The sequence below is a fragment of the Solilutibacter pythonis genome (assembly GCF_003697345.1).
Lineage (GTDB): Bacteria > Pseudomonadota > Gammaproteobacteria > Xanthomonadales > Xanthomonadaceae > Solilutibacter > Solilutibacter pythonis.
Window position 1 is genome coordinate 55,207 of sequence record NZ_RFLY01000009.1, and the last position, 55,534, is coordinate 110,740.

The 55,534-nt window shown below is 67.1% G+C and carries 52 protein-coding genes and 1 tRNA gene (1 of these 53 cut by a window edge); 18 read left to right on the forward strand and 35 right to left on the reverse strand.

Features of this window, described 5'->3' with window-relative positions; translation table 11 throughout:
* Together EBB59_RS07800 and EBB59_RS07805 are read left to right on the forward strand one after the other, a co-directional pair.
* Positions 1-2,886, forward strand: the 3' portion of a protein-coding gene (locus tag EBB59_RS07800; RefSeq protein WP_122101590.1) for a secretin and TonB N-terminal domain-containing protein. It extends 69 nt beyond the left edge of the window; 2,886 of the gene's 2,955 nt are visible here — the last part of the coding sequence; the start codon falls outside the window, past its left edge; the stop codon is at positions 2,884-2,886.
* A gap of 110 nt (positions 2,887-2,996) precedes the next feature.
* Positions 2,997-4,163, forward strand: coding sequence for a cytochrome-c peroxidase (locus EBB59_RS07805; RefSeq protein ID WP_245979166.1), 1,167 nt, complete (start codon positions 2,997-2,999; stop codon positions 4,161-4,163).
* Positions 4,164-4,305: 142 nt separating this feature from the next.
* Here EBB59_RS07805 and EBB59_RS07810 read toward each other — a convergent pair whose 3' ends face one another.
* Entirely contained in the window at positions 4,306-4,788 is a 483-nt protein-coding gene (locus EBB59_RS07810) for a GAF domain-containing protein (protein WP_122101591.1), read from the reverse strand.
* Positions 4,789-5,178: 390 nt separating this feature from the next.
* On the opposite strand from EBB59_RS07810, the gene bioD reads away from it, so the two are divergent.
* A complete protein-coding gene (gene bioD / locus EBB59_RS07820; protein WP_245979169.1) occupies positions 5,179-5,871 on the forward strand; it encodes a dethiobiotin synthase in 693 nt (230 codons plus the stop codon).
* A gap of 79 nt (positions 5,872-5,950) precedes the next feature.
* On the opposite strand, the gene EBB59_RS07825 is transcribed toward bioD, so the two are convergent.
* The 3 genes from EBB59_RS07825 to EBB59_RS07835 all read right to left on the reverse strand — a co-directional run bounded on the left by EBB59_RS07825 (position 5,951) and on the right by EBB59_RS07835 (position 7,043).
* Positions 5,951-6,361, reverse strand: coding sequence for a phasin family protein (locus tag EBB59_RS07825; protein ID WP_122101593.1), 411 nt, complete (start codon positions 6,359-6,361; stop codon positions 5,951-5,953).
* A 192-nt stretch (positions 6,362-6,553) separates the two neighbouring features.
* Positions 6,554-6,910, reverse strand: a complete 357-nt coding sequence (queD, locus tag EBB59_RS07830; protein ID WP_122101594.1) for a 6-carboxytetrahydropterin synthase QueD — start codon at positions 6,908-6,910, stop codon at positions 6,554-6,556.
* A 56-nt stretch (positions 6,911-6,966) separates the two neighbouring features.
* A tRNA-Met gene (locus tag EBB59_RS07835) sits at positions 6,967-7,043 on the reverse strand.
* A gap of 228 nt (positions 7,044-7,271) precedes the next feature.
* Between EBB59_RS07835 and EBB59_RS07840 the strand changes: the two genes are divergently transcribed.
* The gene (locus tag EBB59_RS07840; protein WP_122101595.1) at positions 7,272-7,871 is read left to right on the forward strand and encodes an RNA pyrophosphohydrolase; all 600 of its coding nucleotides are present in this window, start codon (positions 7,272-7,274) and stop codon (positions 7,869-7,871) included.
* 18 nt (positions 7,872-7,889) lie between these two features.
* Here EBB59_RS07840 and EBB59_RS07845 read toward each other — a convergent pair whose 3' ends face one another.
* The gene (locus EBB59_RS07845) at positions 7,890-8,504 is read right to left on the reverse strand and encodes a DUF4126 domain-containing protein (protein WP_122101642.1); all 615 of its coding nucleotides are present in this window, start codon (positions 8,502-8,504) and stop codon (positions 7,890-7,892) included.
* A 107-nt stretch (positions 8,505-8,611) separates the two neighbouring features.
* Here EBB59_RS07845 and EBB59_RS07850 point away from each other — a divergent pair, with 107 nt between their 5' ends.
* Genes EBB59_RS07850 through nudC form a run of 3 tightly spaced genes read left to right on the forward strand, consistent with a single transcriptional unit; the run spans position 8,612 to position 10,613 of the window.
* Positions 8,612-9,298, forward strand: coding sequence for a DUF6776 family protein (locus tag EBB59_RS07850; RefSeq protein WP_147455536.1), 687 nt, complete (start codon positions 8,612-8,614; stop codon positions 9,296-9,298).
* Positions 9,299-9,330: 32 nt separating this feature from the next.
* Positions 9,331-9,705 (forward strand): iron-sulfur cluster insertion protein ErpA, encoded by a 375-nt coding sequence (erpA, locus tag EBB59_RS07855; protein ID WP_122101597.1) that lies wholly within the window; start codon positions 9,331-9,333, stop codon positions 9,703-9,705.
* 35 nt (positions 9,706-9,740) lie between these two features.
* Complete coding sequence (gene nudC, locus EBB59_RS07860) at positions 9,741-10,613, forward strand: NAD(+) diphosphatase (RefSeq protein WP_122101598.1); 873 nt, start codon at positions 9,741-9,743, stop codon at positions 10,611-10,613.
* Positions 10,614-10,615: 2 nt separating this feature from the next.
* Here the strand turns inward: nudC and EBB59_RS07865 are convergent, their stop codons facing one another.
* The 5 genes from EBB59_RS07865 to purD form a co-directional block, all read right to left on the reverse strand.
* Positions 10,616-10,987 carry a DUF2752 domain-containing protein gene (locus EBB59_RS07865; protein WP_122101643.1) on the reverse strand — a complete coding sequence of 124 codons (372 nt, stop codon included), beginning with the start codon at positions 10,985-10,987 and terminating at the stop codon, positions 10,616-10,618.
* Positions 10,988-11,031: 44 nt separating this feature from the next.
* Positions 11,032-11,385 (reverse strand): CD225/dispanin family protein, encoded by a 354-nt coding sequence (locus EBB59_RS07870; RefSeq protein WP_122101599.1) that lies wholly within the window; start codon positions 11,383-11,385, stop codon positions 11,032-11,034.
* Between the two features lie 68 nt (positions 11,386-11,453).
* Complete coding sequence (locus tag EBB59_RS07875; protein WP_122101600.1) at positions 11,454-13,364, reverse strand: MFS transporter; 1,911 nt, start codon at positions 13,362-13,364, stop codon at positions 11,454-11,456.
* Positions 13,365-13,519: 155 nt separating this feature from the next.
* Positions 13,520-14,863: a Fic family protein gene (locus tag EBB59_RS07880; RefSeq protein ID WP_122101601.1), complete on the reverse strand. Its 1,344-nt coding sequence runs from the start codon at positions 14,861-14,863 to the stop codon at positions 13,520-13,522.
* A gap of 59 nt (positions 14,864-14,922) precedes the next feature.
* Positions 14,923-16,212, reverse strand: a complete 1,290-nt coding sequence (gene purD / locus EBB59_RS07885; RefSeq protein WP_122101602.1) for a phosphoribosylamine--glycine ligase — start codon at positions 16,210-16,212, stop codon at positions 14,923-14,925.
* A 95-nt stretch (positions 16,213-16,307) separates the two neighbouring features.
* Between purD and EBB59_RS07890 the strand changes: the two genes are divergently transcribed.
* On the forward strand, positions 16,308-17,747 hold the full coding sequence (locus EBB59_RS07890) for an alanine/glycine:cation symporter family protein (protein WP_245979171.1): 1,440 nt from the start codon (positions 16,308-16,310) through the stop codon (positions 17,745-17,747).
* Between the two features lie 106 nt (positions 17,748-17,853).
* Here the strand turns inward: EBB59_RS07890 and EBB59_RS07895 are convergent, their stop codons facing one another.
* Positions 17,854-18,786: an AraC family transcriptional regulator gene (locus EBB59_RS07895; protein ID WP_122101603.1), complete on the reverse strand. Its 933-nt coding sequence runs from the start codon at positions 18,784-18,786 to the stop codon at positions 17,854-17,856.
* Between the two features lie 289 nt (positions 18,787-19,075).
* On the opposite strand from EBB59_RS07895, the gene EBB59_RS07900 reads away from it, so the two are divergent.
* Positions 19,076-19,411 (forward strand): carboxymuconolactone decarboxylase family protein, encoded by a 336-nt coding sequence (locus EBB59_RS07900; RefSeq protein WP_122101645.1) that lies wholly within the window; start codon positions 19,076-19,078, stop codon positions 19,409-19,411.
* Between the two features lie 135 nt (positions 19,412-19,546).
* Positions 19,547-20,137, forward strand: a complete 591-nt coding sequence (gene rclC, locus EBB59_RS07905; protein WP_122101604.1) for a reactive chlorine resistance membrane protein RclC — start codon at positions 19,547-19,549, stop codon at positions 20,135-20,137.
* Between the two features lie 104 nt (positions 20,138-20,241).
* Here the strand turns inward: rclC and EBB59_RS07910 are convergent, their stop codons facing one another.
* The 10 genes from EBB59_RS07910 to aroQ form a co-directional block, all read right to left on the reverse strand.
* A complete protein-coding gene (locus tag EBB59_RS07910) occupies positions 20,242-21,315 on the reverse strand; it encodes a calcium/sodium antiporter (RefSeq protein ID WP_122101605.1) in 1,074 nt (357 codons plus the stop codon).
* 75 nt (positions 21,316-21,390) lie between these two features.
* On the reverse strand, positions 21,391-22,977 hold the full coding sequence (gene purH / locus EBB59_RS07915) for a bifunctional phosphoribosylaminoimidazolecarboxamide formyltransferase/IMP cyclohydrolase (RefSeq protein ID WP_122101606.1): 1,587 nt from the start codon (positions 22,975-22,977) through the stop codon (positions 21,391-21,393).
* 53 nt (positions 22,978-23,030) lie between these two features.
* Positions 23,031-23,288: a DNA-binding transcriptional regulator Fis gene (gene fis / locus EBB59_RS07920; protein WP_122101607.1), complete on the reverse strand. Its 258-nt coding sequence runs from the start codon at positions 23,286-23,288 to the stop codon at positions 23,031-23,033.
* Between the two features lie 97 nt (positions 23,289-23,385).
* Positions 23,386-23,928 (reverse strand): DUF3426 domain-containing protein, encoded by a 543-nt coding sequence (locus tag EBB59_RS07925; protein WP_122101608.1) that lies wholly within the window; start codon positions 23,926-23,928, stop codon positions 23,386-23,388.
* Positions 23,929-23,937: 9 nt separating this feature from the next.
* A complete protein-coding gene (gene prmA / locus EBB59_RS07930; RefSeq protein WP_122101609.1) occupies positions 23,938-24,858 on the reverse strand; it encodes a 50S ribosomal protein L11 methyltransferase in 921 nt (306 codons plus the stop codon).
* Positions 24,859-24,931: 73 nt separating this feature from the next.
* Entirely contained in the window at positions 24,932-25,117 is a 186-nt protein-coding gene (locus EBB59_RS14220; RefSeq protein WP_245979175.1) for a PIN domain-containing protein, read from the reverse strand.
* Positions 25,118-25,375: 258 nt separating this feature from the next.
* Positions 25,376-25,561: a hypothetical protein gene (locus EBB59_RS14225; RefSeq protein WP_245979177.1), complete on the reverse strand. Its 186-nt coding sequence runs from the start codon at positions 25,559-25,561 to the stop codon at positions 25,376-25,378.
* 153 nt (positions 25,562-25,714) lie between these two features.
* Entirely contained in the window at positions 25,715-27,082 is a 1,368-nt protein-coding gene (gene accC / locus EBB59_RS07940; protein ID WP_122101610.1) for an acetyl-CoA carboxylase biotin carboxylase subunit, read from the reverse strand.
* A gap of 127 nt (positions 27,083-27,209) precedes the next feature.
* The gene (accB, locus tag EBB59_RS07945) at positions 27,210-27,677 is read right to left on the reverse strand and encodes an acetyl-CoA carboxylase biotin carboxyl carrier protein (RefSeq protein WP_122101611.1); all 468 of its coding nucleotides are present in this window, start codon (positions 27,675-27,677) and stop codon (positions 27,210-27,212) included.
* Positions 27,678-27,718: 41 nt separating this feature from the next.
* Entirely contained in the window at positions 27,719-28,168 is a 450-nt protein-coding gene (gene aroQ, locus EBB59_RS07950; protein ID WP_122101646.1) for a type II 3-dehydroquinate dehydratase, read from the reverse strand.
* Positions 28,169-28,536: 368 nt separating this feature from the next.
* Between aroQ and EBB59_RS07955 the strand changes: the two genes are divergently transcribed.
* The 7 genes from EBB59_RS07955 (at position 28,537) to EBB59_RS07985 (ending at position 39,884) form a co-directional block, all read left to right on the forward strand.
* Entirely contained in the window at positions 28,537-29,064 is a 528-nt protein-coding gene (locus EBB59_RS07955) for an RNA polymerase sigma factor (protein ID WP_158601746.1), read from the forward strand.
* A 19-nt stretch (positions 29,065-29,083) separates the two neighbouring features.
* Positions 29,084-30,220 carry a FecR family protein gene (locus EBB59_RS07960; RefSeq protein WP_158601747.1) on the forward strand — a complete coding sequence of 379 codons (1,137 nt, stop codon included), beginning with the start codon at positions 29,084-29,086 and terminating at the stop codon, positions 30,218-30,220.
* Between the two features lie 145 nt (positions 30,221-30,365).
* Entirely contained in the window at positions 30,366-33,617 is a 3,252-nt protein-coding gene (locus tag EBB59_RS07965) for a TonB-dependent receptor (RefSeq protein ID WP_122101614.1), read from the forward strand.
* 97 nt (positions 33,618-33,714) lie between these two features.
* A complete protein-coding gene (locus EBB59_RS07970; protein WP_158601748.1) occupies positions 33,715-34,995 on the forward strand; it encodes a TlpA disulfide reductase family protein in 1,281 nt (426 codons plus the stop codon).
* Positions 34,992-37,109, forward strand: a complete 2,118-nt coding sequence (locus tag EBB59_RS07975) for a protein-disulfide reductase DsbD family protein (protein ID WP_122101616.1) — start codon at positions 34,992-34,994, stop codon at positions 37,107-37,109. The genes EBB59_RS07970 and EBB59_RS07975 overlap by 4 nt, the downstream gene beginning before the upstream one ends.
* 55 nt (positions 37,110-37,164) lie before the next feature.
* Complete coding sequence (locus EBB59_RS07980) at positions 37,165-38,532, forward strand: M16 family metallopeptidase (protein ID WP_122101617.1); 1,368 nt, start codon at positions 37,165-37,167, stop codon at positions 38,530-38,532.
* A complete protein-coding gene (locus tag EBB59_RS07985) occupies positions 38,529-39,884 on the forward strand; it encodes a M16 family metallopeptidase (RefSeq protein ID WP_158601749.1) in 1,356 nt (451 codons plus the stop codon). Before EBB59_RS07980 ends, EBB59_RS07985 begins: the two co-directional genes overlap by 4 nt.
* A gap of 377 nt (positions 39,885-40,261) precedes the next feature.
* On the opposite strand, the gene EBB59_RS07990 is transcribed toward EBB59_RS07985, so the two are convergent.
* The 12 genes from EBB59_RS07990 to ampC form a co-directional block, all read right to left on the reverse strand.
* The gene (locus EBB59_RS07990) at positions 40,262-41,200 is read right to left on the reverse strand and encodes a BsuBI/PstI family type II restriction endonuclease (protein ID WP_122101619.1); all 939 of its coding nucleotides are present in this window, start codon (positions 41,198-41,200) and stop codon (positions 40,262-40,264) included.
* On the reverse strand, positions 41,197-42,630 hold the full coding sequence (locus EBB59_RS07995; protein ID WP_122101620.1) for an Eco57I restriction-modification methylase domain-containing protein: 1,434 nt from the start codon (positions 42,628-42,630) through the stop codon (positions 41,197-41,199). Before EBB59_RS07995 ends, EBB59_RS07990 begins: the two co-directional genes overlap by 4 nt.
* 32 nt (positions 42,631-42,662) lie before the next feature.
* Positions 42,663-42,998, reverse strand: a complete 336-nt coding sequence (locus EBB59_RS08000) for a hypothetical protein (protein WP_122101621.1) — start codon at positions 42,996-42,998, stop codon at positions 42,663-42,665.
* 484 nt (positions 42,999-43,482) lie between these two features.
* Positions 43,483-43,842, reverse strand: coding sequence for a hypothetical protein (locus tag EBB59_RS08005; protein ID WP_122101622.1), 360 nt, complete (start codon positions 43,840-43,842; stop codon positions 43,483-43,485).
* 82 nt (positions 43,843-43,924) lie between these two features.
* Positions 43,925-44,365: a roadblock/LC7 domain-containing protein gene (locus EBB59_RS08010; protein WP_122101623.1), complete on the reverse strand. Its 441-nt coding sequence runs from the start codon at positions 44,363-44,365 to the stop codon at positions 43,925-43,927.
* Positions 44,355-44,900, reverse strand: coding sequence for a GTP-binding protein (locus tag EBB59_RS08015; protein ID WP_122101624.1), 546 nt, complete (start codon positions 44,898-44,900; stop codon positions 44,355-44,357). The genes EBB59_RS08010 and EBB59_RS08015 overlap by 11 nt, the downstream gene beginning before the upstream one ends.
* An 8-nt stretch (positions 44,901-44,908) precedes the next feature.
* Positions 44,909-45,850 carry a hypothetical protein gene (locus tag EBB59_RS08020; protein ID WP_122101625.1) on the reverse strand — a complete coding sequence of 314 codons (942 nt, stop codon included), beginning with the start codon at positions 45,848-45,850 and terminating at the stop codon, positions 44,909-44,911.
* 211 nt (positions 45,851-46,061) lie between these two features.
* Complete coding sequence (locus EBB59_RS08025) at positions 46,062-46,661, reverse strand: TlpA family protein disulfide reductase (RefSeq protein WP_122101626.1); 600 nt, start codon at positions 46,659-46,661, stop codon at positions 46,062-46,064.
* A 4-nt stretch (positions 46,662-46,665) separates the two neighbouring features.
* Positions 46,666-49,029: a protein-disulfide reductase DsbD family protein gene (locus EBB59_RS08030; protein ID WP_122101627.1), complete on the reverse strand. Its 2,364-nt coding sequence runs from the start codon at positions 49,027-49,029 to the stop codon at positions 46,666-46,668.
* A gap of 33 nt (positions 49,030-49,062) precedes the next feature.
* Positions 49,063-49,386, reverse strand: coding sequence for a divalent-cation tolerance protein CutA (cutA, locus tag EBB59_RS08035; RefSeq protein ID WP_122101628.1), 324 nt, complete (start codon positions 49,384-49,386; stop codon positions 49,063-49,065).
* Positions 49,387-49,514: 128 nt separating this feature from the next.
* Positions 49,515-51,332, reverse strand: coding sequence for a DNA helicase RecQ (recQ, locus tag EBB59_RS08040; protein ID WP_122101629.1), 1,818 nt, complete (start codon positions 51,330-51,332; stop codon positions 49,515-49,517).
* 79 nt (positions 51,333-51,411) lie between these two features.
* The gene (gene ampC / locus EBB59_RS08045; protein ID WP_122101630.1) at positions 51,412-52,590 is read right to left on the reverse strand and encodes a class C beta-lactamase; all 1,179 of its coding nucleotides are present in this window, start codon (positions 52,588-52,590) and stop codon (positions 51,412-51,414) included.
* Positions 52,591-52,713: 123 nt separating this feature from the next.
* Between ampC and EBB59_RS08050 the strand changes: the two genes are divergently transcribed.
* A complete protein-coding gene (locus tag EBB59_RS08050; RefSeq protein ID WP_122101631.1) occupies positions 52,714-53,598 on the forward strand; it encodes a LysR family transcriptional regulator in 885 nt (294 codons plus the stop codon).
* 57 nt (positions 53,599-53,655) lie between these two features.
* Here EBB59_RS08050 and EBB59_RS08055 read toward each other — a convergent pair whose 3' ends face one another.
* Positions 53,656-54,969, reverse strand: coding sequence for an XVIPCD domain-containing protein (locus EBB59_RS08055; protein WP_122101632.1), 1,314 nt, complete (start codon positions 54,967-54,969; stop codon positions 53,656-53,658).
* On the reverse strand, positions 54,966-55,534 hold a 569-nt coding region (locus EBB59_RS13810; RefSeq protein ID WP_122101633.1), incomplete at its 5' end, for a hypothetical protein. The genes EBB59_RS08055 and EBB59_RS13810, both read right to left, overlap by 4 nt.

Below are 55,534 nucleotides of genomic sequence, written 5' to 3' on the forward strand. Positions count from 1 at the left end.
CTTGCAACCGCGACCGCCACGCCGTTTCCCGTGCTGGCCTTGCAGGGCAAGCCCGTGCAACCGGGCGGGCGGCTGTCGATCGATATTCCCCCAGGGGAGCTTGGACCGGCGCTGAGACGCTTCGCGACCTTGCATGAGCTGACCCTGGCGTTCACGCCCGAGAGCGTCGCCGGCCGGCGCACGCAGGGCCTGTCCGGGACGTATGACGTCGAACAGGGCCTGAATAAGCTCCTGGCGGGAAGCGGATTGTCCTATCGCTTCGAGAGTGCGCGCACGATACGCCTGCTGCCCGGTTCCGAGGCCCCGCCATCGCAGGAAAACGTGATGCAGACCGCGCCGCTCAACGTCATGGGCGGCTGGACGGAGGGCGCGCTTCCCGCCTACGTGAGCGCCTACGGGGGCCGGAGTCTGGCCGACACGGGCACCCGCGTGCTGTCCGGCGGTGGCTACCAGGCGCGCATCGCCGGCGATGGAGATGCCAACAGCGTGCTGCGCGGCATGGCCAACGTGCAGTACCAGAACGACGCGTCCAACGATGCCGGCTACGACGGCATGCGCGAGATCGACATGCGGCCGCTTGAGGTCTCGATCTCCGGCGGCAAGCTGTACGAGAACAACTTCCGCATCAACGGCATCGGCGTCAACAACCTGTCCGGGCGTGTGGAGAAACCCTCGCTGGCGGGTTATTGCGGCGATGTCACCCACGATTACTGCACGGTGCACGATCAGTCGGTGATCTACGGCCTGCACTCGCAGACGGTATTCGTGCCCGATACGTTCGTCGAATCGGTCACGGTGGTCGACAGCAACGCCTCGGCGCGCTATGGCGACTTCCAGGGTGGCGTGGTGGACTACAAGCTGGCCGACCCGAAAGATGCGTTCGGCATGACCTTCAACCATGACCGCAGCGGCAGCGACTGGGTGAATTACCGGCTAGGCACGAAAAACGGCGAGAACCGCTACAACCGCCTCAAGCCGTATTTCCGAAACGACAAATATGCGCTGTCGGTCAATGTGCCGGTGAGGGATGGTTGGGCGATGAGTCTTTCCTACAGCCAGCAGGACGCCCACAGCCGCAAACAGCGCGATGCCCAATACGTCAACGACAGCGTGATCGAGGATGCCTCGACCAGCCGCTACTACCGGCTCGCTTCCCGGCACGACACCGCGTACGGCAAGTTCACGCTGGATGCGAACCGCACCGACTACACCAACAGCTTCATCAACGTCGCCTGGCTCGATACCGTGTTCGACGTGCGTACCCGTGGCCTGACTTCGCAGTTGCGGCACGAGATCGATCTCGACGGCCTGCGTTGGGCGCGCGTCGGGCTGGGCGGAGTAAGCCTGACTTCCCGCCTGTTCCATAACGACTCGCGCGTGCTCAACAAATCCGACCGCGACACGATCTATACCCCTTACGGGGCCAAGGCCATGGGACGCGGCGCCCGGCGATGGATATGGGAATCCGAAGAACTGCGCGGCATATGCCGCTACGCGCCATCGGATTCGAGCTGCAGGCAGGGTGGTCATGGCGAACGCCAGCAGTCGCAGAAGGAAACGGGTCTCAGCGTCGAGATGGATGGCGACATCTTCCATGGGCGGTTCAATGCCGGTTTCGACTGGAACCGCGCCACCGTCGAGCGCATGCGTCCGCGTGATGCCTGGTTCTACAGCTCGTACCGGACCGTGGCCGACGATTTCCCCACAGACTGGAAGAACCGCCGCTTCATCTGCGCGGAAGGCGATTCGAGTTGCAGTGCCGAGCAATACGCCAGCATGCTGACCGGCTACAGCGCCTATCGCGCCACCGCTTCGGTCGACATGCTGAGCGCCCATGCCGAATACGACCGGCGCTGGGGACACTGGTCGCTACGCGCCGGTCTGCGTGCCGACTACGAAAGCTATTTCAGGAATACCAACCTGTCGCCGCGCATGGTGTTGAGCTTCCTGCCGCACGAGCGGGTCTCCTTGAGCGCCGGTTTCAACCGCTATTACAACGGCGCCGCGCTGTATTACGCGATCCGCGACCAGCAGCCCTCGCAGGTGAATTACAGGATCGATGGATCTTCGCGTCGCGCCGATCCGGTGACGGGCAAAGTCCGGCAAGACTGGAAACCGCACGCAAGGCGATATGTGTCCTATCGCGATGCCGGTCTGGATACGCCTTATACGGACGAGATCACCAGTGCGTTGCAATGGCACGAGCCATGGCTGGACGGCAGCCTGCGATTGCGTCTGATCGATCGCCGCGGCAAGGATCAGTTCGCCACCTCGAAGGCGGCCAGCCGCGAGTTCGTGCTGACCAACGATGGTCGTAGTCGCTACCGCTCGGCGAGCCTGGAGTACCGGAAGTCGTGGTCGGATACGCCGCTGGCCGATCAGCTCGGCGTGTCGTTGTCGACCACCTGGTCCAGGCGCGCCACCTCATCCAGCACCTATTTCGACGACGACGGCCAAACCAGCCCGGATGACTTCATCTACTACCGGGAGAGAACCTATACCCGCGCCACTTTTCAAGAAGTCACCGGCAATCTGGACATCCCGGTACGGTCTTCCCTGGTGGTGGATTCCGATTGGCTGGACAATCGCCTGAGCTTGGCGCTCAGCTTCGATCACAACTTCAGCTACGACGCCGTTCGCGACAGCGCCACCGACATCGTCATCGACGACCAGCGCTACAACGTGTACGAGGATTACCGCGCGAAAGCCACCACGACGGTGGGCCTGTCCGGTACCTGGCAGGCTTGGAGTGGCGATACGGCGGGTGTGTCGCTGCGGTTCCGGGTCAACAACCTGTTCAACGACTTCGGTAACGCGTACGCCAGCGCGAACCGTCCGTGGCTGCGCGGCCGGTCGTTCTGGGCGGGCGTGGCCCTGCGGTTTTGAAGCGCCCGTGGGCCATGGCCCTGGCCGAAGCATTGGCCGGCGGGTGGGGTCCAGCCTGCCGGGCGAAGCGCCGGCAGGCAAGGCGGTCGGCCACGGCGTTGGCCGGCTTCGTGCGACCGGTTCCAGCCCTGTTTCTGGCCGGGGCGATGGCGGTGGTGCCATCCTCGGGAATGCCACCGCACGCACGGATGCCGGAGGCGGTCGTCTCCCCGGCGGATTGCACGACGTGGCTGCGCGCTCCGGCGCCCGCAGAGATGCCGCCAGGGCTGGTCGCCTGTCTTCGCCGGGCCTATGCCGCGCCACCCGCGCAATGGCCCGCGCCCCATGTCGACGCGGGTGTGGCATGGCGCGAGCTGGGGCCGATCGCCGACGCGCCGGTGCCGGAACCGGACGACAACCCGAGCAGCCATACGAAAATTGCGCTGGGCCGCCGCTTGTTCCACGATCCGCGACTGTCTCGATCCGGCCAGATCGCCTGCGCCAACTGCCATGAGCAGGCGCTGGGCTGGGCCGATGGCCGGCGTGTGGCGTTTGGCCACGACCGTCAGCCCGGGCGGCGCAACGCGATGAGTGTGGCGATGGCCGGATACGCCACGACGCTATTCTGGGATGGCCGCGCCGCATCGTTGGAAGACCAGGCGATGCACCCGGTGGAAGACCCGAGGGAGATGGCGTTCACCCGCCGCGAGATGGTGGCACGGCTGCGCGCGCTGGCGGAGTACCGCGCCGCCTTCGAGGCCGCGTTCGGCTCGCGGGAGGTCGATGAACGACGCATCTCGCAGGCATTGGCCGCGTTCCAGCGCAGCCTGGCGCCGCGTCATGGCCGCTTCGACCGTTTCCTGGGCGGGCGCGGCAATGCGCTGGATGATCGCCAGTTGCTGGGTCTGCACTTGTTCCGCACGCGCGCGCGCTGCATCAATTGCCATCATGGCCCGACCCTGAGCGACAACCGCTTCCACAACCTGGGTCTGCATGGCTACGGCACGCCGAACGGCGACCTGGGCCGCTATGAGGTCACGGGCGACCCGGCCGACGTGGGGCGTTTCCGCACCCCAAGCCTGCGCAACGTCAAGCGGACCGGACCGTGGATGCACAATGGCGAATTCCCGCTGCTCGAAGGTGTGCTGCGCATGTACAACCTGGGTATGGTGAAGCCGGTGCGGCGTCCGGGGCAGGAAGACGATCCGCTGTTTCCCGAGACCGATCCGCTTCTACGGCCGCTGGGGCTGAATGAAACCGAGCTCGGGGCGATCGTTTCGTTCCTCGAAACTTTGTAGAAGACGGGCCCTTTCCGCGCTCCGTCGATGCTTGGGGCGCGTCGGCCTTCCTTGCCGGGCGTTGGCCGGCTCGGTCACTCCCGCCCGGGGCCGGCTCGCGTCGATGCAAATGTCGAGTCCCGCTTGCGCGCGGTCCCACGCTTCACTCGATGGCGGCAAGCCAGGTGGCGGCGATCGCTTCCAGCCCGCGCTGGTCGTCGGCGTCGAAGCGCGCCGCGATGGGGCTGTCGATGTCGAGTACACCGATCAACTCGCCTTCCTTCACCAGCGGGATGACGATTTCCGAGCGCGAAGCCGCATCGCAGGCGATATGGCCGGGAAAGGCGTGGACGTCGGCCACTCGCTGCGTTTCGCGCGCGCGCGCGGCGGCCCCGCAGACGCCCTTGTCCAGCGCAATGCGCACGCAGGCCGGCAACCCCTGGAACGGGCCGACCACCAATTCCCGGCCATCGAAGAAATAGAAACCGGCCCAGTTGAGCGCGGGCAGGGCATTGAACAGCAGGGCGGAAAGATTGGCGGCGTTGGCGATCCGGTCGCGCTCGCCGTGCAACAAGCCCTCGGCCTGTGCCAGCAGTTGCGCGTATTGCGCCGGCTTGTCGCCGGAAAGCGAATTCATCTCGAACATGCGGCCAGTTTAGCGGCTTCGCGGAGTAACGAAGGCTCCGCCCGTGCCGCCCGTGCCGCCCGTGCCGCCCGTGCCGCCCGTGGCGTCCGTGGCGTCCGTGGCGTCCGTGGCGTCCGTGGCGTCCGTGGCGAGACGATACGAGACGATACGAGACGAGACGAGACGGGACGAGACGGGACGGGACGGGACGGTGCGATGGCAGCGAGGCGGCGAGCGACGGGCCAAGCAACTTCTTGACCGTACAGGCGCGAAAGCCGAAGTGAGCCGTGGTACCACCGGCCCGGCATCGGTCTTCGCGGCTGTGCGTGGCGCAATCCAACGACCCGCACAAGCGCGAGGGAGGGGGAAGCCGGCAGGTCTTCGCGGCCGTGTGCGGCGCAACCGGGCACGATGCGAAAGGCAGGGCGCGAAGCCACCGGCGTGGCCGCGCGCGGCAAAATACGGCCGATGATTCTTCACGATGCCTACGTCACCGGTACCGATACCGAAATCGGCAAGACCTTCGTCACCTGCGCCCTGCTGCGCGCGGCGCGGGACGCGGGCCATCGCGTTATCGGCATGAAGCCGGTGGCGAGCGGATGCATCGACACGCCCGCGGGCTGGCGCAGCGAGGATGCGCTGGCGCAACTGGACGCCGATGGCGTTGCGGATGCGCCGTATGCGCTGCGCAATCCGTATGCGCTGCCGCTGCCGGTGGCGCCGGAAATCGCCGCGCGCGCGGCCGGCGTCGAAATCGGGCTGGGGGAGATCGCCGAGGCGCATCGGCGCCTGCGTGCGATGCCGGGTGTCGAAGGTGTGCTGGTGGAAGGCGTCGGCGGCTGGCTGGCGCCGCTGAGCGAAAGCCTGGAACAAGCCGATGTGGCGCGCGCGCTCGGATTGCCGGTGTTGATGGTGGTCGGCCTGCGGCTGGGGTGTGTGCATCACGCGCGCTCGACCTGGCGGGCGATTCTGGCCGACGGCTGCGAATTCGCCGGGTGGGTCGCCAACCCGGTCGACCCGGCGATGGACGCCTTCCAGGCCAACCTCGCCACGCTCGCACGCGTGTTGGGCCAAGCCCCGCTGCGGGTGTTGGCGCGCGCCTGAGCCGGCGTTCGCATCACGCCAACAAGAAACCCGGCAGCCGAAGCCGCCGGGTTTCGCGAGGTGCGGGGCGTGGCCGGGATCAGTCGGCGCGCGCGGCCTTCTTGGCGGCGGCCTTCACCGCCTTTTCGCCTTCGGCCTGGGCCTTGGCGACGGCTTGCTCCACCTCGCCCTTGGCGATCTGGGTGATGGCTTCGTTGGTCTTCACCGTGCGGTCGAAGATTTCCTGGCCGGCGGCGACGGCGCGCTCGGCGTTTTCGCGGGCGACCTGGATGCCGGCCGGGACGGCGTTGCGCAGGCCGTTGAAATCGCGTGCTTCGTTCAACTGGCTCCAGAAGGCGAAGGTGGCGCTGGCGCTTTCCTCGATGGCGGCGAGTTGCAGGCCGAAGACCTGCTCCGCGTTCTCCAGCGCCAGACGGTTGATGCGGGCCGCGGTGTCGGCGAACTGACGGGTAGCGGCGGCGAACTGCTCGTTGAACTGCTGCTGATACATGACTCTCTCCTCGGCTGGTTGGGTGAAACCGGGGGAACCCGATTTGTGCGATGCAACATACCCCGAATTATTGTGCGTTGCAACAATTCGATTGCAATCGTTTCCGTATGTTCGATCTGGCGAGGCCCGGTTGGGCGAAGCGGGCGGGGAACGATGGCGCCTGATTTGTACGCCGGCAATGTGGCAGGCGCTTTACGGCCCGGCGTAGCGGCTGCCGGCGGTACAGGTTTCGTGCACCACTACCGCGGAAAGCAGCGGCACCTCGGGCTTCAGGCGCTGCCATATCCATTGCGCCAGCCGTTCGCTGGTCGGATTCTCCAGCCCCTCGACGTCGTTCAGATAGTGATGGTCGAGCTGTTCGTAGAGCGGTTTGAACGCGGCCTTGAGGTCGGCGAAATCCATCACCCAGCCCAGTTGCGGATCGACCGGGCCGCTCACGTGCAGTTCCACCCGGAACGAATGGCCGTGCAGCCGCGCGCACTTGTGGCCCGCCGGCACGTTGGGTAGCCGATGCGCGGCTTCGAGGGTGAATATCTTGAAGATGTCCATGCGGGCTTCCGGGCGCTGAAACGCGAAAACCCCGCATCGCGCGGGGTTTCGGGGAATGGTGGCTATGGGTGGACTCGAACCACCGACCCCAGCATTATGAGTGCTGTGCTCTAACCGGCTGAGCTACATAGCCATCGGCAACGCCATACGACGCGGCGAACCCGGAATTATTCATGCCGATGGGCATGTCGTCAATGGGGGGCTTGGGGGCGCCGCCGCGACGCGGGTCGATCCCGCCCGGACGGGCGCGTGGGCCGAGGCCGTCTCGCGCCTGAATGACCGGCTTGCCGCTCCGTCGCCCGCATGGCACATTCGGTTCCAGCGGGGCCAGGCCCCAACGTCAATTTCGGGAGTCCGCGTCGTGATCGATCCGGACGGTTATCGCCCCAACGTGGGCATCGTGCTCATGCATCCGGATGGTCGGGTGTTCTGGGCGCGCCGCATCCGCCGGGATGGCTGGCAATTCCCGCAGGGCGGCATGAATTCCGACGAGACCCCGTTGGAAGCCATGTACCGCGAACTGCGCGAGGAGACCGGCCTCTTGCCCTGGCACGTCGAAGTCCTGGGCGCCACGCCCGGCTGGCTGCGTTACCGGCTGCCGCCGCGCGCGGTTCGCCATCGCGACCGGCTGGTCTGCATTGGCCAGAAGCAGGTCTGGTTCCTGCTGCGGATGACCGGCCGGGAGGAGGACGTCCGCCTCGACCTGACCGATACACCGGAATTCGACCACTGGTGCTGGGTCGATTTCTGGTACCCGGTGCAGAACGTGGTGATGTTCAAGCGCGGCGTCTATTCGCGCGCGTTGCAACATCTGGCGCCACTGGCGCGTGGCGTGACCGGGCCGGGGGCGATCCCGCCGCCCAACCGCGAGGTGAGTAGCGTCGGCGTTCGCCGTCCGGCGCGGCGGCGGGGGGCTGTCGCGGCCACCGCGCGCGGGCAACGCGGGGAGGGCGAGCGCTGAAGCGGCTCCGGTCGCGCCTCAGGCGGGCGGCCCGCCGCCGCCGGGGCGCGCGTCGCCGCCGAACAGCCGGCGCATCCCGCGCACCGTCTTGCGCGCCAGCCACCAGACCAGCGCCGCGAAGAGAACGGTCAGGGCGATGACGATGACCAGCGCGATCCACGGATGCGAGAAGGCCAGCGCCAGCCCGCCCATCGTCATCACGTCCTCGCCGATCGAGGCGCTCCAGTTGGTCACAGGCTCGGGCGAGGTATTGAGAACGGCGCGCGTGCCGGACTTGAGGACGTGACTGGTCAGCGCCACGCCCGCGCCGGCCGCCATCACGCCGGGACCAAGGCTGCCGTCGGGCGACATCGCCGCGGCGGCCAGGAAAGCGCCGGCCGGGACCCGCGCCAGGGTTTGCAGCAGATCCCAGCCGCTGTCCACGCCGGGAATCTTGTCGGCGAAGAACTCGGCCAGCGCCAGCACGCCGGAGACGCCCAGCACCCAGGGCGACTCGGTGGCCCGCAAGGCTTGCGGCAATTCCACCCAACCCATCAGCCCGGCGATGCCGACGCCGAACACGGTGAGATAGACGCGGATGCCGGCCAGCCACGCCAGCAGCACGCCAATTGCGAACAGGTGGGCTTCACTCATCGCCAGCGACATTTCCATTGCAACGCTCCCCCGCGGCCAGCCGGGCCGCATGCGGGCACTATATGCGGCAGACTGGCTGGACACGGGCTTAAGCACGGGTGGGCTGGATGAACGAAGCAAACCAAGGACCGGCGCGGACGTCCGGGCAGGCGGCCAATCCGCCGCGCGAGCCCTGGCTGCCGTGGGCGGTGGCGTTGGTCGCGGTGGCGATCGCCGTCGCGGTCTGGTTCTCGGCCGGGCGGGGTGGGACGGCCGCTCCCCAGCCCGGGCCCGGGCTGGCGAAATTGCAGCAGGACATCGCCACCTTGCGTCAGTCCGATCGAATCAGCCGCCAGGCGATGCTCGATCTGCAAAACACCCTGACCGAGCGCGACGAGCAGATCGCCGCCCTGCGCGCCGATCTCGATTTCTACGAACGTTTCGTCAGCCCCGACCGCCAGCGCCGGGGGCTGTCGGTGCACGCCGCGCACGTGCGCCCGCAGGCGGCCAACGTCTGGCGTTTCGAAGTGACCCTGACCCAGGGGCGCGAGCAGGCCGCCGCCAGCCGCGGCAAGGTCGAGGTGCGGGTGGAAGGCAGCCGCGACGGCAAGCTGACCCAATTGGATTGGGATGCGCTGCGCCAGCGGCCGGACGCCCCGGGCATCGATTACGGCTTGCGCTACCTGCAACGGGTGGAAGGCGAATTCGCGCTGCCGGCCGGCTTCGTGCCGACCCGGCTGGTGGTGCGCCTGCTGCCGTCGCGCGGCCAGTCGGTCGAAACCGCTTTCAACTGGAACGAGATCGCCGGCGCTTGAACCGTCATCAGCGCGCCCTCATCCTTGGAGCCATGGAAACCCGCACCGACATCGCCGCCCCTGGTTACCAGCAGCTCGACGCCCCGCTGGTGTTCACCGCCGCCGCCGCCGCGAAAGTGCGCGAACTGATCGCCGAGGAAGGCAACGCCGCGCTCAAGCTGCGCGTCTACATCCAGGGCGGCGGCTGTTCAGGCTTCCAGTATGGTTTCGAATTCGACGAGACCCGCGCCGAGGACGACCTCGCCATCGTCACCGACGACGTCACCCTGCTGGTCGATCCGCTCAGCCTGCAATACCTGATGGGCGCCACCGTCGATTACACCGAAAGCCTGCACGGCGCCCAGTTCTCCATCCGCAACCCCAACGCCAGGACGACCTGCGGCTGCGGCTCCTCGTTCACGGTCTGAGCCGCCGCCGCCTCGGCATTTGCGAAAATGCGCCGATGAACCCGCCGTCTTTCGCCTTCATCGCCGAAGCGCTCGACCGCGCCGACGAACTGCGGCGCGATGCCGCCGCGCTCGACGCCCTGCGCGCCGACGCCCGCTGCCTGCGGCTGGACGCGCGTGGGCAGGTGGCGGTGGAAAGCGATGGTCGCCCGCGCTTCGAACGCGGCGCACCGGCCTACGCGGTCTTTCTCGGCCTCGGGCGCGGCGAGCCCTGGTTCGCCGCCCTGGGCGAAGCCGGTTTTGCCCAGGGCGCGCCGCTTCTCGACCTGCGCGCCGCGGCGGCGACCTGGCCGGCCTTCGAGGCCACGCTGTTCGCGCAGGCGCGCGCGGTGCTGCACTGGCGCGGCTCGCATCGCTTCTGCCCGGGTTGCGGCGGCGTTCTGGCGTATTCGCGCGGCGGCTGGCAGGGCGATTGCGCCGCCTGCGGCCGCACCGAATATCCGCGCAGCGACCCGGCGGTGATCGTCGCGGTGAGCGATGGCGAGCGCCTGCTGTTGGGTCGGCAGGCGGCGTGGCCCGCGCGGCGCTATTCCGTGCTGGCCGGCTTCGTCGAGCCGGGTGAGTCGCTGGAGCAGACCGTGACGCGGGAGGTGTACGAGGAGAGCCGCGTGCGTGTGCTGCGTTCGCGCTATCTGGCCTCGCAGCCGTGGCCGTTTCCCGGTTCGTTGATGCTGGGATTCATCGCCGAGGCGCACCCGGATGCGCCGCGAACCGCGCAGGACGAGTTGGAGGACGCGCGCTGGTTCGGCCGCGGGGAAATTCTCGCCGCGCTGGCGGGCGACGATGGGGCCGCGCCGCTACGGTTGTCGCCGCCGATGTCGATTTCGCGCTGGCTGATCGAGTGCTGGGTGGCGGGCGAACGCGCCTGAGTTCAGCCCGGGGCCAGCCAGTTGAATGGCGGCCAGGGTAGGTTGCGGGCGAGCCAGAACCCCGGCAGCGCGGCGATCCACAGCCAGGGCCGCGCGAGCGGCGCGGCCACTTTGCGCATCCATGTCGGCCGCCAGCCGTACAGCCAGAACAGCGTGCCGATGGCGAGCGGAATGAGCGCCACCACCAGCGCGTTCATCGACAAGGCGCGCAGCGGATCGCCGTGGGCCAACGCGTGCAGCGCGCGCGTTGCCCCGCACCCGGGGCACCACAGCCCGGTGACGGCGTGGAAATTGCAGGCGAAGAACGGGTTGCCGGGATGGTTGGGATCGAACCGCCGCAACAGCGCCAGCGCGACAAGGGCGGCGAGGCTCATGGCCGCGCCGCCGCCGAATGCCAGCCGTCGTTCAAGCCGCGTATTCACCGCATCTGCTGTTTCTGGATTTCTTCCAGCACCTGCTGGAATTGCTGGTTCATGCGGTGCTGGAGGCCGGTGGCGAGCAATATCACCCACAACAGCAGCGAGACGATCAGGATGCCAGTCGTCACCCAGTTCCAGGTCTTGGCGTTTTTGGACGATTGCATGGCGCCGGCGACGTCGCCGTATTGCAGCCTGCCGTCGACCTTGCTCGACTGGACGATGGCGGCGATGCCGGTGGGGACACCGAAAATCGAAATGCAGGTGAAGCAGCACAGTAGCCCCGACAACACGGTATTGACGATCGACCAAACCAGATGGCTGGGGACCCGCTGCGACGGGAATGACGTGTTCATGCTCCATCCTGTTCGGCGTATTGAGGCCGAATGTTATCAATGCCCGGCATCGCCGGGCGGGCTGGCGTTCACGCCGCCGCGCCGCGCAGCTCGCGTACTTTCGTCTCCAGTGTTCCGGCACTGACGATGCCACCGTCGATGGCGTCGGCGGCGACCACTTCGACATGCGCGCGGAAGCGGCGCGGCACGCGCATCCGGCCCAGCCGGGAATCGCGGCGGCTCCACATGCTGGCCCACATCCCGCGCAGCGCCATCGGGATCACCGGCACCGGCCGCCGCGCCAGGATTTTCTCCACACCGGACTTGAACGGCGCGATCGCGCCATCCTTCGTCAGCGCGCCCTCGGGGAAGATGCAGACCAGTTCGCCCTCGGCCAGCGCGGCGTCGATCTCGTCGAAGGCGCGCCGCATGAGCGCGGGGTCCTCCCGCGCGCCGGCGATGGGAATGGCCTTGGCGGTGCGGAATATCCAGCTCATCAGCGGGATGTTGAATATCTTGTAGTACATGACGAAGCGCACCGGCCGCTTGATCACGCCGGAGAGGATCAGCGCATCCATGTAGCTGACGTGGTTGCAGACGATGAGCGCCGCGCCTTCCTCCGGCACATGTTCCTCCACGCCGCGCCAGCGGATGCGGTAGAGCACGATGATCAGCAGCCATGCGACGAAGCGCATGGCGAACTCCGGCACGATGCTGAAGATCCACAGCGCCACCAGCACGTTGGCGATGGCGAGCGCGAGGAACACCTGCGGGATGCTCCAACCCAGCGATTTCTGCAACAGATAGCCCACGCCCGCCGCGATCACGATGAACAGCGAGTTCTGGATGTTGAGCCCGGCGATCACGCGCGAGAGCTCGCCCGCCGGCGTGCGGCTCTGGATCAGCGCGAACAGCGGCACCACGTAGAAACCGGTGAACACGCCGACGCCGAGCAGATCGACGACGATCCGCCAGTTGCCCGGCGCCTGCCCGAATTCGCGGACGCCCATGCCCGCGGCGAGCGCCGTGCCGCTGCGGGCGAAATAGAGATCGAGCAGGAACAGGCTGACGCCGATCGAGCCCAGGGGCACCAGTCCCAGCTCGACCCGCCGCCCGGAGAGCTTTTCGCACAGCAGCGAGCCGATGCCCGTGCCGACCGAGAACAGCGCCAGCGCGAATACGTACAGCTCGTTCCTGAGGCCGAGATTCACCTCGGCGTAGTTGGGAATCTGCGCGGTGATGACCGTGCCGATGAACCAGAACCAGGAGACGCCGAGCACGGCATTACGCACGGCCAACTGCTTGCGGACCAGGCGCATGATCGCCAGCGATTCCGGCAGGGGATTCAAGCGGATCTTCAACGCCGGCGCGCCCGCCGCCACCGGCGGGACGAACTGGCTGGTGAGTCGGCCGGCCACCGCCAGTACTACCACCACGGCGGCCGCGGCATGCGGCCCGGCGCTGCCGGCGAGGGTGAATACCAGGCCGCCCACCATCATCCCCGAGAGGATCGATACCGAGGTGCCCATCTCCACCAGCCCGTTGCCGCCGGTCAGTTCCTCCTTGCGCAGCACCCCGGGCAGTATCGAATACTTCACCGGCCCGAACAGCGTGGATTGCACGCCGGTCAGGAACAACGCCGCCAGCAGCACCGGCATGTTCTGGAGAATGAAGCCGGCCGCCGCCAGCGACATGATGAGGATTTCCATCGTGGTGGTGAGGCGGATGAGCCGGGATTTCTCCAGCTTCTCCGCCACCTGTCCGGCCAGTGCCGAGAACAGGAAATAGGGCAGGATGAACAATGCCGGGGCCAGGTTGGTGTAGAGCGTGCGCTCTTCCAGCGACACGCCAAGCCACAGCAGCAGGGCGATGATCGACTGCCGGTAGACGTTGTCGTTGAAGGCTCCCAGGCACTGCACCAGGAAGAACGGCAGGAAACGCCGCTGTTTCAGCAGACCGAACTGGGAATGGGTGTGTTGCGAATTTGGAAAGTCGGACATGAGGCCCCCGCGGTTGGCGGCAGTCTAAGCGGGTTCGCGGACGCCGAGTACATGGGATGGCTTTCGGCCCGGCGCGGCCTGGGACGAGGGCGGTGCGGTCGAGCGGGGGCAGGCACGCGTGCGTGCATGCGCGATGGCCGGGGCGGGAACGGCGCTCATGCGTCTTGCACTTGCAGCCGTTTCCCCAGGTTTCCGGTGGCAAGGAAAACGTGCTGGCGCCCGTCGCGTTCCTGCCGCATCAATCCGGCATCCACCAAACCCAGCAGGTCGCTGCGCGCGGTCTGGTAGACCACGCCGTGGGCGCGTTGGTGCTCGGCGATGTTGAACGGTTTGCCGGGGTGTTTCAGGGCATTGAGCAGCAGTGCGCGCTGGCGGTGGTTCAGCCGCCGCGACAGCAGGCTTTGCGGCGACAGCAGGTTTTCGGCCTCGCGTCGGGCCTGCTGCTTGCGGGTGATGTAGGCATGCACGCCTTCGATGGCCTTGAGCAGCACGTCGAGCTGGTGGGCCAGGAAATAGGTGGCGTCGCCGGCGTCGGATTCGGTATGCAGATAGGCGCGGGTGTATTGCGCCGGGGCTTGCCTGAGGATGCTGGAGATGGAGATGTATTCGGCCATCCAGAAGCCCGATTTCAGCATCGACCAGTAGAACAAGGCGCGCGCGGTGCGGCCGTTGCCATCGACGAAGGGGTGGTCGTAGCCGATCATGAAATGGATCAGGATGGCGCGCACCACCGGATGGACGAAGTCGGTATCGTCGTCGCGCTGGTTGGCGAAGTCGCACAGCGTCCGCATCCGCGCCGGCAGCTCGGCGGCGTCGGGCGGCATGTGCAGCAGGGTGCCGATTTCATCCTCGACCACGATGTTCTCGTCGTGGCGGCGGAAGCGGCCGGCGCTGCCGGGGTCGCCGAGGGTGCCGTCGGTGAGCATGCGATGGATCTCGAACACGGTCTCCGGCGTCAACGGCTGTCCGGCCCAATGCCGCAATTCGCGCATGGTGGCGAAGTTGTTGACGATCATCCGCTCGCCGTAGTCGCGGGGCGCGCGCCCGCTGCGCAGCATGTCCTTGGCGACCTGGGTGGTGGTGGCCGCGCCCTCCAGTTGGGAAGAGGTCATGGCCTCTTCCATCAGTGACCGGAAGAGGAACTGTTCGCGGTTGGCGTCGGGCTGGGGCTGGTCGGCCCCGCGCAGTGCGCCGGCGGCATCGCGGGCGACGAAGAACAGCTTACGCTGGATGCTGTCGGTCAGCGCGACGGTGAATGGCTGCCGCTGTTTGTCCAGGAACGGCAACGGGCGAGCGATGGCCATGCGCGCGAGCTTGATGGCGGCCCACCATTCGGTGGGTTCGAGACCGTCGGGTGGGGTGAGGTGGCGCAGGCGGTCCCAATGTTCGTAGCGGCCTTTCACCTCGGGGCCGATGCGCAGCGCCAGGACGCGCCCGAGCCAGTCGGGCGGTTGGTCGAGCAGTTCGTGCCACGCGGGCGGGGCGAGCGGCAGCTTCATGCCGGCAATCTAGCAATCAACTACTAATTTGTAAACGAATTAGTAGTTGATTGTATGGTTCAGCTCCGCTCGCGGGCGATGGCGCGCCAGCCGATGTCGCCGCGGTGGAATTCGCCCGCCCAGTGGATCTCCGCCACCGCCGCGTAGGCGGCGCGCTGGGCGTCGGCCACGGTGTCGCCCAGCGCCGTGGCGCACAGCACGCGGCCGCCGCGAGTCACCACGTTGCCCTGGGCGTCGAAGCCGGTGCCGGCGTGGAAGACCTTGCTCGCGCCGGGCGGGGCGGCGTCGAGGCCGTGGAGGACGTCGCCAGTGCGCGGCGTGTCGGGATAGTGGGCTGCCGCCATCACTACGCCCAGCGCGCATTGCGGGCGCCATTGCGCGCGGGCGTCGTCCAGCCCGCCGTCGATCGCGGCTTCGACCAGATCGACCAGGTCGGACTCCAGCCGTAGCATCACCGGCTGGGTTTCCGGGTCGCCGAAGCGGACGTTGAATTCGATCACCTTCGGCGCGCCGTCCGCATCGATCATCAGCCCCGCGTAGAGGAAGCCGGTGAACGGCGCGCCGTCGGCGGCCATGCCGGCGACGGTCGGCTCCACCACCTCGCGCATGATGCGCGCGTGTATTTCCGCCGTCACCACCGGGGCCGGCGAGTATGCGCCCATGCCGCCGGTGTTGGGGCCGGTGTCGCCATCGCCGACGCGCTTGTGGTCCTGCGAGGTGGCCATCGGCAAGGCGGTGCGGCCATCCACCATCGAGATGAAGCTGGCTTCCTCGCCTTCGAGGAATTCCTCGATGACCACGCGCGCGCCGGCCTGGCCGAAGGCGTTGCCGGCCAGCATGTCGCGCACGGCGGCTTCGGCTTCCTCCAGCGTCATCGCCACGATCACGCCCTTGCCGGCGGCGAGGCCGTCGGCCTTGATGACGATGGGCGCGCCTTTTTCGCGGACGTGGGCCAGCGCGGCATCGAGCTCCTCGTGCACCGCGTAATGCGCGGTGGGGATGCCGTGGCGGGCGAGGAAATCCTTGGCGAACGCCTTGCTACCTTCCAACTGCGCGGCGGCGGCGGTCGGGCCGAAGATGCGTTGCCCGGCGGCGCGGAAGGCGTCCACCACGCCGGCGACCAGCGGGGCTTCCGGGCCGACCACGGTCATCGTGACGCCTTCGTCCCGGGCCAGCTTGAGCAGGCCGTCGAGATCGGTGGCGTCGACGGCGGCGTTGCGGCACTTATGCTCGCCGGCGGTGCCGGCATTGCCGGGGGCGACGATCACTTCCTCGACGCGCGGCGAGTGGGCGAGTTTCCAGGCCAGCGCGTGTTCGCGGCCGCCGGAACCGATGACGAGCAGTTTCATGCCGAAGTCCTTGCCTGTGCGGGCGATGATTTTAGCGGGCCGCGCCCCGCTGGATGCTAGGCTGGCCGCCGTTTCATGCACGGAGTAGGCGGCGGATGAGGGCACTTGCCTATATCGAAGCCGGGCTGGCGCAAGTCGTCGGCGCGGTCAACGGGGTGATCTGGGATTGGCTGCTGGTGGCGTTGCTGCCGCTGGCCGGGCTGTATTTCAGCGTGCGCACCGGCTTCATCCAACTGCGACGTTTCCCCGAGATGTGGCGGGTGATCTTCGCCGGCGGCCGTGAGGACAAGGCCGGCATCTCGCCGTTCGAGGCGCTGGCGACCAGCCTGGCTTCGCGGATCGGCACCGGCAATCTGGTCGGGGTGGCGATCGCGATCGGGGTGGGCGGGCCGGGCGCGGTGTTCTGGATGTGGCTCATCGCCTTCCTCGGCATGGCCACCGCCTACGCGGAAAGCACGCTGGCGCAGCTCTACAAGACGCGCGATGGCGAGGGCCAGTATCGCGGCGGGCCGGCGTTCTATCTCTGGCGCGGGCTGGGGTCGCGCGGCTGGGGCGTGGCGTTCTCGCTTTGCTTGATCCTCGCCTTCGGGCTGGTCTTCAACGCGGTGCAGGCCAATTCGATCGCCGGGGCGATGCGGGAGGCGTTCGCCATCGATCCGCGCGTCAGCGCCGCCGCCCTGGTGGGGGTGGCGGGGGTGATCATCTTTGGCGGCTTGCGGGTGGTGGCGCGCTTCGCGGTGATGGTGGTGCCGTTCATGGCGATGGTCTATCTGGCGCTGGCGCTCTGGGTGTTGGCGACCCACATCACCGAGGTGCCGGCGATGCTGACGCTGATCGTGAGGAGCGCCTTAGGGCTGGAGCCGGCGGCCGGCGGCGTGCTGGGCGGGTTGTCGGTGGCGCTGTTGAACGGCGTCAAGCGCGGGCTGTTTTCCAACGAGGCCGGGATGGGCAGCGCGCCCAACATCGCCGCGGCCGCGACGCCGGCGCCGCACCACCCGGCCAGCCAGGGGCTGGTGCAGGCGTTCGGCGTGTTCGTCGATACCCTGCTGGTCTGCACGGCGACCGCGCTCATGATCCTGCTCTCCGGCGCGCTGGCCGGCCCGCACGAGGGCGTGGCGCTGACCCAGAACGCGATGGCCGAGCACTTCGGCGGCTGGGGTGCGAAGTTCGTCGCCATCGCCCTGTTGTTCTTCGCGTTGACTTCGATCGTCGGCAACTATGCCTATGCCGAATCCTCGATCACCTTCCTGCGCGGCGGCAAGCGCGCCTTCATCGTCATGCGTCTGGCCTGTCTGGCGATGGTGGCCTGGGGCGCGCTGTCGAAAGTGGCGTTGGTCTGGGATACCGCCGATGCGGCGATGGGACTGATGGCGCTGATCAACCTCGGCGCGGTGCTGCTGCTTTCGGGCGTGGTGGTGGCGATCACCCGCGATTACGATGCCCAGCGCGCCGCCGGCCGCGAGCCGGAGTTCGATGCCAGCACCTGTCCCGGACTGGCGGAAAAAGTCGACCGGTCGATTTGGCGGGTGAAGTGAAGCGCCTGGCGGACTCTGGCCGCCGCCCGTTACGAATCGTGACTTGCGGGCGGCGGCTGGCCGCGCGGCGCGTGCCGGCCATGCCGGCGGCGGGGGACGGCGCGGCTCAATCGTGCCGGATGCCGTCCGCCCGTCTCCATTTGCCCGGCGCCTGTCCCAGGCTCTGGCGGAATGCCTTGCCGAAACTGGCTTCGGAGCGGTAACCCACGGCCTGCGCGATGTCGCCTAGGCTGCGCCGGGTATGGCGCAGCAGCTCGCAGGCGTGCATCAGGCGGATGCTTTGCAGCAGTTCGGCCACGCCGATACCGGCAAGCCGCTGGAAATGCCGGGCGTAAGTGGCGCGGGACATGCCGACCAATGCCCCCAGGCTTTCGATCGTCCACGGCGCGCCGGGTGTGCGCATCATGGCCTGGATGGAGGGGCCAAGCCGGGCGTCGGTGGCCAGCGCCAGTACGCCCGCCGGTGTCCGCCCGTCCGTGCTCCAGGTGCGCAGCGCCAATGAGAACAGCGTCTGCCCGAGGGCGTCGATGACCGCCAGGCCGCCGGGGGATGGCCGCACCACCTCACTGCGCAGCAGGGCGACCAGGCCGTGCAGCGAATCGATATCGTGCAGGCATACCCGCAACACCGGCGGCAGCATTCGCACCAGCAGGCTGCCGGCGCCCTGGCGATAACTGAAATGGCCGCACAGCAGATCGACGTCGTCGGCCGACGGCGTCGAGGTGTCGCATTTCAATGGCGGGCCGCTGGCGGGTCGGGGTTGCCACGCCGGCACCGTGGGCGGGCGTCCGGCCGGGGGCCTGTCGCGCAGGGTATGCGGGTCGCCCCGGGGCAGCAGCACGAAATCCCCGGCTCGCAGGTCCAGCACGGTGCCCGTGTCCGTTTGCATCCGGCATTGTCCGGCCAGCAGCAGGTGAAACATCGCTTCTCCCGGCGGCGGGGCCTCGTTGACCAGCGTGAACGACCCAGCCAACAGGCAGCGTTCATCCACGCGGACTCGGGGGCGGGCAAGGGAAAGCAAGTGGCTGAGGGCATCCATGACAAAGCCCGGTTGGAACGGAATGGCGGGAGACGATACGCGTGGTGATTGTTGCGTTGGGATAACGGAGCGTCACGACCCGCGCCGTTGCCGGTAATCGTAACCGTCATGTTTCCCCGCGCCATGGGCGCCGCGCGGAATGAGACGACAGCGCCGGACATTGAGACGTTGCATACCCATGCGCAAGGTATCGATGGCGCATGATTCCGGCCTGTGAAAAACGGAGCCGACGCATCGAAAGGCTCCGTCGATTCGATTTCAATCAAACGACGATCATGGAGAAATGCACGTGCTCGACTGGAAGGCATACCAAAAACAGTTGATGGCCCGAGTCGGCGAAATCGGCAAGCTCTCGCCCGATACGGTGGGCGGCTACCAGATGCTTTCGAGTGCCGGCCACAAGACCGGGCATCTCGATGCCGGGACGCGCGAATTGATCGCGCTGGCCGTCGCCGTCACCACGCGCTGCGATGGCTGTATCGCGGTACATGCCGATGCGGCGAGGAAACTCGGCGTCAGCCGCGAGGAAATCGCCGAGGCGCTCGGGGTGGCCGTGGCGCTCAACGCCGGGGCGGCGATGAGTTATTCCGCGCGCGTGATGGATGCGCTCGACAGCCATCGATGAACTTTTGAAGAGGGAAGGGGCCGCCCTGGCGAACGCATTGCGCCGCCGGGGCGACATGCCCTGGCGACGCCGACATGGGCGTCGCCATGTCGTGGGCAATGCAATCAGACCAGACAAGAGAGAGGGAAATGCATCATGAATTTCGGTAACGAGTGGATCACGCGGATCGCGGGCTGGGAGCGCTGGGGCGTGCATCTGTGCCGTATTTCCATCGCGGTCGTGTTTTTATGGATCGGCTGGCTCAAGTTCATCCCCTACGAGGCCGACAGCATCGTGCCTTTCGTGGCCAACAGCCCGTTCATGTCATGGCTGTACAACGATCCGTCCAACTATCTGCAATACATGAATCACGAAGGGGTGCTCAACGAGACCCACCGCGCCTGGCACCAAATGAACAACACCTACGGCTATTCCAATGGGCTGGGCGTGGTCGAGATCATGTTCGCCCTGATGCTGCTTGGCCATTACTGGTCGCCCAAGGTGGGGTTCGTGGGCGCGCTGCTGTGCTTCCTCACGCCGTTCGTGACTTACAGCTTTCTGATCTTCACCCCTGAAACCTGGGTGCGAGGGGCCGATGCGCATACCGGGTTCCCATACCTCTCGGGCGCGGGGCGGCTGGTCCTGAAGGACTGCATGATGCTGGCCGCGGGCTTCGTGGCGATGGTGGACTCCGCCAAGGCCATCGTGGCGGGGCGGCAGCGCAAGGCGGCGCAGGCATCGGGCTGACGCCCGCGCCAAGGCCGGGGTGGGCCGTTGCATCGGGTGCCCCCTGGCCTGGCCCAGCCGGAAATCCACCGGCGCCGGTGGCGGGAATCCAGCGGGGCGGCGGTTCAGCGCCCCGCTTCGTGCCGGTACTTCAAGGCGCGGCCTATCGAGATGGCCAGGGTGAGCGCGGTCAGCGGGATCACGATGACGTTCATCGCCAGCGTGAAATCGTCGAGCGCGGCGTGGTGGGTGGCATCGAGCAGCAGGTAGGCGGTATAGGCGGCGTAGTAGCCGAGGAAGACCGCGCCTTCCCAGCGCGCGATGCGGTGGCCGGTGAAGAAGATCGGCAGGCAAGCCACCGCCACCGCCGCCATCACCCACATGTCGAAATGCAGCACGGCGGGGCTGACCGGCACCCCGTCATGGGCGACGAGCGCGGTCAGGCCCAGTACCAGCAGCAGGTTGAAGAGGTTGCTGCCGATGAGGTTGCCGGCGGCCAGATCGCGCTGGCCGCGCAGCGCCGACAGCACCGAGGTGGCGATTTCCGGCAGCGAGGTGCCGATCGCCACCACGGTCAGGCCGATCACCAGATCGGACAGGCCGAGCGTATGCGCCACCCGGGTCGCGGCATCGACCAGCCAGCGCGCGCCCAGCACCAGCAGGGCAAGGCCGGCGATCATCATCGCCAGTTGCCCGGCCGTGTGCGTTGGCGCGGCCGCTCGCCGCGGTTCGGGCTGGTGGGTCTCTTCCGGCTTGCGCCGGGCCAGGTGGACGAGGAAGCCGACGTAGGCCGCCGCGCCCGCCACCAGCACGCCGCCCTCCCAACGCGCGATGCGGCCATCGCCGGCCATCCACAGGCAAAGGAACGAGACGGCGACCAGGATCGGCACGTCCAGCCAGACCAACTGGCGGTCGACGAACAGCGGGGCGACGAGCGCGACCAAGCCAAGGATCAACAGCACGTTGGCGATGTTGCTGCCGACGATATTGCCCATCGCCAGGTCGGGCGCGCCCTCGAGCGCGGCGCCGAGGCCGATGGCCAGTTCCGGCGCGCTGGTGCCGATCGAGACCACCGTCAGCCCGACCACCAGCGGGGTCAGGCCCAGCGCCAGCGCCAGCCGCGAAGCGCCGCGCACCAGCAGTTCGGCGCCGCCCAGCAGGGCGACCAGTCCGCCGAGGAACAGCAGGATCGGGGTCATGGCGGCGAATCGGGCCAAAAAAGAAGGCGCATCCTCGCGGATGCGCCTTCAACGGCATGTGGATGAAGCGATGGCTCAGTGGCGGAAATGGCGCACGCCGGTGAACACCATGGCGATGCCGTGCTCGTCGGCGGCGGCGATCACCTCCGCGTCGCGCATCGAGCCGCCGGGCTGGATCACCGCGCGGATGCCGGCCTCGGCGGCGGCATCGATACCATCGCGGAAGGGGAAGAAGGCGTCGCTCGCCATCGCCGAGCCCGGCACCGGGAGGTTTGCTTCCCCGGCTTTCAGCGCGGCGATCCTGGCGCTGACCACGCGCGACATCTGCCCGGCGCCGATGCCGATGGTGCGTTGATCCCTGGCATAGACGATGGCGTTGGATTTGACGAACTTGGCCACCCGCCAGGCGAACAGCAGATCGTCGAACTGCCGTTCGGTGGGGGCGAGCTTCGTCACCACCTTCAACGCCTCGCGCGTCACTTCGTGCTCGTCGGCGCTTTGCATCAAGAGGCCGGAGCCGATGCGCTTGAGGTCGACGAAGCCCGGCGCGCGCGGCGCCAGCGGAATGCGCAGCACGCGCACGTTGGCTTTCTTCTTCGCGTAGTCGAGCGCGGCGTTCTCGTAATCCGGCGCGATCAGCACCTCGACGAACTGGCGGTCGAGAATCGTCTTCATCGTCGCCGCGTCCAGCCGGGTGTTGAAGGCGATGATGCCGCCGAAGGCGCTGGTCGGGTCGGTGGCGTAGGCCAGTTCGTAGGCATCGCCGCAGGCCGCGCCCTGGGCCACGCCGCAGGGGTTGGCGTGCTTGACGATCACGCAGGCCGGCAGTTCGAACTGCCGCGCGCATTCCCAGGCGGCGTCGGCGTCGGCCAGGTTGTTGAAGCTGAGCGCCTTGCCCTGCAACTGGCTGAAGGTCGCCAGGGAGCCGGGGGCCGGATGCGGGTCGCGGTAGAGCGCGGCCTGCTGGTGCGGGTTTTCGCCGTAGCGCAGGTCCATCACCTTGACGAAATTGCCGTTGGACTGCGCCGGGAACCGCGCGGGTTCGCCCTCGCCGAGCGAGGAGAGCAGGTCGCTGATGCGGGCGTCGTACTGGGCCACGCGGTTGAAGGCGGCGACCGAAAGCCGCCAGCGGGTCTGTCCGGAGAGCGCGCCGTCGTTGGCCCGCATTTCCCCGGCGATTGCTTCGTATTGCGCGGGATCGGTGGCGACGGCGACGCGGGCGAAATTCTTGGCCGCCGAGCGCAACATCGCCGGGCCGCCAATGTCGATGTTCTCGATCAGCGCCTCGAAGCTGACGCCGGGCTGGCGCGAGACTTCCTCGAACGGATAGAGGTTGAGCACCAGGAGGTCGATCGGCGCGATGCCGTGTTCGGCCATCACCTCGTCGTCGGTGCCGGCGCGGCCGAGCAGCCCCCCGTGCACCTTGGGGTGCAGCGTCTTGACCCGGCCATCCATCATTTCAGGAAAGCCGGTGAGTTCGCTCACGTCCCGCACGGCGAGACCGGCCTCGCGGATCGCCCGGGCGGTGCCGCCGGTCGAGATCAGTTCCACGTCCTGCTCGGCCAGCGCCCGCGCCAGTGCGATCAGGCCGGTCTTGTCGGAAACGGAAAGGAGCGCGCGGCGGATACGGCGCGATTCGCCGGTGACGGGGGTGAGCGGCATGGGCGTGGTTCCACGGGAGGAACCGCGAATTATAGAACCCGGTGGCGGCCGGCTCAGGCGCCGGAGATGCCGTATTCGCGCAGTTTTTTACGCAAGGTGGCGCGATGGATGCCCAGTAGATCCGCCGCGCGGCTCTGGTTGCCTTCGCAGTGGTTCAGCACTTCCACGAAGAGGGGAATTTCGACCTCGCGCAACACGACCTGGTGCAGATCGTTGGCGTCGCAGCCATCGAGATCGCCCAGATAGCGGCGGATCGAGGCGGCGACGTGCTCGCGCAGCGGGGTGTGGGGGGCGATGGGGCGATGCTGCACGGCCTGAGGATGTCCCTTGGAACGGTGCCGCCCGGTGTCGGGCGGGCGCGCAGTCTAGCGCGCTTGCGGTCATGCTTCAGTGAATGCGTCGGTGGTTTCAGTCCGGGTCGAAGCCGAACTGGAACGCCACCGCCGGGCGCGCCGGTTCATGCACGGCCAGTTGCAAGCTGGCGGTCTGGCCCGCGCCGATCAATGGCGGGGGGGCGTCGGCAAGATATTCGTCCGGGGTGAAGGCGCGCCGCGCCAGCGGCTGGCCGTTGGCATCGGAGAGGGTGAGCACCAGGCGCGGCCAGGCCTGCGGCCATGGGGCCTCGTTGCGGAAGCCGGCCCGCACGCGCAATACACCCGGCTGTTGCGGGTCGGCGCGGACATCGTGCGCGAGCATGCGGAAAGCGCCGGCATCGCGCCAGACCGGCAGCCGGCAGCCAAGCAGGGCGCAGGCGCGCTCGGCCAGCGGGCGGGTGCGGGCATCGGCGGCCAGTTGCCCGCGCCCGGCCACCAGCAACATTCCCAGCAGGCTGGTCAGCAGGATGCCGCAGGCCAGCCACAGGGCCGGCGATGCCGTTGGCCGCGCGCTGGCCGTGCCGGCGGCGAAGCTGGGGGTGTCGGTGTCGGTGGCGGTGGCGCGCGGTTCGCTCATGGACGCATCCTAGACGTGCCGACGGCCGCTGATGCGCACCCAGTCGTCCATGCGCTCGACGGCGAGGCCCTCGAACCACGGCGCGTAGCGCAACAGCAGCTCGTCCTCCTGCCCGGCGAGGATGCCGGACATCGCCAGCACGCCGCCCGGGGCGACTTGGGGGGCCAGGGTCTCGGCCAGTTCGTCGAGCGCGGCGGCGAGGATGTTGGCGACCACCACCGGATATCGGCGCGCCGGCGCCTCCCCGGGCAGGTACACCTCGATTTGCCCGGCCAGGCCATTGCGCTCGGCATTGTCGCGGCTGGCGAGGATCGCCTGGGGGTCGTTGTCGATACCGACCGCGCCGGCCGCGCCCAGCTTCAATGCGGCCAGCGCCAGGATGCCGCTGCCGCAGCCGAAGTCCAGCACGTCGGCATCGCGCAGGCGGCCCTCGGCGGCCAGTGCGTCGAGCCATTCGAGGCAGAGTGCGGTGGTGGGATGGGTGCCGGAGCCGAAGGCGAGGCCAGGATCGAGACGGACGATGGCGGCATCCTCCGCGCGCGCCTCGTCGGGCAGCGGGTGATCCCACGGTACGATCCAGGCGCGTTTTCCAAAGCGCATTGGCTGGAAGCGGTCGAGCCAGGCGCGCGCCCAATCGCGGTCTTCGACGATCTCCATCGTCGCGGCGGAGAAATCCAGCCCCGGATGCGCTTCGCCAAGCGATGCGACGAGCGCCTCGCCATCGACATCGCCCTCGAACAGCGCGGTCAGCGTCATCTGCCGCCACAGCGGCGTCTCGCCGACGCCCGGCTCGAAGATCGCCCGCTCGTCCGGGGTCTCGGCATCGGCGTCCTGAAGCGTCACCGAGAGCGCGCCGGCGGCTTCCAGCGCGGCTTCGTAATCCGGGTGCGCCGCCCGCGAGGCCGGCAGGGTGAGTTGCAGCCAGCTCATGTCATGGCTCCGTCTGTGCGGTGATGGTGGATGTTTCCGTGTCCAGCTGGGCGATGAGCGATTTCAACTCGACCTAATGCAGCCTGTCGATATGTTCGAACGATTCGGGTGAAATCGACTGGCCCATCGGGTTCGGTATGAAGTCGATGCCTTCGCGGCGGGCCAGCTTGGCGGCGGGGACGAAATCGGCATCGCCGGCAATCGGCACGATCTGGTTGACCAGCCGCTCGTAGGCCAGGTGCGGCGATGTCCAGCCCAATCTTCATGTCCACGGCCTTCTGCTTGACGCCCAGTTGAAAATGCGTGTCCTCCAGTGCCGACCAGGTCAGTTCCTTTCGGCGCGGTTTACGCAACGCATCGGGTTTGAGTTCCCAGTCGGTGTGCGAGAAAAGCTGCCCGAGCCGCAATGCGAGTTTGCGTTGCTGGCGCAGGGCGCCGTGCAGGGATTGGCGGAACAGGGCTTCCCGGGATTTGGCCGGATCGATGCGCCTTCTGCTGATTGGCAGGTGCATTTTCTTCAGCACGGGCGGGCAGTCGTAGAAAAAGACACGGTAAAGCGGCGGTTGGCGCGTTCGAGGCGCTCAAGCGCCATCGCGAACACGGTGCGCGTGCCGGCGGTGTCGTCGCTGTGGTCGCGGTCGGGAAAGCCGCGGCGAAAGCACTTGAGGAAATACGCGCCATCGTTCAGCACGGCGGTTTGCATCGCGGCCCCTTGGTAAGTCCCTCGAAAAGCGACGCCCCCGGGATCGGCTTCCGATGCATGTCCGCGTAAACGGATCGAAAGCGTACTGCCGAGGGCGGGATGGCGTAAGCCTAGGACATGGGCCGGGAAAGCTCAAGCGCCCCGGCCGGCGCATCAGGAGAGCTTCAGCGAACGCTCGCGGTTCTCGGCCAGGCGTTTTTCCAGGTAGTGGATGTTCTGCCCGCCGGCGGCGAAGCCGGCATCGGCCAGGATTCGCTGCTGCAACGGGATGTTGGTCTTGATGCCGTCCACCACCATTTCCGAGAGCGCCACGCGCATGCGCGCGATGGCCTGGGCGCGGTCGGCGCCGTGGACGATCAGCTTGCCGATCATCGAGTCGTAATTTGGCGGCACGCGGTAGCCGGCGTAGACGTGCGAATCCACGCGCACGCCGGGGCCGCCGGCGGCGTGGAAATGACTGACCAGCCCGGGCGAGGGCAGGAAGCTGTCGGGGTCCTCGGCATTGATCCGGCACTCGATGGCGTGGCCGTGGAGGCGGACCTCCTCCTGCCGGATCGACAGCTTGCGGCCGGCGGCGATCAGAAGCTGCTCGCGCACCAGATCGATGCCGGTGACCATTTCCGTCACCGGGTGTTCCACCTGGATGCGGGTGTTCATCTCGATGAAGTAGAAACGGCCGTTCTCGAACAGGAACTCGAACGTGCCCGCGCCGCGGTAGCCGATGCGGATGCAGGCTTCGACGCAGACCTTGCCGATCTCCGCGCGCAACTCGGGGCTGATCCCGGGCGCGGGTGCTTCTTCCACCACCTTCTGGTGGCGGCGCTGCATCGAGCAGTCGCGCTCGCCGAGGTGGATCGCGTGGCCCTGGCCGTCGGCCAGCACCTGAATCTCGACGTGGCGCGGGTTCTCCAGGAATTTCTCCATGTAGACCATGTCGTTGCCGAACGCCGCCTTGGCCTCGGTCTTGGTGGTGGCGATGGCGTTCAGCAGCGCCGCTTCGGCATGTACCACGCGCATGCCGCGCCCGCCGCCGCCGCCGGCGGCCTTGACGATCACCGGGTAGCCGATCTCGCGGGCGATGCGGATGTTCTCCTCGCCGTCCTCGCCCAGCGGGCCGCCGCTGCCGGGCACGCAGGGCACGCCGGCGGCCTTCATCGCCCGGATCGCCTCCACCTTGTCGCCCATCAGGCGGATGGTGTCGGCTTTCGGGCCGATGAAGACGAAACCGGATTGCTCGACGCGCTCGGCGAAGTCGGCGTTCTCGCTCAGAAAGCCGTAGCCGGGGTGAATGGCCTGGGCATCGGTCACTTCCGCCGCGGCGATGATCGCCGGCATGTTGAGATAGCTCTCGGGCGAGGGCGCGGGGCCGATACAGACCGACTCGTCGGCCATCGCCACATGCTTGAGGTGGCGGTCGGCGGTGGAGTGCACCGCCACCGTGCGGATGCCCAGCGCCTGGCAGGCGCGGACGATGCGGAGCGCGATTTCGCCGCGGTTGGCGATGACTACTTTATCGAGCATGGGCATGGATCAGAGACCGGGGTCGGAGGCCGGGGGCCGGAGAAAGGCGGAATGCGCGGGCGTGGGGCGGGAGGCCGCGGCATGGGAAGCTTTTCCGGCCGGTGGCGCCCGATTTCCCCCTCCGTGCTTATCCAATGACGAACAGCGGCTGGTCGAATTCGATCGGCTGGCCGTTCTCGCACAGGATCGCCTGCACGGTGCCGGCGACCTCGGCCTCGATCGGGTTGAACATCTTCATCGCCTCGATGATGCCCAGCGTGTCGCCGGCCTTGACCGCCTGGCCGACGGTGACGAACGGCGGCTTGTCCGGCGCCGGGCTGGCGTAGAAGGTGCCGACCATTGGCGAGCGCACCGCGTGGCCGGGCGGCAGTTCCGGGCCGGGCTTGGGCGCGCCGCCGGTGGCGGCCTCGACCGGCGAATTCATCGGCATCGGCGCGGCGGCGGCCGGCGTGGGGACCAGCGCCGGCGCCGGCGCGGCGTAGAACGTGCCGCCGCGCGAGAGCCTGACCGACTCCTCGCCTTCCTTGATCTCGATTTCGTTGAGGTTGGATTCTTCCAGCAGGTCGATCAGCTTCTTGATCTTGCGCAGATCCATGGTGGGCCTCGGGCTAAAAGTGGAAACGGGGCCGGGCGGCGTCAGCCGGCCTCGGCGGAAACATGGGCGATGGCGGTTTCGAGTGCGTGACGGTAGCCATCGGCGCCGAAGCCGCAGATGACGGCGCGCGCCAGATCGCTGAAATAGCCATGGCGGCGGAACGGCTCGCGCGCGTGCGGGTTGGACAGGTGTACCTCGATGAACGGGATCGCCACCGCCGCCAGAGCGTCGCGCAGCGCGACCGAGGTATGGGTGAAAGCGGCCGGGTTGATGACGATGAAGCGGGTGCCGTCGCCGCGCGCGGCCTGTACCCGTTCGATTAGTGCGTGCTCGGCGTTGGATTGCAGGATGTCGATGCCGATGCCGGCCGCCTCGGCGCGCTCGCGCAGGCCGGCGTCGATCTGGGCAAGGGTCGTGCGGCCATACACTTCCGGCTCGCGGCTGCCGAGCAGGTTGAGGTTGGGGCCATGCAGCACCAGCAGTTGCGCCATCGGGACGGAGCCATCGGTCAAGAGTGTGGCGGCAGTGTGCGACAAAGCGACGATGCTGTCCAGATCGCCGATGATGGGCGAAATTTCAATCGATTGTTTGAAATTTGGGCGGGCGCGTCGGGGCCGTCCGGGGCGGGGGATGCGTTTTCGCCCCCGGGCCGGGGGCCGTCGTGTCCGCCCGGGCTTTTCGCGCGAAATGAATGCGGGCGCGCATGTACCCGAATCGGCCCTTTCGACACACATATCCTTAGTGTGTTGAGCCCATTCTGGAGGGTCGCGATGGCCGACGTGAGTAAATGGATATGCCGGCGGGGTGGAGGCGGGCGCCAGACCGCGGGCGGCAGTTGGCGCGCGCAAGGACGCCGGCGATGAAGTCACCGGGAAAGTCCCCCTCGCCCCGGGCGCACGATTTCGCGCTGGCCGCCCTGCGCGACCACGACGCCGAGCTGCGCCGCTACCTGCGCCGGCGGGTGAACAACGCGCAGGATCTTGGCGATCTGGTGCAGGAGGTCTACCTCAGGCTGCTGCGTATCAATCAGGAAGGCGAACTGGTGCGCAACCCGCTGGCCTACATCCGGGGCGTCGCCGCCCACGTCGCCAGCGAGTTCGGCATGCGCGAGCGGCGGCGGCGCGTCGATTTTGATTCCGATGCCGCCGAGCGGCTTGCCGACGCCCCCGTGCGGGGCGTCACGGAAGAGGCCGGGAGCTTCTTCCAGCATCAGCTCAGGCAGGCGCTGGCCGAGCTCCCCCCGAACCGGCTGGCGGTGCTGCTGCTGGAGCGCCGCGATGGGCTTTCGCATGCGCAGATCGCCGAGAAACTCGGCCTGAGCGTGCATACCGTGAAGAAATACAGTGTCCAGGCACTGGCGCATGTCCGCGCCAGCCTGGAGCCATGAGCTAGGGATGGATACGGACGTGAAGATTTATCGTGCATCGCAGCGGGAGGAGCGCGAGCGTATCGCGCGCCAGGCCGCCGAATGGCTGTATGTCATGAAGGGCGACCCGGGCGACGAGGATCGCGAGGCGTTCGGCGCCTGGATCGTCGCTTCCCAGGTACACCTGAGGGAGTTCCTGATCGCCGACATGCTTGAGCGGGAGTTGAGCGTGGGCGGGCTGGATGGTTTCGACGTGGACGCGGTGGTGGCCGCCGCGCGCGCGCGTGACGGGGGCAACGTCGTGAGGCTGGATGTCGCGCCGATCGCGCCGCGGCCCGTGGCGGCGCATCCGCGCTCGCCGTGGTGGCGGCGCCTCGGGCCGCGGCGCTTGGCCGCGGCGGCGGCGGCGTTCGTGCTGGTCGGCCTGCTGGTCTGGCGTGGCGGCCCGGTCGAGCGCCCGGTGGCGGTCGAATATTCGACATCGATCGGCCAGAAGAGGACGCTCGCGCTTTCCGACGGCTCGCGGATCGTCCTGAGCCCGCGTTCGGGCATCGAAGTGGCATTTTCCGGCGAGGCGCGTGATATCAGGCTTCGCTACGGTGAGGCGGATTTCGAAGTGGCCCGCGATGCCGCCCGGCCCTTCCGCGTGCATGCGGGCGAGAGCCTCATCCAGGCGATCGGCACCCGTTTCAGCGTCAACCGCCTACCGTCCGGGACGCGGGTGAGCGTATCGCACGGCGTGGTGAAAGTGAGCAAGCAGCAGACGTTGCCGCTCGGCGCCGAGCGCTGGCTGGCCGCACTCGGCGAGCGTCGCGCGCCGAAGGATTCGCTGCGCGCGCCGGTTCGTCTTTCCAGCGGGGAAGCGGTCCGGATTTCGGGGGATGGCCGCACCCTGGCGCGCGCCGACGCCGCGACCGAAGAGGTCGTCTCCGAAGCCCCGGCCACGAACGCCCGCCGGCTGGTCTTCCGCGATGCCTCGCTGGCGGACATCGCTGAGGAGTTCAACCGCTACAACCGGCAACAGATCGAGGTGGAGGGCGAATCGGCGGCCCGGCAGCGCTACAGCGGCGTGTTCGACGCGACCGATCCCGAGTCCTTCCTGCAATTCGTGGCCTGCTGCTCCTCGTTGAAGGTGACTGAAGCGGGCGGACACACGCTGATTCAGGAACGTGACTGAAGGCCGGGCGGGCCTCCGGCCGGCGCGTGGAAAAAATATTTCAGCGAAAAGTACTCTTTTCTCCTCCCCGGTTGCACTGATGTTACGGGCGGACGAAAAGTTCCGGCTCGAGTCATGGTATTCACCAACTGCGGATATTGACGAAATGACTTTCGAGAATACGAGTGCATCGCGTGCGGGGCTGGGACTGAAACGTGCATTGTTGCCAGCGTTGTTGTCGATGCTGCTGGCATCGCCGGCCTTTGCCCAGGGGGTGCCCGGCGCCTCGTCCGCCCAGGCCGACGCGGCAAAGCGCAAGACCCCTGTGGCTATCGATATCGCGGCGCAGCCGATGGAGGCTGCGCTCGAAGCCTACGCCGCCCAGACCGGCATGCAGGTGGTCTATGCGCGCGCCGGCATGGCCCAGGGGATTCGCTCGCCGCGCGTCCAGGGCACTTATCGGGCGGAAGAGGCGCTGGTGCAACTGCTCGCCCCTGCGGGCTTGCGTTTCGCGTTCGTCAACGACAACACGGTGATGGTGCAGTCGCTGGCCCAGGCGGCCCCGTCGCCGGCCGGGGCGGTCGTGCCGGAAAGCGGGGAAGTCGCCACCGGCGCTTCGGGGCAGGGCGCGCTCGACACCATCGTCGTCACCGGCACGCGCCTCAAGGGCATCGATTCCGCATCCCCGGTGCTGATCATCGACGCCGAGGAAATCCAGCGCCGCGGCTTTTCCTCGATCGAGGACGTGATGCGCAGCCTGCCCCAGCAGGTGCCATCGCGCTCGTCGGGCAGCGCGGTCATCAAGGAAGCGGAATTCGGCGAAAGCTTCCTGGCCAATACCCCGGTCGGCCATTCGTCGGTCAACCTGCGCGGCCTGGGTAGCCGTTCCACGCTGGTGCTGGTCAACGGCCGCCGCCGCGCGGGCTCGGCGCAGACCTCGGGTGCGTATACCGATATCTCCTCGATTCCGATTTCCCAGATCGAACGCATCGAAGTGTTGACCGATGGCGCCAGCGCCATATACGGCGCGGACGCGGTGGCCGGCGTGATCAATATCGTCCTGAAAAAGGGATACGACCATGCCATGGTGGAGCTGCGGCACGAAAACTCCAATACCGGCGGCGACGTCAGCCGGATCAGCCTGGCGCATGGCTTTGGCTGGGAAAACGGGCAATTGAGCATGAGCCTGGAGCGCCAGCGCAGCAAACCGACCGATTTCTACCGGCGCATACGCAGCGGATGGCAGGGTAGGGGCGATTTCACCGCCGAGGGCGGAGGCAACCTGCGCCGGCAGGGCGTGGGTCTGCCCGGCGCGGTGTTCGAGGTCGATGGCCCGGCCTCGTCGTCCAAGGCGGGGGCTTTCCTCGGCCTGGTGCCGGGCGGGCAGAACGGCACGGCGCTGCTGCCGGGCCAGCTCGTCCAACCCGCGCCGGGCGCGCCGCTGCCTTCGGTCTTTCCATTTCTGAACCGCGGGCCCGAGATCGAGCGCAAGTCGCTGCGCGTGGACGGATACCAGGAGATTTCGTCGAACCTGCGTCTGAGCTGGGATTTCAGCAAGAGCCGGCAGGAAAACACCGAGGTCTGGGAACCGACGCTGCTCGACTTCCAGTTTCTCAGGGGCTTCAACCATTACACCTTGGTGCCCGTCACCAATCCCTACAATCGCTTCGGTCGTCCGGTGTTCGTCGGATACTCGTTCGAACGCGAGCTCAAGGGGATGCGCTTCAGCCAGCAGCAATGGCAGGACAATACCGATTACAGCGTGGGGCTGGACGGCAAACTACCGTTCTGGCCGCGCTGGAATTTCGAGCTGAGCTACGGCAAGGGGCGCGAATACGGCAACAACGTGAAGTTCGGCAATGGCGCCGACTCCTTCAACCCGCAGGACCTCGTGCGGGTCATGCCGGTGCTCGATGGGCTGAACGTGTTCGGCGATGGCAACGATGCCAGCATCGTGGCGGCAAACCGCTCGCTGCTCGAATCACTGATCGACCGGGATTATTTCCGGTTCAAGTCGCATGCCAGCTCGCTCGACGTGCTGCTGCACGGCGAGCTGTTCAAATTGCCGGGAGGCAAGGCGCAGCTCGCGCTCGGCGCGCAACGCCGCAACGAAGACTACTTCATGGAAACCAAGGTGTTCGCCGCTCCCGCGCCGGAGGTGTCCGGCAGCGATCGCGAGGTGACGGCCTATTTCGCCGAGCTTGGCTTGCCCCTCTTGAAGGACAAGCCCTGGGCGAAGGAACTGACCCTCACCCTGGCGGCGCGGCACGAAACGTTCAAGCAGAATGGCGATAGCGCCCTGGTCTACTACCCGTACGGGCGTTTCAGCGGCGAGGATCTGATCCTGCGCGGCGGCTTCGACATCCAGGCGCTGACCGGCGCCATTCCGGGCGAGCCGTATGTCTACGCGGCCGGTCCCAAGACGGCCGTACACCGTACTTATTCGAATACCAGCCCGCTGGTGCGCCTGGCGTGGAAACCCAACGATGCGCTGCGGCTGCGCGCCACCTGGGGCAAATCGTTTCTGGCGCCGCAGGCGGCTCAGCAGTTCGGAACGATGTTGGTCAGCGATCTGGGGGCGACGTTCTTTCCTCAATCCTACGGGGTTCAACTGCCGGCGGATGTGCGGGAGATCGTCGGCATCTACGGGACCAACCCGAACCTGAAGCCACAGATCGCCATGGTGCGGACCCTGGGTTTCGATTACACGCCGGGCTACCTGCCGGGACTGTCGCTGTCGGCGACCTACAACAGCACCAGCTTCGAGAATTACATCGGCAATGCGCTGTCGTCGGTCAGCATCGCGGAATTGTTCGCCGATCCGTCGCGTACCCCGTCCGGCATATTGAGGATGGGGGAAAACGGCGTGCTGCTGTGGGATACGCGCGATGTCAATTTCATGGAGCGCAAGTCGCGTAGCGTCGATATCAACGCCAGTTATGCCTTTGGTAACGCCTCCGGGGATTGGCGCGTGGATTTGAACGCGGTGCGCTCGCTGGAACTGTCGCAGCGCTCCCTGGAATGGCTGCCGAAAATCGAGCTTTCCAATAGCGAATACGGTGCGAGTAAATGGGCGGGAAATCTGGCGCTGGGCTGGGAGCGCGCCGGCCTGTTCGCATCGGCGGCGGCGCGCTATTCGGGGCCGCATCGGGTGCTGCGTCCGCTGGCGGGCAGGCCGGGGACAAACTACAACCCTGCGGCGCGTCGTGAGGCCGGCTCCTATACCACCTTCGACATGGCGCTCGGTTATCGCACGCAGCAACAGAATGGCTGGGCGAAGGGTTTCACCGTGCAACTGGGCGTGCAGAACCTGTTCGACCGCGAATATCCGTTCGTCGACAACACGTATGGGTTTCTTGCGAACAGGGTGAATCTGCGCGGCCGCGTGGTTTTCCTGAATGCTAGAAAGGAATTCTGATCCGACGCTTCCCGATGCTTCCCGTCGCGCCGCTCGAATGGCGCGACGGCGGGCGTCGCGCGGGATTTTTCAACGATATTCACCATGGGTACGTGCCATGCGCAATTTACTGCGTCAAGCTGCTTTCATTTTCGCCGGTGCCGTGCTGTTGAGCGCCCTGGCTGGCTGCGAGAAACCGGCGGCCACCTCCGCGCCGCCGCGGAATGAATCGGCGCGCGCGGGGGCGGGCGAGGCGCCCGCCGACAATTTCGAGATTCACGGCGAGCGGATGCGGGGGGTGCCCGATGGCGCGACCATCGTATTGCTGATTCCCCCCTACGGGCCGGGCCAGGAAGAGCGCCGCATCGAGGCGCAGGTCAAGGACGGCGCCTTCGTCCTCTCGGGCCGTATCGATCAGCCGGCGCCGGGGATGCTCTATATCCAGTGGCCGGACGAGAAACGTTACGAAAGCGCGCCGATGATCGTCGAGCACGCCGGCTACCAGGTCGAATTTCTCGATGACTTGGTGCTGGTGACGAAAGGCGGCGAGTACAACGACAGGATATTCGCCTACCGGCAGTTCCCCGAATACCTGTCGGAGCGGCAGCGCTACAAGCGCGAAATGGCGAAGTTTTCGAAACTCGACATGATGGACGAAGCCGCGGTCAAGCGGGCGCGAAAGGAAATGGAAGTGATCAGGGCCGACAATCGTGCCGACCAGATCAGACGCGATTACCTGTGGTCCTTGATCGATGAGGCATCGCTGCCGGCGCTGCTCAAACTGCTCGCCATGAGCGATTTCGACAGCAGGCAAGAGTTGACGGAGGAAAAGGAATCCGAACTGCTCGACCTCTACCAGAAAACCCTCGGCCCCCACCCGCTGATCCTGCAACGGCGCGCGGCGATGGCCGAGAGCGCGGCGAATGAGAAAACCCGCGAGGAATCGGCGGTTGGCGCGCGCTACAAGGACATCGTCGCGCGGGACGCGGACGGGAAAGCCCACCGGCTTTCCGACGTGCTGGCGGCCAACGAACTGGTGCTGCTCGATTTCTGGGCGTCCTGGTGTTCGCCCTGTCGTGGTGAATTCCCGCACTTGGCCAAGGTTTACCGCGAGTTCAACGGGCGAGGCTTCGAGATTTTCGCCGTCTCGCTCGACGCGGGCGAAAAGGAATGGCGCAAGGCGCTTGAGGAGGAAATGCGCAAGGGTAACGTTCCCTGGGTCAATCTGCGCGACGAGGGCGCGATGGAATCGACATCCGCAAAGGCCTACGGCGTGACGCAACTGCCGAACAACGTCCTCATCGCCAGTGACGGTACGATCCTTGCCAGAAACCTCAGGGAGTTCGCCATCGAGCGCGAAATCCGGGCGCGGATGCAACCGGCCGGGAAAGCGCGATGACCGGCATCGGGAAACCCAGCGCCGCGATCAGGCGCGCCTTGTGGCGCTCGCTACTGTGGCTTGCGGCGCTGCTTACGCTGTCGCTTCCGGCCCACGCGCAGGTGCGGGCGTCGCTGGTGGCCGCCGATGGATCGGCGCGAGCGGGCCAGCCTTTCGTCGTCGCGCTCAAACTTGAGCATGCTCCGCGCTGGCACACGTTCTGGCGGAACGCGGGCACCGGCCTGCCCACCCGGATCGAATGGTCGTTGCCCGCTGGCTGGCGCGCGGGCGGGATCGAATGGCCGACGCCTACGCTCATCCGCGACAAGCAGGGCATGGTGTCCGGGCACGGCTATGCGGACACCACCTACCTGGCCGTCTCGCTGATGCCGCCGAAGGACCTCGGGCCGGGCGAGGTCGTCACGCTCGGCGCGCGCGCCGACTGGCTGATGTGCGATGTCGAATGCATACCGGGCAAGCAGCTCTTGTCGCTCATGGTGCCCGTATCGGACGAACCGCCAGCACCGAATATGGAAGTGCGCGAGGCGCTCAAACGACGTTCGATGCCCGCCGACGCGACGGGCTGGACGCTGGCCGCCAGCCGCGACTCCGCCAGAGTGACGTTGCACGCGGCCGCGCCGGGCGGCGAAATGAAGGATCTGCATTTCTTCCCGCTGGATGACTTCATTGCCTACAAGCAGCCACAGACCAGCGCCAGCCGCGCCAACCGCGCATTGCTGAAGATCGCCGTCGATCCCGAAGAAACGCCGCCCGCGCAGGCGCGTCTACGCGGCGTGCTGGCGTATACCGACGTGGCAGGGGCGTATCGCGGCGTGCAGGTCGACGTGCCGTTTCAGGCGCCCGCCGCCGCGACCCGGGCCGCCGGCACCGGCGCGCTGGCGGCCGGTGGCGGGGAAAATGCCGGCCCGGCCGGGCTTACCGCCACGCTGCTGGTGTTCGCGCTGCTTGGCGGACTGATCCTCAACCTGATGCCGTGCGTGTTCCCGGTGCTGGGGCTGAAGGTCGTCGGGTTCGTCGAACAGGCCGGGCGCGCGCGCCGCAAGGTGATGCTGCATGCACTTTCGTTCACCACCGGCGTGCTGCTTTCGTTCTGGGCGCTGGCCGGCGTGCTGGCGGTGCTGCGCGCCAGCGGGCGGGAGCTGGGCTGGGGTTTCCAGTTGCAGTCGGCGCCGTTCGTCTTCTCGCTGGCGGTGCTGCTGCTGGTGTTCGCGCTCAATCTCGGCGGCCTGCTCGAAATCGGTGTGCGCGCCACGTCGGTCGGTTCGCGCCTGCAACTCAAGCAGGGCGTGGCCGGCTCGTTCTTCTCCGGCGTGCTCGCCACCGTCGTGGCGACGCCTTGCAGCGCGCCGTTCCTGGCGCCCGCGCTGGGCGCGGCCTTGACGCTGCCGGTGGCCCAGTCGTTCGTGCTGTTCACCTTGATCGCGCTCGGCCTGTCGCTGCCTTATCTGCTGCTGTCGGCGTTTCCGCAGTTGGTGGCGTTGCTGCCGCGGCCCGGCAGATGGATGGAAAGTTTCAAGCAGGCGATGGCCTTCCCGCTCTATGCGACCGCTGGATACCTTCTGTGGGTGCTGGCCGGGCAGCTCGAAGAACCGGCGCTGCTCAACGCGATACTGGCGTTGGTGCTGGTGGCGCTGGCCGCGTGGATCTATGGCCGGTTCGGTTTCGCCGGCCGTCGCGGCGGCCTGGCGGTGGCGCTGGCCGCGGCCACCTTCGCCGGCGCGCTGTGGCTGGGGTGGCCGCGCGCGGCGAAACCCGAAGCGGTGGCATGGGAGCCGTGGAGCGTCGAGCGGGTGGCCGAGTTGCAGGCCGAAGGCCGCGGCATCTACGTGGATTTCACCGCGCGCTGGTGCGCGACCTGCCAGGTCAACAAGAAAGTCGTGTTCGCATCCCGGGACGTGACCGATTACTTCCGCCGGCACGACATCGTCGCGCTCAAGGCCGACTGGACCAACAACGATCCCGCGATCACCGCTGAGCTTGCGAAGTGGAACCGGAGCGCGGTGCCGTTCAACCTGGTTTACCGCCCCGGTGACGTGCGGCCGCTGCCGTTACCCGAGCTGCTTACCCCCGCCATTGTGCTCGATGCCTTCGAGCAGGGCGACGCATCGCCATGACCCGTCGCCGACCCATTGCGCGCCCGGACGGCGCACTTGACGAGAGAACGTTCCAATGAAGCGATTGCATACCCTTTTCCTGTGCGCGATCTTCGTATCGTCCGCCTGTTGTGCGACGGCGGCCGAACCCGTCGGCGTGGAGGGCTACACCCACGTCAAATCGATGGGCGGCATCGACGAATATCGCCTGGACGCGAACGGCCTCACCGTGCTCGTGATGCCCAACCCCGCCGTGCCCGTGGTCAGTTTCCAGGTGACTTACCTGGTGGGCTCGCGCAACGAAGTGACCGGCAGCACCGGCAGCACCCATCTGCTCGAACACCTGATGTTCAAGGGCAGCAAGCATTTCAACGACGCCAAGGGCAACGGCGGCAATGCCTACCTCGAGCGGGCCGGGGCGAACTTCAACGCCACGACCTACCTCGACCGCACCAACTACTACGCCACGCTCGGGCTCGATGCGCTGGAGGACTACATCGCCATCGAGGCGGACCGCATGCGCAACCTGCTGCTCGACGAAAAGATGCTCAAGGACGAGATGACGGTGGTGCGCAACGAATTCGAACGGGACGAAAACGAACCGGCGCGCGCCCTCGGCAAGCAGATCTACGCCACGGTGTTCCAGGCGCATCCGTATCACCATTCGACCATCGGCTGGCGCAGCGACATCGAGAACGTACCGATGTCCAAATTGCGGGAGTTCTACGACACCTTCTACTGGCCGAACAACGCGACCATCACGTTGGTCGGCAACATCGATACGCGGCGGGCGCTGCAATGGGTGAAGAAATACTACGGCGCGATCCCGCGCTCGCCCGCGCCGATTCCCCAGGTCTACACGACCGAGCCGAAGCAGGAAGGGCCGCGTCGCACCGAGTTGCGGCGGGCCGGCGCCAGCGGTGTGGTGGAAATCGCCTATCGCGGCGTTTCCGCGCGCGACCCCGACGCGGCGGCGCTCAGCGTGCTGGGACTGGTGCTGAGTCAGGACAAGACCAGCCGCCTGTATCGCGCGCTCGTCGATCGCTCGCTGGCGGTGGACGTATCGGCCGGGCCGGCGCTTTTCCACGATCCCGGCATTTTCGACATCACCGTGGCGATGACGCCGGATGCCAGGCACGCGGAAGTCGAACGCATCCTGCTGGAGGAGATCGCGCGGGTGCGCCGAGAGGGCGTCACCGCTGATGAAATCCGCGCCGTCCTGGGGCCATACCGCGCCAGCCTGGCCTACCAGCGCGATGGCACCGGGGCAGCCGTGATGGGGCTGAACGAAGCCATCGCCCAGGGCGACTGGAGCCTGTTCGTGACCTTTCCCGAAGCGCTGGAGAAGGTCACGCCCGCCGACGTGCGACGCGTTGCCGCCCGATATCTCGTTGAAGACCAAAGCACCACCGGATGGTTCGTGCCCGAGGAGAAAAGCCGATGAACCTCTTTCGTAGTTCCCCCCTCGCCCGTGGTCTTTTCGCGGCCGCCCTGCTGGTCGCGGCCTGCGCCGCGCAAGCCGCTGGCATGGCCGAAAGAGTGCAGCGGACATCGGTGGCAGGCATCGACGTCATCGTCTACCCGATGCCCGTGAAGGACGTCGTTTCCGTGGTCGGCACGATGCCCCTCGGCGATGCGCAGGCGGCGGCCAAGGCGGCGAATCCCGCCGTGCCCATGCTCACCGCCATGCTGCTGGAAGCGGGCACACGCAAGCGCGATAAGGAAACGATCTCCAGCCTGCTGACTGCCCGCGGCGCCAGCGTGAACTGGCAACCCCAGGCGCGCTATCTGGGTTTCAGCGCGCGCGCGCTCAGGAAAGACCTCGATGTGGTGGTCGGTGTCGTTGCCGAAGAACTGCGCGAACCGGCGTTCTCGCCCGAGGAGTTCGCCCGGGCCCGGGCGCGGATGCAGGCGGCCGAAAAGGAAAAGCGGGAAAGCACCGGCGCGCGCGCGTTCGATGCGCTGTCGTCGGCCGTCTTTTCGCCCGACCACCCGAACGCGCCAGTGGCGAGCGAGCGCATGCTGCAAGCGCTCGCCAGCGCCACGGTCGATGAGGTCAAGGCGTTCCATCGCGCCAACTACGGCGGCCGGCACATGTCGATCGTGTTCGCTGGCGACATCGATTTGAAATCGGCCTCGGCCATGGTCGAGCGCGCGTTCGCGGGCTGGGGCGGTGGCCACGATTTCGTCCGCACGAGCGCCTCGGCCAAGACCCCCTCCGTGTACGACATTCCGATCGCGATGGCCGACAAGGCCAGTGCCACGACCGTCCTGGGCCAGGCCACCGGCCTCAGCCAGGCCGACCCGGACTATCTGCCACTGGCGATGGGAATCAATGTGCTCGGCACCGGCATCACCGGGCGCTTGATGAGCGCGGTGCGGGTGAAGGAAGGCTTGACCTACGGAATCGACGCCGGCCACTACGGCGACGACCTGGCGGACGGGCTGTTCGCCATCGATGCGACGTTCGCCCCGGCGTTGCTCGACCGGGGCGTTTCCAGCACCCGCCGCGAACTCGAACGCTGGTGGAAGGACGGCATCACCGCCGAGGAGCTTTCCGCCCGTAAATCCAGCATGGTCGGCGGCTATCAGAACAGCCTGGCGACCACCCGTGGCATGGCCTTCATGCTGGCGCAGACGATCCGCCGGGGGCAGCCGCTGGACTGGATGGATGCGTACCCGGAACGGATTCGCGCCCTCACGCTGGCGCAGGTCAACGCCGCCATCCGCAAACACATCGACCCGAAGAAGATGGTGCTGGTGAAGGCGGGCACGCTCGCCGATCCCAAGCATTGAAGCGTCGCGGCGGCACGCTGGACGGCCGGGGGTTCGAATGCCTCCCCGTGGCCTGTACCGGCGTGACCGACGCCGCGCGCCGCCAAGGCGGCAAGATCGGTTTGCCGCCACCGCGCCCGTGAGCGCGGCGGGCGAACAGGCCGCATATCCGCGTCACGCCCCGGCAAGGCGCGGCGCTTTTCCCGTCACCGATACGGGAAATAAAAGGGAACCGGGGTTTTTTAGCGCGCGAGGGACGCCCCCGCCAGAGGGAGCGCCGGGTCCCATGTGTGGATGTGCGAATTGGACTATCTTCCCTGTTCCACTTTTGACCCTGGGTTGAGGCGCATCCCCGCGGGAGCCGCCGGGTCAACCCTCGCGGGGCCATGGTCACTGATTCAGGCGTAAGGCCCCAGGAAGCGCTCGCCGTCGAAATGGGTCAGATGGTCTGGTTCGTCAGCAGCCCATGCTTCCGTTTCCCAGGCAATGTCCGCGAGGTATTTGCGCATGATCGCGCGGCTCGGGAAGGCGGAGACATAGACGAGGCCCGCGGTGCTGTTCGCGAACAGCCTGGCAAGCTCGCCGTGGCGCTTGGCATCCACCGGGCCGTGCGAAGATGCGGCCTCGGCCAGGATCAACCAGTTCCGGCCCACATCGTGGAGGACCACATCGGGCAGCTTGCCGTGATCGTCCACGACGACGCCCAGCGCGGCCAGGGCGTCGCGGTCGAAGTAGCCATGTTTGTCGCCCGTGTCGCCCACGTAAAGCAAGATGGCGCCGCGCACGAACCTGGGCGCGAACCGCTCGATGATGTCGCGGATGAGTTCGCTATGCGCGCCGGGCGACAGTGCTAACTGTCCACCAGGGATCGCAACCGGCACCTGGGCCAGGTCGCGGGCTTTGCCGTACTTCGCGGCAAGACCCGGCTGAACCTTCAAGAACGCGGTTAGGGCGGCGTTCCAGTCCTTGCTGCCGAACTGGCGTACCAAGGCCAGCGCCTCCGGTGAAATTTGATAGCAGTTGTCGGGACTGTTGACGGGCCTGGCCGGATCGTCCGGGTTGTACAGCACCAGGCCGGCCTCGATCATTGGGTGGAGCGAGAAGCGGCGCAGGGTTTCGCGCGAGTTCGGCGCGTAATCCTTGTCGTAGTGATCGCGCAACCATTGCATGATGTCTACCGTGCGCCAGCGGTCTGCCCCGTCCGCGTTCGCCCATGGCGCGTTGGGGCGCAGGTTCGACAACGCCAGCAGGATGTATGCGGTGCGGTCGTTCCGTTGCGCCCGCGGCATGTTGAGCAAGGCCAGAATGCACTTGGCTTGATCTATCCGCCGCCTCATCCCAATAACTCCCCCACGAGTCGATCGATCGCGTCCTGGTCCAGGTCGTACAGTTTCTTCGCCTTCTCGCCCAATGCTTCCAGCGTGGCGCGATCGGGGTAGCGCATGTTGCGCAGGTCGGTCGCATTGATCTGGGTATGGCCGGAGAAGCGGCGCAGGTGCTGGTCCAGCGCCGTCGAGTTGAGCCAGGCATACAGGCCCCACGCCAACGCCTCGGGTAGGCCCCGCTTGCTCGCGTGGAAGACGTTCATGTGGTTCTCGAAACCCACGCGAGAGCCGGGAAGCGCCTCGCCGGGCAGGAGGTAGGCCACCACCCGGCGGCGTTCTTCCTTGGCCGAGAAACGGCGGGTCAAAACGTAAGTGCCGGCCGGGAACAGCCAGCGTGCGGTGCGTTCATTGTCCGCGATGGCGTTGGCTTTCTTGCTTCCCTCGGCAGGCCATGCGAGGGAGGCCCCGGACAGGTGGTGCGGATAGATCAAGGGCGCGTCGCCGTGCGAGGGCATTTGACGTAGGTTCTCGCGCATACGGAAGTCCACTACCGGCCCTGTGGAAACGGCCACGCCCAAGTCGGTGAGGGACGATGCCACCCGTGGCGTGTCCAGCGGGTCGGCAGTGCCGTCGGGCACGTGGAGAAACAGCTCGCGGTCGCCCGGGCGGAAGATGGCCGAGTACGGCGTCGTCTCCCGGCTCAGGTCGGTGAAGCGCTCGTCGCTCGAGTGCGATACCTGGACCGGGCCTTCCTCGCCCCCGCGCTCAATGCGCAGGATGATGTTTTCCTGCAGCACCCCGTCATCGCGGAAGGCGCTGTCGCGGCTGCCGAAAAGATGAAGGTGGCGGATCGCGCCATGTGCGCGTATCCACTTCCGGAAGGGCTTGTAATAGGGGCCGTTGGCGAAGCTGCGCGGCATGATCGCCACCAACTGCCCGCCCGGACGCAGCAGCGCCAGCGCCAAACCCACGAATGCCGAATAGAGGTTCACCGTTTCCAGGCCGGCGCGGCTGGCGGCAGCCCTGGCTTCGGAGGTGGTGGCGATTTTCTTGTAGGGCGGGTTGAGGATGGCATGCGTGAACGGCGCCTCGCCCGCGGCGATTCGCTGTGCGGCGTGGCCCAGGAAGTCCCTGGCGTGAATGACGCTCCTGGCTGGGTAGCCGGCCAGGGTCGCGCTCAGGCGCCCACGAAGGCGGCTGTCGATCTCGTAAGCCTCCACCGTCGCCGTCGGGTCCCGCCAACGATCGAGGACGGCGCGGCTCAGCGCGCCCAGGCCCGCGCCCGCGTCCAGCAACCGGCGCGGGCCTGGCGCGTCTGGAAACAGGGACACCATGAAACCCGCGATACTGTCCGGGGTCATGAACTGTCCCAGCATGGCCTTGCGGTCACGCGGGATCGCTGCATGGATGTCGTTTCGGCGGCTTTCGGCAACCTGAAGCATATGGGTATGGGGTCCTGCGAACGGATACGGCGTCAAACCGACCGGGAGCCGAAGTGCCCCTCCTCCGGCAGTCGACGACACGTGGAGAGGCCGGACGCGTGTTCGACCATGCGCCTGAGCTCCCATTGGTGCATCGGGATCATCGTCATGCGTTGGAACTCGACGTGTGGCGATGGCTGTTCGTCATCCACTTCCACGGCTTCAATCACCGGGTCGTCCTTGCGCGCTTTGGCGTCGTAGAGCAGCTTCATCTCGAAGCTGTAGTCCCTGCCCATGCGGTTCATGTCCTTGGCCGGGTGGCTGACGGATTCAGTATAGGCATTGATGATGGGTCGATCGAAGTGAGCGAAGAGTTTCGTCGTGCCCATTGTGCACAACGGTGGAGAGGTTCTGGAGTACAGGTGCCGACTTGGCTGAGATGCTGGTCTGCCTTCTCGTGCAAGCCGTCCCAGTCGCGGCCGGGTCTCTTGATGCCGGGTCGGGTCGACAGAAGCGCTCTTTGAGCGCGCGAGTCTCCACCCAACCCGGGAAATCGGCGGAACCACTTCAGGACCCGCGCCATATCCTCGTACCTCGGATCATGCCGTCGTTTCGGTCGCGGGAGTTGCTCTTCCTTTAGCCTGAAACGTGGCGGATCGTCTTCCCGTCAAGGGCAACTTCACGGGCTGGCACGGCAAAGGTCTTGGTGAAGTTCATCTTGGCGAATGTGGGCCAGCAAACGGGAGGTGGCTCGACGCTCGCCATCGAGACAGAAGCCCTGGAATCCAGGACTCGCGCCAGACTCCGGATACCCCAATGAAAAAGCCCGCAAACGAGTTGCGGGCCGCGACCAATATCCTTGGGGGGATCGGGTCAGACGACCAAGTCCTTTTCGACATCGGCGGTCTTCAGGCGGGCCAGGGCCAGGTTGGCACGTTCTTTCAGCAGCACGGCGTACACGAACAGGCCCTCGCGGCTCTTGAGCGGGCGGATGATGTGGTACTGGCTGCCGAGGGTGATCAGGATGTCTTCGATGTTTTCCTTGAGATTCAGCGATTTCATCGTTTTCATCTTGGAGCGCACCACCTCGGTGTTGCCCGCGCCGGCCAGGTCGAGGTCGATGCCCGAGCCGGTCTTGCCGAGCACGAGGCCGCTGTTGTAATCGACCAGGGCGGCGGCGATGCAGCCATCGATGGTCATGATGTTGGCGAGAGAATCTTGGATGTTGGCCATTGGGAAACCTTTTGGATGATGGGTGGCACCGGAGTGAAGAAGAAACGTCGGAACGGTGCCGTTCCCGTCGTCTCCGAAAAACTCAGTCGACCGGGCGGAAAGCCGCCTGACCCAGCGCCTGCGCGCACCAGCGCGATTGCGCCGATACGATACCGACATTGGACTCGTGGTTGGCGGCGATGAGCAGCACCATGCGGTCGCCCGGCGGTGGCACGCGCTGCACCACGGCGATTCCGGTATTGGTGGATATCATCACGTCGCGGAACTCGGCCTGGCCCAATTCCTTGGCGAGCGTTTCGCCAAGTCCGCACAGCGAGCCGGTGATGGCCGCCAAGCGCGAGGTATTGATCTCGCGGTTGATCACGCGGGCCAACTGCATGCCGTCCAGGCTCGAGAGCACCATGCAGTAGGCGCCGGGCATGCCGGCCACGGTATCGCGCATGCGCTCGATGCAGGGGCCTTGCTGGTCGGTGGGGAAGAACTTGTCCCAGCGACGACTGTCGACTTCGGTATCAAGCTGCATCGCGTGCTCCGGTGGCGGTGTTGGGCAGGGATTCCAGCAGCATGTTGAGTGCGAACAGCACGTCCGTGCGTTGACGGGGATCAATTTGCGTGATGTTCATTTCGAGCCCCTTGCTGCGGATGTGGCGGATCAGCTTGAGACTGTCGAATCCGTGTGCCGCGTGGTCGCCGTGAGTGATCACCAGCAGGCTGGTGACTTGGCGGATGGTATCCGCAAAGCTCTCCAGATAGCCATCCAGCACGTCGAGCGGGGTGGGGTGGCGCGCATCGATGAAGAACAGCGCGCCGATGGCGCCCTCGGAGATGATCGGCCAGATGAACTCGAACCGGCCCTGCCCGGGAACGCCGTAGAGGCGCAGCACTTCGCCGTCGTCCAGGGCCATTTCGCCGAAGTCCAGCGCGACCGTGGTCAAGCGGCTTTCATCGGAGGCGGGAACGTCGGTGCTGACCGGCGGATGGTCGCTGATCGCGCGGATGGCGGTGGATTTGCCGGCCCCTGGAGGGCCGACGAAGATGATCTTGAGGACATCGGACATGGATGGAATTAGTTGGCGAGGGTGCGGAGGCGGGCGCGAAGCCGGCCCAGCAGACTGGGGGAAGGTTGCGGGGGCGTTACCGGCTGGGCCGGGATGGGGATGGGTTCGATGGGCGACATCACGATGCGGGCGTGGCCGAAGGCGAACAGCAGCGACAGGCCGAAGCGCGCGCGCGCCGGGGAAATGCCTTCCGTCTCCGCGGCCTGTTTCAGCGCGGTCAGGGACATGGCGCGGGGAGAGAGACGGGCCAATACGCGCAGCCACGCCAGCGCATCGCTCTGGCGCGAGAGGTTGGGCCAGGTTTCGAGCTGCACGAGCGCCTGCGGGTCGTCATGCCAGCGCTCCAGCAGCGCGGCGGCATCGGGCGTGGCGTGTTGCGCCCAGCACAGTTGCTCGACCTGTATCGGCTGCGGGGCGTCTTCCCGGGTGGTGAGCCGGGTGAATTCGGCGGGGTCGAGCGGGGTGGCTTCAGCCACTTTCGCCGCCTGCGCCCTCTGGATGAAGCCGGCGGGATCGAGCCGGTGATAGGCGCTGTGGTGGCGCGCGTCGATGAGGAATTCCTCGCCGTTGACCAGCCGGACCCGCGAAGGCCCGGGCAGGGCGCCTTCGAGCAGTACGGCGAGAAGGGACTTGCCGGCGGCGGGGCGCGTACTCGCGCCAGGCCCGGCGCTAGCCGTGGGCGCGGCGTCGTGTTCGGCCAGCGAGCGGTTGATCAGTTCGGAAAGCGCGTCCGACAGCGGGACGATGCGGATCGGCCGTTCGAGCGAAAGCCGGTCCGGGCCTTTCGACAGGATCAATGCATCGCCCGCGGGATCGGGGGCCAGGGTCAGTTCGGCGGCCGCCTCCATTACGACCTGGCAGGGAATGGGCAGGCGCGGGGAAATGACCCGCATGGCGATCTGCACGTGGCTCTGCTCCAGCGCCGGCAATTGACCGATGGCCAGGCGCATGGGAGGTCGGGAGCGGAGCCGGGGCGAAGTGGACATTGGAAGGGCCAGGGGATGGTTGACCCGCCGGAGCGAGGTTGGAATGGGTTGCTTGCAGAGAAAGCGCCTTGCCGGCGTCGGAGCGAAAGAGGCGCTCCACGTCACACCGCGATTGCGGTGCATGGCGGAAAGCTGGGGTTCCCTTATATAAATATAATCAGAAAAGGGAATCTCGTCACATCTTGACTTCGGACGACCATGCCGAAATTTCCCGCGCCGAGTCGAATGGTCCCACGCGTTGTTTGAGCACGCGGCCATCGGCATCCAGCAGCACGCTGTAGGGTAGCACGCCGGCGGGATTGCCCAGCACCACACCGGCATCGCGCGGGCCGGCGTCGTCGCGGTAATGTGGATACGGCGATGGCTGGCGGTGCAGCCATTGGCGCACGGCCTCGGCGTCGTCCAGCGCCACGCCGATCACCTGCACGCCATCGGCGCCCTGCGCGCCGGCGAACGCGGCCAGTTCCGGCATCTCTCTGACGCAGGGGCCGCACCAGGTCGCCCAGAGGTTGATCAGCGCGGGGCGGTTGGGCGGCAGCGGTAGCGGCGCGAGCTCGCCGGCCAGCGTCCGTACCGGCACCGGTGGCAGGCGCTCGCCACGGCGCGCGATGGCTTGCCCCGCCGGAGCCTCGGGCTGGATCGCCGCGTTCAAGGCGCGTTGGCCGAGTTCCGTGCGCCAGATCGGGCCGGGGCCGTGGATGACGAATGCCGCCACCGCGCCGGCCAGCGCGGCGGCCGATGCGATCAGCAGCAATTGCTTCGCCTCGCGTTTCATGCGTTCAGCGCGCGGCTTCCCGCAGCGCTTCGTGGACGATCGCCGGGGTCAGGAGGGTGGGCAGGACGCGCGGCGCACCGCCATTTTTCGGATACGACACGTACAGCGGCAGGCCGACCGCGCCATGCTGTTGCAGGAAGGCGGAGATGGCCGGGTCGACATCGGTGTGGTCGCCGACCATGTAGACCGTGCCGGTCTCGGCCAGCGCTTCGCGGAAGCCCTGGCGGGCGAACACCGCGCGTTCGTTGGCCTTGCAGGTCACGCACCAGTCGGCGGTGATGTTGACGAACACCGGGCGGCCTTCGGCACGCAACTGGGCGAGCCGTGCTGCCGAATAGGCCGCGTGGGCGTCGGCGCGGCCTGGCGTGCTATCGGCGGCGGTGGCCGGCGCGCTTGCCGGCCGCGCCAGTTGGCCGATGGCATGGATGGCGTATATCGACCCGCCCAGCGCCAGCACGGCCAGCCCCAGCGCCCAGCGTTTGCCGTCGCGGCGCGCGTGCGTCCACGCCCACAGCGCCATCGCCAGCAGGATCGCGGCGAGCGCCCACAGCCCGAAGGCGTCTGCGCCGCGCTGCTGCGCGAGTACCCACACCAGCCAGGCGGCGGTGGCGTACATCGGGAAGGCGAGGAGTTGTTTCATCGTCTCCATCCACGCGCCGGGCTTCGGCAGGAAGCGGGCCAGCGCGGGCACGAAGCCGATCAGCAGGAACGGCAGCGCCAGCCCCAGTCCCAGCATCAGGAAGACGCCCATCGCCGCCGGTGCCGGCGCGACGAAGGCATACGCCAGCGCGCCGCCCATGAACGGCGCGGTGCAGGGCGTGGCCAGCACCACCGCCAGCACGCCGGTGAAGAAATCGCCACGGCGGCCGGACTTGCCGGCCAGCGCCAGCCCGGCTTGCGGCGCGGCAACCTGGGCATGCCACAGCCCCGAGAGCGACAGCCCGAAGGCGAACACCACCAGCGCCAGCGCCGCCACCAGCCACGGCAGTTGCAACTGGAAGCCCCAGCCCATGCCCTGGGCGAGGAGGCGGCTGCGCAGCGCCAGCACGACGCCGCCAAGCACCGCGAACGCGGCCAGCACGCCCAGCGTGTACCAGAGGGCGTGGCGGCGGGCGGTGGCGCGGTTCTCGCCGCTTTGCGCCAGGGCCAGGGCCTTCAGCGAGAGCACCGGCAGGACGCAGGGCATCAGGTTGAGGATCAGTCCGCCGATCAAGGCGAACAGCAACGCGGCGGCCAGGCCGATGGCGCGGCGTTGGCCGCCCGTCGCGCTGGCGGCGGGCGTGGCGTTCGTGTCGTCGTTCGCGCCGTCGCTGCCGGGGGGCGGCGTTGGTGCGGCGTCATCGCTCCCGCGTGTGGATGGCGGTGTTGCCGGGGCGGCTTCACCGCCCGGTGGCGCGGCCGCCGCGGCTTCCACCTTGCCCGGCCGTGCCTCGTCGGTGGCGACGGCCGCGGCGCGGGTCGTCGCTTCCATCGCCGGCAATGCGAGGCGGAAGGATTTCTTCATCGGCTCGTAGCAGATGCCGTTGTCCTGGCAGCCCTGCCAACTGGCGTGGAGCGTCACCGTCTGGGGTTTCGCGCCGGCTCCGTCGCGGGCGAGCGGCACGGGGATGTCGGTTTCGTCGAAATACACTTTGACCGCGCCGAAGTGTTCGTCGCGGTGGTCGCGCGCGGGCGGGAATCGCGGCTCGCCAAGCGCGATGCCGGTGGCGCCTTCCAGCCGCAGCGTCAGCTTGTCGCGGTAGAGGTAGTAGCCGCGCGCCGGCGCGACCCGCAGCAGCAGGCGGTTGCCGCCATCGGCGATGGCCTCGACCTTGAATGCCCGGGCGGGCGGGAGCGGCATCGCGTTCTGGCCGGGGACGATCGAGCCGCCCGGCGGCGTGCCGCCGCCGAGTTTGGCGCCGAGCGCGGCGAATCCGGCATCGCGCTGCGTCTCGCCGCCGGGCAGACGCACGGTCACGGTGCGGGTCTGCGGCGGATAGCAGACGCCGATGTCGGCGCAGCCTTGGTACTTGATGCGCAAGGCGACGGTATCGGATTGCGCCTTGCCCGGTAGCGCGACTTTCAATTCACCGCGATAGGTTTCGACATCGCCGAAGAATTCGTCGTGGTGTTTCTTGCCGTCGGAGATTTGCAGTTCGCCCGCTTCGAAGCCGCCGAGCGGCGTCACCTGGGTGCGGTGGCGGTAGAGGTAGTAACCCGGCGCGATCCGCCAGCGCACGTCGATGCGCTCGCGCGTCGTCGCCTCGGCGTGCGGTTTGAACACCGAATCGACGGGGGGGAGATCGCCCGGGTCCATCGCCTGGGGCAGGGCGGATGGACAGACGAAAGCGAGGAGAAGCGCGGCGAAGCCACGGATGAACAAGGGCATGAATCGGGATTCCTTAAGTGCTGGCCGCGGGTGTCATGACGCGGGGCGGGTTTCGGCGCGCACCCAGTCGAGATAGGCGGCTAGGCCGTCGCTGGCTTCGACAGCGAGAAGTTCGGGAAGTTCGTGGGGATGCAGTTCGACCAGCCGCGTGCGCAGGGCGTCCAGCCGCTCGGCGGTGGTCTTGACGATCAGTAGCAGTTCGTCGTCGCGCGCGATCTTGCCCTGCCAGCGGTAGGTGGACAGCAGCCCCGGCACCAGGTTGACGCAGGCGGCAAGGCGCTCCTCGACCAGTGCGGTGGCGATGCGCTCGGCGCTGGCGCGGTCGGGGCAGGTGTTGAGGCAGATCAGCACGGACATGGGCGTATAGGGTAACGGGTCGTGGCCACGGGGCTTGCCGCCGGAGTCGCCGGCGGCGCGCGTTTCATGTCCGTTGGCGATGGGCGCGTGCGTGGCGGCTGCCGGCGTCGTGCCGCGATGGAGCGGGCTTATTCCGTTTCCCGCAATGCCGCCAGCACGGCTTCGCCATAGCGCTCCAGTTTGCTCGCGCCGATGCCGCCGATCTCGGCCAGCGCGGCCAGTGTGGGCGGTTGTCGCGTGGCGATTTCGCGCAATGTCTTGTCGTGGAAGATGACGTAGGGCGGGACGCCTTGCTCGCGGGCCAGGCGGGTGCGTAGTTCGCGCAGGGCTTCGAAGTGCGGCTGCTGCCCGGGCGTCAGGGGCGTGGTCGGGCCGCCGCCGCGCGGGAGCCGCTCGCGTTCGCGTTTGCGGGGCGGTTCCTTGCGCAGCACGATGGGTTTGCGTTCCTTCAATATCTCCGCGCTTTTCGCCGTGAGGCGCAGGCCGCCGTAGCCTTCGGCATCCACGCCCAGCCAGCCGCCGGCCACCAGTTGCCGGAACACGCCGCGCCAGGTGCCGGCATCGAGCTCGGCGCCGATGCCGTAGGTCGAGAGCCGGTCGTGGCCGAATTGGCGGATGCGCTCGGTCTCGGCGCCGCGCAGGATATCGATGAGTTGGCCGGCGCCGAAGCGCTGGCCGCTGCGATAGACGCAGGAAAGCGCTTTCTGCGCGGCCACGGTGGCGTCCCAGCTTTCCGGCGGGCTCAGGCAGTTGTCGCAGTTGCCGCAGGTATCCGGAAAGGTTTCGCCGAAATTCGCCAGCAGCACCTGGCGCCGGCATCGCATGGATTCGCAATAGCCCACCAGGGCGTCCAGTTTGCGGTGTTCCAGCCGTTTGCGGGTTTCGTCGGCCTCGCCTTGTTCGATCATCTGCCTGAGCTGCACCAGATCGCCCAGGCCGTGGCACATCCAGGCTTCAGCCGGTTCGCCGTCGCGGCCGGCGCGTCCGGTTTCCTGGTAGTAGCCCTCCAGCGATTTGGGCAGGTCGAGGTGGGCGACGAAACGCACGTCCGGTTTGTCGATGCCCATGCCGAAGGCGATCGTCGCCACCATCACGATGCCGTCCTCGCGCAGGAAGCGGCGCTGGTGGCTGGCGCGCGCCTCGGCGTCCATGCCGGCGTGGTAGGCGAGCGCCTCGATGCCGTTTTCGCGCAGGAAATCGGCGGTGTCCTCCACCTTGCGCCGTGACATCGCGTAGACGATGCCGGCCTCGCCGGCGTGGCCGCGCAGGAAATCCAGCAACTGCTTTTTCGCGTTTTCCTTCTGCGCCACCCGGTAGCGGATGTTGGGGCGGTCGAAGCTGCTGACGAAGCGCTGGGCGCTTTCCAGTTGCAGCCGTTCGGCGATCTCGCGCTGGGTGGGCGGGTCGGCGGTGGCGGTCAGGGCGATGCGCGGCACTTCGGGCCAGCGCTCGTGCAGCACGGTGAGCTGGCGGTATTCCGGGCGGAAATCGTGGCCCCATTGCGAGACGCAGTGCGCTTCGTCGATGGCGAACAGGGCGATGCGGGCGCGTTCGAGCAGGGAGAGGAAGCGCGGGTTCAACAGCCGTTCCGGCGCGACGTAGAGCAGGTCGAGGCCGCCATCGAGCCATTGCCGCTCGACCTTCGCGGCGCTTTCGCCATCGAGCGTGGAGTTGAGATAGGCCGCCGCCACGCCGGCCTGTCTGAGCGCTTCGACCTGGTCCTGCATCAGCGCGATCAGCGGCGAGACCACGATGCCGCAGCCGGGCCGCAAGAGCGCGGGGATCTGGTAACACAGCGACTTGCCGCCGCCGGTGGGCATCAACACCAGCGCATCGCCGCCATCGACGATGCAATCGACGATTTCCGCCTGCCGGCCCCGGAACGCGGCGTGGCCGAATACGGTTTGCAAGGTGGTCAGGGCGGGATCGGTGGCGGCATTGGGCATCGGGTGAGGATACCGGGCGGGTCAAGCGACCGCGCCGGGGAAAGCCCCGGCGTGGCATCGGGCGGCGTGGCGCGCGGGTTTATTCCGTTGGCGCATCCAGCGCGCGGAGGATGGCGGTGGCGGTATGGATGCGGTCTTTCGCGGGCCAGCCGCTTTTGTTGGCCAGCAGCACGATGGCGATGTCCCGTCCGGGCAGCAGCAGGACGTACGAGGAAAAACCGCCGGTACCGCCGGTCTTGTTGAGCAGGTTGCCGTGGCCGGCGCGCGCCGGCTGGGCGATCGGGTCGACCGGATTGGCCCGCCGGCTCATGCGGGTGGAATTGCCCTCGGCCCAGCGCGTTTCGTCCACCGGCCACGGGTAGATTTCCCAGCCCAGCCCTTGCTGGTTGAGCGGCGTGCGATACCAGCCGGTTTGGGTGATGTCGATGGCCCGCCGCCATTCGGGCGCGAGTTTCGATGCGTCGAGATGAGCTTCGAGAAAATCCATGAGGCCGGTGCTGGAGGTCTTCAGGCTGCCCCAGGCGCCCGCGCACATCAGCGTGCCGGAGAAGCGGACCGGCCGGTCGCGGTCGTCGTAGCCCTGAGCGTAATTCGGCATTTCGGCGGCCGGCACCGTCACCCAGGTCTGGCGAAGTTTCAGTTGCGGCGCCAGCGTGCGTTCGATGGCGCGCGCGCAGGGTTGTCGCAGACCGCCCGCGGCGGCCAGCGCGAGAAGCGCGATGCTCGGGTTGGAATACATCCGCTGCGTGCCGGGCCGCCACTCGGGCTGCCAGCCGCGTAGCCATTGCATCGCGCCGGCATCGTCCTTCACCCCGTCGGGAAATTGCAGCGGGAGACCGCCCGCCGCATAGGTGCCGGCCTGCAACACGCTGATGCGGTCGAAGGCGCTGCCGGCGAGCGCGGGGATGTACCGGCTGACCGGCGCGGAGAGCGAGAGCTTGCCGCTGGCCTCGGCGTAGCCGGCGAGCGTCGCCCCATAGACCTTGCTCACCGAGCCGATCTCGAACAGGGTGTTCGCCGTCACCGGCTTGCCGGTTTTCCTGGAGGCTACGCCATAGTTGAAGTAATGGCGCTGGCCGCGCGCATGGATGGCCACGGCCATGCCGGGAATCCGGTGTTCGGCCATCGCCGGGCCGATGGCGGATTCCACCACGGCGCTCAACGGGCGCGCCGGCGGCATGCTGGCGGCATTGCAAAGCATGGGGATGGCGAGGAACGCGGTGGCGATGGCGGGTCGGGCAAACAGCGGCTTGAACATGGCGGTTCTGGCTCCGGACAGGCGCTCGGGCGAGCGGAAAAACGCAATTTAGGCCGCGCCATGCCCCGCCGCAAACGACTATATTTCGGCTTCGCCATTAGAAAAATTGCGGGTGTGTTGGCCATGGATCGTCCCTTGCTGCCCTTGAACGCCCTGCGCGCTTTCGAGTCCTCCGCCCGCCACCTGAGCTTCACCAAGGCCGCCATCGAACTGTGCGTGACTCAGGCGGCGGTGAGCCATCAGGTCAAGGCGTTGGAGCGGCGGCTCGGTTTCGCCTTGTTCAAGCGCCTGCCGCGCGGGCTGATGCTGACTGGCGAGGGCGAAACCCTGCTGCCGGCGATGCGCCAGGCGTTCGACCGCATCGCCGATGCGCTGGCACGCTTCGAGTCCGGCCACTATCGCGAAGGGCTGATGGTCGGCGCGGTCGGTACGTTCGCCGTGGGCTGGCTGCTGCCGCGCCTGCCGGTGTTCGAGGCCGCGCATCCGTGGGTGGATCTGCGCCTGTCCACCCACAACAACCGGGTCGATATCGCCGCCGAGGGGCTGGATTTCGCCATTCGTTTCGGTGGCGGCGCTTGGCACGGTACCGAGGCGGTCAGGCTGATGGATGCGCCGTTTTCAGCGCTGTGCGCGCCGGTGGTGGCCGAACGTCTGTGTCGGCCGGGCGATGTCGTCCGTGAAGGGCTGCTGCGCTCCTATCGCGGCGAGGAGTGGCCGCGCTGGTTCGACGCGGCGGGGCTGCCGGCGGACACGCCGATCCGGCGTGGCATCGTGTTCGACAGTTCGTTGGCGATGATGGAAGCCGCCCGCCAGGGCGCGGGCGTGGCGCTGGCCCCGGTGGCGATGTTCGCGTCGATGCTGGCCCGCGACGAAATCCGCCAACCCTTCGACATTCACATCGATGGCGGCGGCTATTGGTTGACCCGGCTGCAATCGCGCGCCGAGACCCCGGCGATGGCCGCGTTCCGTGATTGGCTGGTGGCGCAAGCGACCGCAACCGCGGGCTGAAGCCCACGCCGCGGCGCCAAGCGGGCGGCGTTGATGGGCGAGGATGCGCGGCGACTCTCAGCCCATCCGCATCGCATGGGCTTGCTGCCGCGATTGCGCCTCGGCGTCCTGCTGCTGGGCCAGTTGCCGGTTCAGTGCATCGTTCCGCCCAAGCGTTTCCTGCATGCCCGGCGCTTGCTCGGCCGTGTCGATCGTGGCGCGGTAGCCGGGCGTGTTGCCGAGGATCAGCAGCTTGTCGCCGGAGAACACGATCTGGTCGAGCTGCTCCGGTTGGCGGATACCGTTCTGCTTGGCCTGATACATCGCCTGCATGACCCGGGCATCGTCGATATCGGCGGGCGAGTCGTCCCGGATGCGCTCGAAAAGCAGACGGTCGTTGACCGGCAGCCGGGCCAGCAGCGGGTTGGCGAGCGCCTGGCCGGAAGGGTTTGTGGACCCGGCCTGCGTCTGGTTCCAGGCGGCGGTGTGCGCTTCCATGGTGCCGCGAATGGCCTGTTGGGTGTCCAGCGCATGGCGTCTGCCGTCGTGCCCAAGCAGCCCGAGCTGGCCATTGCCCTCCAGGCTTAGTTGGGCGTTGCCCAAATCGATGTCTTCCTGCGCGGCCTTCACCGCCAGCGCGCCGGCCAGTTTTTCACTGTGCGGGCCGGGCACGATGCCGTTGGCCCGCTCCATCCGCCGCACGGCGGACAACGCGGTGGCGAATGGCAGATGGCCGGGATGGGCCGGGTCGCGGAAATCCGGCGGATACGGGTCGGGCTGGTTCTCGGTGAGCTGCCGTTGCAGCCAGTCGCGCTCCGGCAGCGGGTTTTCGGTTTCCTGGTTGAGCTTGCTGTCGGGGAAAGGGGCGGGAATGCGCTGGAGGTGTTCCTTGTTGTCCAGCACCTTCACGTCGCCTTCGAAATCCGTCACTGGTCTCGGGGTGCGGTTGAGGAGCGATTGCCGGGTGGTATGCAGCCCGGCATGGTTGAGCGCGCCCCAGGTGAAATCGATGCAACTGTTGCGCAGGCCGCCGTATTCTAGGTTGAAGTAGGTTTCGTCGCCACGTGCGCCCGTTTCGCCATATTCCTTGAATTTTTCGTATTGTTGGGCGGTAATCTGGATAGTACGGCTGTAGGCAGGGTTCTGGTATTTTAAATGCTCATTTTCCACGACATGGCCGGGGCCGCTGGCCCCGCTTTCTATTGGAGAGAAGCCATAAGCTTTCTCTGTTTTCCCATCGTTGATCATGTAGTACATATGCCCGGCGCGGGAGCGGGTTTCCTCCTCTCCCTGTTTGATGGGGGTGCCGGGGGCAGCCAGATAGATGGTGACGGTATAGAGCTGTTCTTTAGCCGGGTTGTGCGGATGCCAGTCATCGAATCGGTGGCTCATTGCTTGATTCCCCATAGGTGATAGTGCGTGACGACCATTTCAAAAGGAAGATTCGCCAGGATGGGATGGTCCTCCAGACTCTCCATCTCGATATGGTAACGGCCGGGTGTGGGCGGGAAGATGCTTGCCACTTCCAATGGTCGGTAGGCTCGATTGCGGTAGTCGAACTTGCCGATTGCAATCATTTCCTTGGTATCCATGCCAGCGCCGTTATGCTTAGTGAACACCTCGTCGGGGTGAGGTTCGTACCATGCCTTGCTGGGCCGGATGGTTTGCTGCATCTCGTGAAGCACGATCGGAATGCGCTCTCCCCCTTCGATACGCCAAAGCCGGATACGGATCGGAATGGGGGATTGACCCAAATGATCCACCATTTTCATCCAGGTGGCAGCTTCTTCAGGGCTGCTCTTTTTCTTGATGACGCTAAACCGAAACCCCACCCAGACCGGCCGTAGATGATCTCCGTCCATGGCGTTGGGCAGCTCGAAATCCGCTGTGACCTTGCTGCCGGCTTTCGGCAGGTCGAAGGGTTTGATGACCGGGAAGCCGTCGCCATAGCGGGCGG

What these genes read in the sequence shown, in the direction of transcription:
- EBB59_RS08025 (WP_122101626.1), bottom strand. Translation starts at nt 46,661, where the DNA reads ATGAAACGCGAGGCGAAGCAATTGCTGCTGATCGCATCGGCCGCCGCG.
- aroQ (WP_122101646.1), bottom strand. Translation starts at nt 28,168, where the DNA reads ATGGCGCAACTGCTGGTGCTGCATGGCCCCAACCTCAACCTGCTCGGC.
- EBB59_RS07975 (WP_122101616.1), top strand. Translation starts at nt 34,992, where the DNA reads ATGACCGGCATCGGGAAACCCAGCGCCGCGATCAGGCGCGCCTTGTGG.
- EBB59_RS07865 (WP_122101643.1), bottom strand. Translation starts at nt 10,987, where the DNA reads ATGAGCCTCGCCGCCCTTGTCGCGCTGGCGCTGTTGCGGCGGTTCGAT.
- EBB59_RS08020 (WP_122101625.1), bottom strand. Translation starts at nt 45,850, where the DNA reads ATGCGCCTGGCCATCGGTCAATTGCCGGCGCTGGAGCAGAGCCACGTG.
- purH (WP_122101606.1), bottom strand. Translation starts at nt 22,977, where the DNA reads ATGCCGCTCACCCCCGTCACCGGCGAATCGCGCCGTATCCGCCGCGCG.
- EBB59_RS08015 (WP_122101624.1), bottom strand. Translation starts at nt 44,900, where the DNA reads ATGTCCGATGTCCTCAAGATCATCTTCGTCGGCCCTCCAGGGGCCGGC.
- EBB59_RS07850 (WP_147455536.1), top strand. Translation starts at nt 8,612, where the DNA reads ATGAACGAAGCAAACCAAGGACCGGCGCGGACGTCCGGGCAGGCGGCC.
- bioD (WP_245979169.1), top strand. Translation starts at nt 5,179, where the DNA reads ATGCGAAAGGCAGGGCGCGAAGCCACCGGCGTGGCCGCGCGCGGCAAA.
- erpA (WP_122101597.1), top strand. Translation starts at nt 9,331, where the DNA reads ATGGAAACCCGCACCGACATCGCCGCCCCTGGTTACCAGCAGCTCGAC.
- EBB59_RS07870 (WP_122101599.1), bottom strand. Translation starts at nt 11,385, where the DNA reads ATGAACACGTCATTCCCGTCGCAGCGGGTCCCCAGCCATCTGGTTTGG.
- EBB59_RS07990 (WP_122101619.1), bottom strand. Translation starts at nt 41,200, where the DNA reads ATGAGGCGGCGGATAGATCAAGCCAAGTGCATTCTGGCCTTGCTCAAC.
- cutA (WP_122101628.1), bottom strand. Translation starts at nt 49,386, where the DNA reads ATGTCCGTGCTGATCTGCCTCAACACCTGCCCCGACCGCGCCAGCGCC.
- EBB59_RS07875 (WP_122101600.1), bottom strand. Translation starts at nt 13,364, where the DNA reads ATGTCCGACTTTCCAAATTCGCAACACACCCATTCCCAGTTCGGTCTG.
- EBB59_RS08050 (WP_122101631.1), top strand. Translation starts at nt 52,714, where the DNA reads ATGGATCGTCCCTTGCTGCCCTTGAACGCCCTGCGCGCTTTCGAGTCC.
- EBB59_RS08030 (WP_122101627.1), bottom strand. Translation starts at nt 49,029, where the DNA reads ATGCCCTTGTTCATCCGTGGCTTCGCCGCGCTTCTCCTCGCTTTCGTC.
- accC (WP_122101610.1), bottom strand. Translation starts at nt 27,082, where the DNA reads ATGCTCGATAAAGTAGTCATCGCCAACCGCGGCGAAATCGCGCTCCGC.
- rclC (WP_122101604.1), top strand. Translation starts at nt 19,547, where the DNA reads ATGAATTTCGGTAACGAGTGGATCACGCGGATCGCGGGCTGGGAGCGC.
- EBB59_RS07925 (WP_122101608.1), bottom strand. Translation starts at nt 23,928, where the DNA reads ATGAGCGAACCGCGCGCCACCGCCACCGACACCGACACCCCCAGCTTC.
- recQ (WP_122101629.1), bottom strand. Translation starts at nt 51,332, where the DNA reads ATGCCCAATGCCGCCACCGATCCCGCCCTGACCACCTTGCAAACCGTA.
- EBB59_RS07965 (WP_122101614.1), top strand. Translation starts at nt 30,366, where the DNA reads ATGACTTTCGAGAATACGAGTGCATCGCGTGCGGGGCTGGGACTGAAA.
- EBB59_RS08010 (WP_122101623.1), bottom strand. Translation starts at nt 44,365, where the DNA reads ATGCAGCTTGATACCGAAGTCGACAGTCGTCGCTGGGACAAGTTCTTC.
- ampC (WP_122101630.1), bottom strand. Translation starts at nt 52,590, where the DNA reads ATGTTCAAGCCGCTGTTTGCCCGACCCGCCATCGCCACCGCGTTCCTC.
- EBB59_RS07810 (WP_122101591.1), bottom strand. Translation starts at nt 4,788, where the DNA reads ATGTTCGAGATGAATTCGCTTTCCGGCGACAAGCCGGCGCAATACGCG.
- purD (WP_122101602.1), bottom strand. Translation starts at nt 16,212, where the DNA reads ATGAAACTGCTCGTCATCGGTTCCGGCGGCCGCGAACACGCGCTGGCC.
- prmA (WP_122101609.1), bottom strand. Translation starts at nt 24,858, where the DNA reads ATGAGCTGGCTGCAACTCACCCTGCCGGCCTCGCGGGCGGCGCACCCG.
- EBB59_RS07910 (WP_122101605.1), bottom strand. Translation starts at nt 21,315, where the DNA reads ATGACCCCGATCCTGCTGTTCCTCGGCGGACTGGTCGCCCTGCTGGGC.
- EBB59_RS08000 (WP_122101621.1), bottom strand. Translation starts at nt 42,998, where the DNA reads ATGGGCACGACGAAACTCTTCGCTCACTTCGATCGACCCATCATCAAT.
- EBB59_RS07895 (WP_122101603.1), bottom strand. Translation starts at nt 18,786, where the DNA reads ATGGATGCCCTCAGCCACTTGCTTTCCCTTGCCCGCCCCCGAGTCCGC.
- EBB59_RS07970 (WP_158601748.1), top strand. Translation starts at nt 33,715, where the DNA reads ATGCGCAATTTACTGCGTCAAGCTGCTTTCATTTTCGCCGGTGCCGTG.
- EBB59_RS07980 (WP_122101617.1), top strand. Translation starts at nt 37,165, where the DNA reads ATGAAGCGATTGCATACCCTTTTCCTGTGCGCGATCTTCGTATCGTCC.
- nudC (WP_122101598.1), top strand. Translation starts at nt 9,741, where the DNA reads ATGAACCCGCCGTCTTTCGCCTTCATCGCCGAAGCGCTCGACCGCGCC.
- EBB59_RS08005 (WP_122101622.1), bottom strand. Translation starts at nt 43,842, where the DNA reads ATGGCCAACATCCAAGATTCTCTCGCCAACATCATGACCATCGATGGC.
- EBB59_RS07825 (WP_122101593.1), bottom strand. Translation starts at nt 6,361, where the DNA reads ATGTATCAGCAGCAGTTCAACGAGCAGTTCGCCGCCGCTACCCGTCAG.
- EBB59_RS14225 (WP_245979177.1), bottom strand. Translation starts at nt 25,561, where the DNA reads ATGCAAACCGCCGTGCTGAACGATGGCGCGTATTTCCTCAAGTGCTTT.
- queD (WP_122101594.1), bottom strand. Translation starts at nt 6,910, where the DNA reads ATGGACATCTTCAAGATATTCACCCTCGAAGCCGCGCATCGGCTACCC.
- EBB59_RS07955 (WP_158601746.1), top strand. Translation starts at nt 28,537, where the DNA reads ATGAAGTCACCGGGAAAGTCCCCCTCGCCCCGGGCGCACGATTTCGCG.
- EBB59_RS07845 (WP_122101642.1), bottom strand. Translation starts at nt 8,504, where the DNA reads ATGAGTGAAGCCCACCTGTTCGCAATTGGCGTGCTGCTGGCGTGGCTG.
- EBB59_RS07890 (WP_245979171.1), top strand. Translation starts at nt 16,308, where the DNA reads ATGAGGGCACTTGCCTATATCGAAGCCGGGCTGGCGCAAGTCGTCGGC.
- EBB59_RS07880 (WP_122101601.1), bottom strand. Translation starts at nt 14,863, where the DNA reads ATGAAGCTGCCGCTCGCCCCGCCCGCGTGGCACGAACTGCTCGACCAA.
- accB (WP_122101611.1), bottom strand. Translation starts at nt 27,677, where the DNA reads ATGGATCTGCGCAAGATCAAGAAGCTGATCGACCTGCTGGAAGAATCC.
- EBB59_RS08055 (WP_122101632.1), bottom strand. Translation starts at nt 54,969, where the DNA reads ATGAGCCACCGATTCGATGACTGGCATCCGCACAACCCGGCTAAAGAA.
- EBB59_RS07995 (WP_122101620.1), bottom strand. Translation starts at nt 42,630, where the DNA reads ATGCTTCAGGTTGCCGAAAGCCGCCGAAACGACATCCATGCAGCGATC.
- EBB59_RS07985 (WP_158601749.1), top strand. Translation starts at nt 38,529, where the DNA reads ATGAACCTCTTTCGTAGTTCCCCCCTCGCCCGTGGTCTTTTCGCGGCC.